The sequence below is a fragment of the Arthrobacter bambusae genome, assembly GCF_030812595.1.
GTDB lineage: Bacteria > Actinomycetota > Actinomycetes > Actinomycetales > Micrococcaceae > Arthrobacter > Arthrobacter bambusae_B.
The window spans coordinates 1-57671 of record NZ_JAUSSZ010000002.1; the positions used below are offsets into that span (position 1 = coordinate 1).

Genomic DNA, 57671 nt, shown 5'->3' on the forward strand with positions numbered 1-57671 from the left:
ACTCTTGCTGATCCACATCAGTCGCCATGGAATCCATGGTGTCGCTCATGATCAGTCCTCCCCGCCAGGCACCGCCCGGCGTGTCAGGCCAACCCAGGATCCACCGTTATTCCGACACTCCCCCGCCATCTGCCGGCATCCACATTCAGGCGGAGTTGGCAGGACTCTTCGACGTCTCCGTGCCGGCAGGAATCAGTGGAGCTTTTGGGGCGGTGGTGGCAAGGTTAGCGTAGGTCTATTCGAGTTTGTGTTGTCAGGTCCAGCTGGGGGATCGCATGCATTATGTTGACAAGGGGCATGTTGACGAGCCGCGCGGTGCCATGGACACCGGGGTCCTTGCCGGCGGGAAACATCTCGATGGTCGGCCTCGCACCGGCGGTGACGGTGTTCGGGCCCGTTCTTCGACTGGTGGACGCGCGGGGCGTCAGCCCGCGCGTTTCCAAGATAAGTCGGGTAAGCGGGTACTTTTGGGGTTACTGGAAGGTTCGGCGGCCTTCGGGGAGGACATGATCGTGGTACCGGATATTGCGGACGGTGGTAAGGCAAGTGTCGATCTAAGCGTCGACGGGCATCTTAATCTGCGCTGGCAGCCCGGGGTCCATATCGACGTTGAGGATGCCCATGCGGCCATGGCGAAAGTCAACGAGTTATGCCAGCGGGGGCAGCATCCGATGCTTGTAGACATGGCATCAGTTGCTTCCGTTAGCCGGGAGGCCAGGGCTGTATGGTCCATCCCCTGCGGCGCTTCACGCATCGCTTTGTTAGGCAAGTCGCCTGTTGACCGGGTTCTGGCGAACTTCTTCCTCGGAGTGCACGTCCCGCCTTGCCCAACTCGTTTTTTTACATCCCGCGCCGAGGCGATGGATTGGCTTAATGCGGGTGCGTGAACCCCGGACGCGCTTCGTGGGGAGAACGGGCCTCGGGCGGGATTCGTGCTCGGCCGTGGGCGGGCAGAACCTTGTTTCCCAAGAAGAGATAACAGGGCGCCGCATCCGAGGTAGCCGTCACTGGAAATCCGGACATGGAGATAAACATTTCGAAAGCTCCTCGGGGGCCTAGGACTACATGAGATCGAGAAAGCGCGTTGAGGACGCGCGGCTGCAGCTGTTGGTTGACGGAGTTGTCCGATTGGCTGCCGGTGATCTGGACGCACGCATTGAGCCTTCGGCGGAACGTGATGAGATCGATGCTGTCATCACGGGAGTCAACCTGCTCGCAGAGGAACTGGGCCACATCCATGCGGATCTGGAACAGCGTGTTGCCACCCGCACGGCCATGTTGCGGCAAACACAGGTTGAGTTGGAACGGATGGCCAAGACGGATGCCTTGACAGGCCTTCCAAACAGGACCCTGCTCACCGAGCGGATCCAGGAAGCGGTCCTGTCCAGCGCGGACGGCGGAAAAGGCCCGGCTGTGTTGCTCCTGGATCTGGACTCGTTCAAGGCCATAAACGACATCCTGGGCCATAACGCAGGTGATGCCGCGCTGGTGGAAGTTGCCAAACGTCTCCGTTCCGCCGTGAGGGCCTCGGACACGGTTGCCCGCCTCGGCGGGGATGAGTTTGCGATCCTTATTGACTCGGCCACGGAAGATGAGGTCCTTCACATCGCGCACCGTGCATCGGAGTCCCTGCAGGAGAGCGTGCGTATCGGAGCGGAAACGGTGTGGGCGATGGCCAGCATCGGCGTTTGCATTGGCAAACCGGGGTACCCGGCGGAGGCACTGCTGCGCGATGCCGATATTGCCATGTACCGGGCAAAGGCGCGTGGCCGGAACAACGTCCAGATCTTCCACCCGGATATGCTCGACGCCGTCCAGGAACGGTCGCGGATAACCGCCGAGCTACGCACCGCTGTTGCCGGTGGGGAGCTGGCATTGCTGTATCAGCCGGTGGTCGAGTTGGCTTCCGGTGGCGTCATCGGCATGGAAGCCCTCCTCCGGTGGCATCACCCGGTTCGCGGGACCATAATGCCAGGCAGTTTCATTGGCATCGCAGAGGAAACCGGGTTGATCTTTGAGCTGGGCCGGTGGGTACTGCACGAAGGTCTTGCCCAAATGAGGCGCTGGAGGCAAACCGACCCGGACCTGGCAGACTTTCGTCTGCACATAAATCTTTCCGCCGCCGAGCTGCTTCGACCGGACTTGCTGGACGACATCAGGGACACGCTGGCCAGGAATGGCGTGGATCCGCGGCATTTGGTCCTAGAGATCACCGAGACGGTGTTGATGTCCCGGGGAACCGGAGAGGAACAGGTCCTGAGCAGGCTCCGGGAGCTTGGGGTGGGCCTGCAAATTGACGACTTCGGAACCGGCTTTTCGTCTATCAGCTACCTGACGGCGCTTCCGGCGGACACTGTGAAGGTCGACCAGTCCCTGATAAGGGACCTGGAGTCGAATCCGCGGCAGCAAAAGTTCGTGTCTGCCATTCTGCAGCTGATTTTCGCTGCGGGGCTCAACGCGACCGTGGAAGGCATCGAAACCGCAGAGCAAGCGGCCCAGCTGACATCTATGGGTTGCCTCTACGGGCAAGGCTACTTCTACGGACGCCCGCTGCCGGCCGCGCAGCTTGCGGGCCAACTCCGCCGGGCCGCGCGGCATCTGTAGAGTTGGCCTATGTCGAAGCTTTGGGACCGGATCCTGCTTGTCCCCACGGTAGTACGCCTGGCTTCCCGGGCACCCAGAAACCCGGTCGTCGCCTGGGAAGGATACTGGCGCGGAATCCGCACAACCGGGCCTTGCGGGGACGTTCTTTGGGACTCTGACTCCCTGGCCGAGCGAGCGCAATACGCCGACCAGATCTCAGCCCACTTTGATCCGGCTCTTCCCGTGGTTGACATCGGGTGCGGCAACGGCACCTACACCCGCTGGCTTGCCGAGCTCTTTCCACGAGTCCTCGGAATCGACGTATCCACGGGGGCGATCGAGCTGGCGAGCAGGGAAGCGGAAGGCATTCCAAATGCCGAGTTCATGGTTCTCGATGCTACGGCGGCACCTTCCGGGGAGCTCCTGCGGGAGCGGCTGGGGCCCGCAAACGTCTTTGTCCGCGGAGTCTTCCACGTCCTGAAGCCCGGCAAGCAGGTGGCCCTGGCTGCCAACCTTCGAACCGTTGTCGGGGACAGCGGCCGGGTGCTGCTGGCAGAAACCAACTTCCGTGGAAATAGCCTCGGTTACCTCACCGAGCTCGGCGCGACCAGGCAAAGGATCCCGCTGCAGCTGCAGCGGGCCTTGGAAAACCTCCCCCGTCCCGGGCATTTCGGTGCGAGTGAACGGCACGGCGTCTTTCCGGATTCGGATTGGCGAATGATTGCGGACGGCCCGGTCAACATCGAGGTGGTCCCGATGAACGCCGGCGGTCTTTCGCAGTGGGTTCCGGGATATTACGCGCTCCTGTCGGGCGCGGAGAATTCCGGAACCGAGCACTAACGGGTGGTGTGCGCGACAGCCGCCCGGGTCCAAGCCCAGCAGTTGTTCCGGTTTTTAGTGAGGTACATGAATTCCGGGATCACGTGGCGTCATGGCTCGATACGCATTGTGGCCTTCTGACCGGCCGTGGGGATACCTCAGGGTCCCTCCGGCGGGGACGGCCCGCACGCGCAAGGGTCCTCTCCCTGGCACGCCGCCAGGTAGAGGACCCTTGGGCCGGCGTCGCCGGTGATGAACGCTGCGGTAGAAGAGCTTCCGCCGTTTCGGGGCGACGGCTACGTCACTTTTTGGGCTACCGCCGCAGATCAAGCCTCAAGATTTTGAGCTGGGCCGGCCAGGGATATGGCTAAGAATGGATTTGGAGAAGCCGCCATCCACACAGATGTCTTGCCCGGTGACATAACCGGATAGCGGGCCTACCAAAAATTCGATGACGTTCGCAATGTCCATGGGGTCGCCAATTCTTGCCAGTGGAATGATGTCTTCCCTTGCCTTTTTGATTTGGGGATCGGCGTACATTTTCTCCGTCATCCGTGTGTGGGTCATACCCGGTGAGACCACGTTGACTCGAATTCCTTCTGGTGCCCATTCCAGCGCGAGTGTTTGGGCGAGCATGGTCAGTGCAGCCTTGCTCGGGCTGTAGGCTCCGGATCCGGCGTGTGGCTGTTGACCCGACATTGAAGAGGTGAAGCAGGCCGCGCCTTTGGCCTGCTTCAAGTGCGGGTGGCTTGCTTTGGCAAGAAGCCACGCGCCGCGGAGGTTCACGGAGAACATGTTGTCCCAGTCTTCAAGGGTCACGTCGCAAATGGGGCCGGGGTTAGCGATTCCGGCGTTAGCTACCAATGCGTCCAGACCACCGAATTCAGCTACCGCAGCCTCTACTAGTTGACCAGGAACCTCTGGGTCACCGAGGTCGCCGGCCAATGCGAGGGCGGTACCGCCCATCTGCTGGATTGAATCAACGACTTCTTTTTGGCTACCGTTCGATTCGTGCCCAGCCACGGCAATCATCGGGTGTACGCCACGAGCCAGTGCCGCCTCTGCGATTCTCAGGCAGGTCGCTGCTCCTATGCCGCTACTTCCGCCACTTACCAAAGCTCTCACTGCACATACTCCTTTGTTCGTGATTCACAGGGGAAAAATTTCTGATGCGAAGATTCATAAGAATCCGGGTCTGCCAAATTCAATAGCGGCGGTGCTCGATTCGCATGTGAACTATTTTCAATAGTTCCTTTAGGTCTTCGGCAACCGCGCTGTGCCCTGTTTTCCGGCTAGTTTTCCAGTTCCCAGCCCTGATCCTTCAGGTCCTGCATTGCCTTCTTGAATTCCTGCACGGGGTTCTCCTCGCGAATGATCTCAAGAACGACGTTGCTGACGCCGCACGTTTCCTTGACGACCTTGCCCAGCCCGTTCCAGTCGATCACTCCGGTGCCGATCGGATCGTGACCCCAGGTGTCAGTGCCCGTATCAGAAATATGTATCAACCCAATGGATTCGTGATGGGAGAGCAGGCTTTCTACCGGATCTTCTCCGATGTAGGCAGCGTTGGCGACGTCGTACACGATCTTGACCGAGTCGTCGTTGATGGTGTTCACCACCCCTGCCAGGTTCTGGATGGTGGGGGTGAAGCAGTAGGGAGTGTTTTCGAAGAGCAGCCGCGTGCCAGCCTGTTTGGCCAGTGGGATGAGATTCTCCAGACTCTCGTACATCCAGCCGTAAACCCTATCGAGTGAAGGTGAGATCATTGGGCGTCTTGTGCCGGGGGAGATCACAACTTCGGGGACATCCCAGGCATGGGCCAGATCAATCACCGATTTGATGTGCTCGATGCTCTTGCGGCGCATATTGGCGCCAGGACTGGCCAAGTTGATGTCATAGCCTCCGGCGTTGAGTGACCTGATTTTCGCACCGTACTCGTCGAGTCTTGCACGAGTTTCCGAACGCTCTCTGTCGGATATTTCATCCGGCCAGCAATGTGGTGAGCTGATCGGAACTTCAAAAGTTCTGTAGCCGCTGTCGACCAATTCAGCTATCGCATCTATTGCCGTAGACGACCATAGGTAGGAGAACGTATTAATGATCATTTGGTTCACTGAAGGCATCTTTCTGTTCTTCGCCTTTATTTATTGCGCAATGTGAATTTTAATTCTGCTTAGGCGGTCTCACCCGTGGACCGGGCGGCTCGAAGATGCCGGGGCAGTTACGCCCCTTCTTGCCGGTCGAGCCGCCACGGCTGTTTGGTACCAGTGTGCCTACCGGGAACCCTTGGTCTGGTCAGTAGTCGACGAAGTGCTCGAGACGAGGTGTTCTCCTTCGATTACCTCAGGGTCAGCAAGCGCCACCGTGGCACGGCCGGTCCGACTGCCGGTCTCGGGGAGAGTGAAGTAGACGATGAGGCAGAGGGCAACAACGGCGATCATGTAGATCGCCACGTACTCGGGATGTCCGGCGCTGACGAACTCAGCAGCAATGAGTGGCGCGGTGCCACCGAAGACGGCGATGACAATTTGGTGTGCGAAGCCAATCCCGGATACCCGGACAGCGGCCGGGAACAGTTCGGCCTGGATGGTCGGGTATATCGACTGCCAGATGCCGAGAACGACCCATCCCGACGCCGACACCAGAACGTATACCCCGAAGCCTGGCTGGTTCAGCAGCAGAAGCAACGGGTAGAAGAGGACGACCATGCCGATGGCGCCGATGATGGGGAAGATTTTGCGTCGGCCAAGCCGATCGGAAAGGGCGCCGCAGACCGGCACGATGACAACCAGCAAGGCCAGCCCGATCACATTTCCCGCCAAGGTGGAGGACAGGTCCCGGCCGGTGGTCAGTTTGGCGTAGGTGGGGAGGAAGGTGGCCCAGGTGTAGTAGGCCACGGCCGGGGCTGAGAGGGCCGCTGTCTGCAGTAGAGCCTTGGGGTGTTCGCGAAGTAGGTCCCAGAGGCGCGCCGCGGCGGACTTTTGATCGACGAGGGCAGTTGCCTCAAACTCACGGGTCTCTTCTGCACGGGCCCTCAAGATAAGGCCGACGACGCCGAGGACGCCCCCCGCGAGGAACGGGATTCGCCAACCCCAGGCGGCGAGGTCCGCCGGGGTAAAGGCTGATGTCACCATTGCTGCGGCGCCGGTCGCTGCGAGGGTCGCGAAGCCGCTGGCCATGTTGGAGAACGAACCGAACAAGCCCCTGCGGTTCGCGGGAGCGTGTTCAACCATGAACGCGATGGCGCTCTGCGCCTCACTTCCGGCGGAGATTCCCTGGAGGATGCGTGCCACCAGAAAGAGGATGGGTGCTGCATAGCCGATGGTCGCGAATGACGGCGTGAGGCCGATTATCAGAGCACCTAGTGCCATGCCGGAGATGGACAGCGTGAGGATGAGCCGTCGGCCGAAACGGTCGGCCAGTGGGGAGATGATGATTCCGCTGAGCGGGCGTACAACGAACCCGAGCGCGTAGGTGAGCAGTGCTGCGATTAGGGAAGCGATCGGGGAAGCACTTGGGAAAATCTGGCCCGAGAACACGGCTGCCAGCAGCCCATAGACGTACCAGTCGTACCACTCTACGAAGTGGCCGATCGTACCTGCCACCATATTGACGGTGCGGCGAGGGTGCTCGGACACTTCGGGAACCGCCGAAGGGACCCGGCGGCCGAGCGCTTCTTTCGAGGTCTTCATTGAACTCTCCATATTTTCACGTTTGCTGACGAGGGGTAACGGGCTAAACCAAGGAACTTGATGCAGGCCTGGCAAGTGCTTTACCGCCGGGTCTCTTAGTGGCTAGCACTAATGAGATCGGTTGCTGAGATCGGTTGCAACAACGATAGGGGTGATGCATCCCACTTGTCAACGTCTTGTTGAGGCGGCGCCTCAGGTGGTTGCAGCGGCGGCCCTGTTGGGGGACAGCGGTGCTATTCCTGCTTGGACGACAGGCATCTTTCCTCAGTCCGATTAGGGGCTCAGACCTGAGGAGGGTTGCTCATGGGGTGCCTGAGTGATGGCCGGATTCGGCAGTCACGCATCTGCCGGGAGCGGTGTTTCGTTGTTGAAGTCCAGGTACTGCACCCCGGACCATGCGCATTCCAGGCTTCCGTAGATGGACCAGTACTCGTCCCAGTGAGAGAGTTTCCATTGGTCTCGTTCCAGGCCGCGACGGGAAAGCCGTTCCCGCAGAAGGTCCTGGGGAACCCTTACCCGCACGACCGTGGCCTGGGAAGGTGGCCAGTGAAATTTCTCTGCCGCGCGTGTCAGGAAGTCGGGTACCTGGAAGTAGGCGCCAAAAGGGGCATCGATCACTACCGAGCGGCCGAGGCGCAGGTTTGCTCCGGCCACGTCCATGAGAGTGTCGTATTCGAGCGGCAGCAGGTTGTCGCGATAGTAGTCGTTGGATTCCCGGTCGGTGGGGTCGTGTCCGGTCACTTTCAGGGCGTACTCGACAAACCGTCCGCACACCCGGTCCTTGTCCAGATAGGCGGCGCCGTTCTCTCTTGCTGTTTTCTGGGCAACTGTCGTTTTCCCTGAGCCGGCCGGCCCAATAACGATGAAGACGTTGGGGACGGTCATCGGCGGGCCTCCGCCACGGCTGAAAGGAACTCCTTGGCGGCTTTGGTGACCCGGTTGAAGTCGCCGTCCGGCTGCCATGCTTTGGTCACGTAGCTGCCGACGCCGACACCTGCGACGCCAGCCGCGAACCATTCACCCACGTTCTCGACGGTCACGCCGCCCGCCGGCATGATTGGCAGGTGCGCGAGCGGGGCAAGCACGGATTTGGCATAGGGGATGCCGCCCGCCTCGGTGGGAAAAAGCTTGAGGATGTCGGCGCCCGCCTCGGCGGAGTTGACCAGCTCAGTTGGCGTGTAGGCGCCGCTGACCGTGGGTACCTGGTAGCGGTTGGCTGTACGTATCATGTCCGGGTTCAGCTGAGGACTGACCAGGAAGTCAGCGCCGGCGCGGATGCACTCGTAGGCCGAGTGCTCGTCCAGCACGGTTCCGGCACCAACCGCTACTCCGTTTGACCCGTGCTTGGCGGCGAGCCTGCGGATGACATCGACGGCACCTGGGATCGAGAGGGTGATTTCAAGGGCACGGAAGCCTCCCGTGATGGCGGCTTCGGCGACGCGTTCTGCCACGTCAGCGTTGTCGAGGCGGACGATCAGGATGGCGCCGGATTCGTCGATGGTCTGCAGGGTGCGAAGTTTCTTGTACATGCTTGCCTTTCTTGAGCCCCGGCGTGTTAATGCTGCTTATTGCCCGGGCCACTGTTGAAGTGTCGTTGACAAACTTTCCCACCATCCATAGTGTTATTGCAACCGATCTCAGCAACCGATCTCATACAAGGGGGTATTGCGGTTGACTCATGTACGCACAATTATTCTGGGTGCTTCCCATTGGCATGTCCCGCTTTGCGCGCCGGCCATTGGCGAAGTGCACGAGGTGATCGGCGTCGGTGACGACGACGTCTCACGCGTGCAGGTGCGGGACCTCGCGAAAGGATGGGGGGCCCCGGTTGAAGCCGACTGGCGGAAGCTTGTCGATCTCCCTGACGTCGGACTCGCATATGTCTTCGGTCCTCATGATGGTATGGCCGAAAAGTGTCTTGCCCTGATCGAGCGCGGTATTCCGTTCGTCGTGGAAAAGCCGTTGGGCACTTCCCTTGACGAGCTTTCCGCCGTTCGACAAGCCGCCGAAACGGCAGGCGTTCCGGCCACTGTTCCGTTGGTCCAGCGCGGCGGACCAACAGAGCAATGGCTTGCCAAGGCAGGTCGGCCCGCTTACCAGCGAACCTCATTTATTGCCGGTCCACCATCCCGGTATCTGGACAACGCCAATCCCTGGATGCTCGATCCGGCCAAGGCGGGCGGAGGTTGCCTGGCCAATCTGGGTCCACATTTTGTCGATCTGTTCCTCAGGGGCAGTGGCGAGGCAGAAGCACATGTCGACTCCCGGCTCTCATCGGCTCTTCACCACCAGGCTGTTGAGGATCATGCCAGTCTCATCATCACGACACCGGAAGGTCGCGAAGCCATTGTGGAGGTTGGCTACGCTTTCCCCGGCTCTCCGCTCAAGCGCTACTGCAGCTTTACCTCGGTCGGTGAGGCAGGATTCGCCTCCGTGGATTCGGACGGCACAGCTACGTTCACTGCACTGGACGGCACCACGGAGGTCGACAAGTTCAATGTGGACAGCGACCCTCTTTACGATCCGTTCGTGCGAAACGTCGCCCGGACGCTGGAAGATGGATTCCGGGGCCTGACCACGCTGGCCCAGCTCGAAAATGTCATGCGCCCCATTTGGCGGGCCTATGACGACCAGCACGGAGGAAGAGAACATGTCTGACCTGAGTATCGACGTCGTTGCAAAAGCTGCCGGTGTCCACCGGTCAACGGTGTCCCGGGCGTTCTCGCGCCCCGAGGCGGTAAAGAGCGAAACACGCGAGCACATCCTTCGGGTCGCCGAGGGACTCGGCTACACGATGAGCCCGCTCGCCCAAGCTCTCCGCCGAAAGACCAGCACCTTCGTCCCGCTGATCGTCCCTGACATCACCAACCCGTTCTTCGCTGAGCTTGCCAAAACGATGACACAGGCAGCTGACGAACGCGGCTACCAGCTGCTGCTGTGCGTCACCAACGGTGACCCGGCCAAAACCGATGGTTATTTCACCGCCATGCAGGCGATGTATGCCCCCTTCGGAATTGTGGCCCCGTCAACCAAGGTCGATACCAAAGCCCTCAAACGGTTCGACTTCGGCCACAAGGTCGTCGTGATCGACCGCGTCGAAGGGGACGATACCGTTCCCACCGTCACCGTCGACAGCCGGCGCGGAATCATGCTGGCCCTGGATCACTTGCACGGTCTGGGGCACACCTCGATCGGTTACGTGTCCGGTATTGCCGGGACACACACCGCCCAGGACCGGATGGACGCCTACCTGGAGATGACAGCCCAGAGCGGCGGCACGCCCATCGTTTTGGACAGCGGGTCGGATCTGGATGCGGGCACGCGCGGAGCAGAGCACTTCCTGCAGATGGGCAATCCTCCAACGGCCATCATTGCGGCCAACGACATGGTCGCCTTTGCAGTGATCTCGGCCCTTGGTCGAAGCGGTGTACGGGTACCGGACGATGTATCCGTCATCGGATTCGATGGTCTCGCTCTCGGCGCCCGTTTCAACCCCGCCCTGACGACCATCCGGCAGCCAATCGCCGATATGGGACATATCGCCATCGAACTTGCCGAGAAACAGAACGCTGACGGCTCCGTGGACCACATCGTCCTCGAACCCGAACTTCTGGTCCGCGGCTCAACCTCGGAGCCACGCAAATGACCGCGCAAACGAACGGCGCCCCGACAGGCACAATGCGCCGGTTGCCGGGGCTCCGCCACACGGACCACGTCGGGCTGACCGTTCCGAACCTTGAGGAAGGCATCCGTTTCTTCGTCGACGTCCTCGGAGCCGAGGAGCTGTACCGCTCGGAACGAGGACCGGACCAGGAATTCATGCCCACAAACTTCGAAGTCCCTGCAGATGCCAAGCTCACGCTCGCCATGTTGCGCCTGCCACCAAACCTCAACATCGAACTTTTCGAATGGAGCAGCGCTGAGCGGCGTACCACGCCGCCGCGGCACTCCGACGCCGGCGGGCACCACTTATGTTTCGTCGTGGATGACGTCGATGAAGCGATCGCAGCGCTGCAGGACATACCTGGGGTCCATGTGCTCGGTGAGCGCAAGGAAGTTGCCGGTGACAGCCCCCGGGTTGCCGGCAACCGCTGGACCTACTTCGTCACCCCGTGGGGACTGCTGATGGAACTCGTGGACCGATCCCGTGTCGCAGACCCGCCCCGGCTGGTCGGTCCTTCGGACTGGACAGCAACCCACACACTTCAGAAAGGATCTTGAACAATGCGGCTTGCCGGTCACACATTGGGCACCCCGAACCACACGGTTCCCCAAGCACTCAAACTCTTCCAAGCCGCAGGGCTTGACGCTGCCGAAGTCATCTATCAGGACGACTACACGTCCGGATTACCCCTGGGTGACCGGCGCGCGGCGATGGAGGCACTGCAGGCCGCCGACAGCGAGGGCGTGCCCATTGTCGGCCTGACGCCTTACACCACAGCCATCAACTCACTGGATGATGCGGAGTGGCGTCGAGGAGTCGATGAATTCCGTGGCGCCATCGAGACCGCACATCTGCTCGGCGCCGACCGGGTGCGTGTCTACGCCGGATCCTGGCACCCCGGAGACACCGACCATTCGGCACGGTGGGCGCAATTGCGTAAAGCATTGGAAACCCTTGCCCCGGAAGCGGACCAGGCCGGTGTCCGGCTTTGCGTGGAAAACCATTTCGGAACCATGACCCAGACCGCGGCAGAAACCGCTGCCTTGGTCCGGGAAATCGCCCAACCATCTGTCCGCGTCCTTTACGATCAGGCCAACCTGACCTTCACGCATGACGAAACGTTCGAGCAGGCCTTTGCCGTTCAGGGTGACCTGATCGGTCACGTTCACGTGAAGGACCTGGTCTTCACCGATCCCAATGCCGCCTTCCGCGCCACGGAAACAGCCCGGGTCAACGCTTCCGAACGGGCCGTCAGGTCCCGGGTCGTCGGGAACGGTGTTGTTCCGTGGTCCCAAATCCTGGCTGCGCTGGTGCGGCACGGCTACGACGACGTGCTGAGCATCGAACTTGAGTACCGCTGGCACCCCCAGGACCTCCCCGTGCCCGAGGACGGCTTCCGCGAAGCCGCCACCGTCCTGCGCTCAATGATCTCTGACCTGGCTGAAGTAAGGAACGCCCGATGAACACCAACCGTCTCCGTGTCGGAGTGATCGGCGCCGGCAATATCGCCACCATCGCCCAATTGCCCACCCTCGTACAACGCGATGACGTCGAACTGGCTGCCCTGGTGTCCCGTCGTGAGGACCCCAGCAACCTGGTCAGGCGCTGGGGATTCGGCGCCGCCTACAAGACAGTCGAAGACATGCTGGACTCGCAGCAGCTCGATGCAGTCTTCGTGCTGACTCCCCGCTCCGAGCACGCCCACGCCGTGCAGCTGTGCCTCACCAACGACGTCGACGTTTTCTGCGAAAAGCCCTTGGCTCCGGCAACCGACGAGGCAGAACGCCTGGCAGACCTCGCCGACGAACGGGGGCGAATACTGATGGTCGATTTCAACCGCCGCTATGCGCCCGTCTACACGGCCGGCCGGGAAGTTTTTGGCGACAAAGGCGCCACATTCTGCGTCGCACAGAAGAACCGTCCGGGATCGGAGTACCGCGCAACCTTTGAGAACGCCATCCACATGGTCGATCTCCTGCGCTGGTACTGCGGCGGCGAGCCGGTGGACGTGGCCGCCCATGCCGCCGGTGACGACCCCTGGGAAGAAGACGGGGTTGCAGCAACCATCCGTTTCAGCACCGGCAACACCGGAGTGCTCATGGCGGCCAGAACGGCAGGAGCATGGAACGAGAAGCTGGACGCCTATGGTGACGGAAAGACAGTAGAAGTCAGAGCACCCGAAACAGTCTCGACCACAGTCAGGGGAGTCACCACATCCCGGGAACTCAGCGCAGAAGCCTACGGATGGGCTACTGCGACGGACACGCTCGGATTTTCCGCCGCCGTTCACCATTTCCTGGACCGAGTCGCCGACAGGACACAGCCGCTGACCTCAGGTCGCGAAGCTGTTCACACCCAGCGCCTGCTCGACCGGATCCTCGCCGCTGCCGGGCTGCCGACGGAGGAACAAGCCGGTCGGGAATGGGCCAGCCACGCGGTGAACGCAAGCTGAACAACCACCCGACCAACCCCCAGTTCAGGGCTGGACCGCCCACCGCGGAAGCGGGCTGCACAAACCGCTGAGCACCAGGAGGCGCAAGATAGCTCCAAACCGCCTCCACCAGAGCAGACCGAAAATCGGGGGAGTGGAAGGACTACCGCTACGCGGGCGAAAGGAATTGAACATGAAGCAAGCAACTCACGCTCCCACCGCCGGGGGAGCCGTGTCCGCCGACGTCCATGGAAGCGAGAACAAATGAGCCTCAAAGATCAGGTCGTTCTGGTAACCGGGTCAAGCGGGGGAATCGGCGATGCAGCTGTCAGCGCGCTCAAAGCTGAAGGCGCCATCGTCATAGGCGCTGATCGGTCTCCCAAAGAGGACCAGCGCTTGGAAGCGTTTTACCCCCTCGACATCACCTCGGAACAGCAATGCGCAGCTACTATCCGGGACATCACAGCCAAACACGGCCGCATCGATGTCCTCATCCACGCAGCCGGAGTGCTCGGTCCCACCCCCGGCATCATGGAGACAACCACTGAAGAATTTGACTCCATTCTGCGGATCAATGCCTCCGCGACCTTCACGATGGTGCGCGAGACCGCAAAGTCAATGCTCGAGACCGGCACCGCCGGCGCCATCGTGGTCCTATCGTCCGTTGCGGCGAAGGAATCACGGCTCAACTACCTGCCATACAACGCGAGCAAGCTTGCTGTCCTGCACATCATGTGGTCATTCGCCGAACTGCTCGGGCCCAACGGCATCTCCGTCAACGCCATCGCACCAGGCCCAGTTAACACACCCATGTGGGCACAATTCGCCAAAGACTCCGGGCCGGACGCAGCCGCCAACCGTGCAAAGCGTGCCGCACAGCTGCCGATGCGGCGATTCGCCGAACCCGACGAAGTCGCCCGTGCCATCCTCTTCCTCGCCGATCCCGACAACCGCTACATCACCGGGGTTTCTCTGGATGTGGCAGGCGGAGCACATCTGGGAATCGGAACCTGAACAACCCGGCACGGGTCTCCTGACACCTGCCGCCCCGCACTGCTGTACCCAGGCCCCACCCATCCAGCATCAAAGCTTCAGGGCTGCTCTCATTTCCTGAAAGGTAATTCAGCAAACGGACACGAGTAGGAAGTCCTTGATCTACCAAGGAGACAATTAATGCGGCATCATCACACTGCCCTGCACGTTACAGACATGGAGCGCAGCGCGCGATTCTACGTCGATGGGCTTGGACTAACCCGTTTGGATGCCTGGACGTCGGGCCCATACATCGGCGAGCTTTACGGTCGTCCCAATGTCAAGGTAACAGCCATGCTTCTCACTACCGCTGACGGAGCCTTCCGGCTGGAACTTGCCCACGCGGAGCCTCTACTGCCCGCCGTCAACCCGTCAGAGGCGCAGGCGGGCACGGTACACCTTGCCTTTACAGATATTGATGTACGGCAGGTTTACGCCAAAATGACAGCACTTGGTTACAGTGCGGTATCCGAACCGATTGCCCCGACCTCAGGTCCCATTGCAGGCGGCCTGCTGGTCTACCTACTCGATCCGGACGGAAATCGGGTGGAGCTCATTCAGGCGCCCGACTGGCAAAATGCTGACAAGAGTGGTGATGCAACACCGGTAACGGGCACTCCGTAACCTGACTAGGTTCCGACAAGCTGGCCCCCAGCTTCATCGGGGTCACCGGATGGTCGCGACGGACCGGCGGCGGGGCGCTCCGGAGTCCCGCTGCCTTTAGGGGAGTGCGGCACCCGACAACCCTACAAGCCCACCTGCCGCCTATGAACCAATCGTGGGTGTGGCCCTAAAAGCGTTCACAGCCCTGTCCGCGATAACTTGGGCCTCACTTCCGGAGTCAAGGATTGTGTTCCGGGCTGATTCGGGATCGACCATGACGGCCGTGACGGCGAGGCCGTCCGTGGCCTGGGTCGTCAACAGAGCGTCCACCTGGGCCGAGAAACACGAGTCACTCGACGTGGAGCGAACGTCCATCGCCACGACGTTGTTGTTGGAGACGAAGTTGCCAGTCCCGGCCACGAGCCGGATGATGACGGGAGTGGCGCCTGTAGGCCGGATGCTCTGTGAGTCGATGACCTCGGAGAAGTGGTTGCTGACGACCGAGTTGTTGCTGCCGCTGATGCGGAGGAGTCCGTTGAGGTCGTCGAGCCCATTGTCGATTCCCAGGAAGGGCGTCCAGGGCTCATGGTCACGGAGGAAGTGGTTCGTGGCCACGAGGTTTTCGGAACTATTCTCTGCGAGAACCACCATCCCGGGGTAGAACGAGTGCAGACGGTTGTTGGTGACGCTTGAACGCGTGACGCCGTCGAGATAAACGCTGCTCGCACCACGGGGGAAGACGTTGTTCGCGGTGATCAGGAGGCCGCCATGGTTCTCGGCGTAAATCGAGTGACCCTTGAAGCCCGCTCCTATCAGGTTGTCGGTGATCTTGGATGCCTGTCCCCAACCGCGCAGCTCGATGCAGCTTCCGCATTCAGCGATGAAGTTGTCGTGAACGGAAAGCGCGTCCGCGTGGTAGATGGTGAGGGCGTTCTCAAGGTAGACGAAACCCATGCCGGTTACGCGGAATGAGTCATTGGCGTTCGCGACATAGATACCGGTCTTGCCGTTGACGTAGGTGTTCTCCGGATGCATCCCGGAGCCGTCCGGGGTGAAGTGCAACCCGTCGATGCAGAAGTTGGAGAACTCGACCGAGCTGATCCGCGGGCTCCCGCTCCGCTCAACGTAGAAGGCGGCTCCCTTGGATTCTTCCCCGTCTCCGTCAACGGGAATGTCGACGAGAATGCGGCTCCCCCCGGGCCACAGCTCATGCAAGTCGGGCCATTCCTCTTCGGGAACGTTGAACCGGATGCTCGACGAGGTAAATCCGTGCCCCGAGCCCTCGATCCTGAGGAAGCTGATGTCGATCACCACTTGTGTGCGGAGGGTGTAGTCCCCGGGCGGAATGTAGATCACCGCGCCTGGCTTTCCTCCGTTGTTCGCATCGGTGGCGGTCTGCCGGTCCTTGATGTCGGCGATGATGCTGTTGATTACTTCACCGACGTCCTTGGACGGATTTCCGACGGGCCACGCAGTGACGTCGTAGTAGTTGTTGCTTGACATGGGTTCTTCCCTTTGTGTTGCGGTTAGCTGAGTGTGGAGACCGCGAGCTTCAGTATTGTTGCTGAGCCTCCATCGGTCGATAGCCAGTTCTCCCGGGTTTCGGTTTCGGGAAAGATGAGATCGGTCAGGACGACCTTGCCGCCTTGGACGAATGCTTCGACTGAGCAGTGGTCCACGACGATGAGTAATTTGAGCACACCGTCTTCAAGATCGACCGGCGCAGTCTCGACTGACGCGAATTTCCCGTGGAAGCTGGTGTTTCCTGAATTTCTGCGGTCAAGGATGAGCTGCGCACTTGCTGCGTCGTAGCTAAGAGTGGTGCCCTTGCTCCCGTCACTGCTTCCGAAGAGGCGGAAAACCAGGCGTTCGGCGCTTCCGGGCAGTATTTCCGCCGCGATGATGTGGGCGCTACCGGGTACCGCATCCGGCAATCGGATGGCTGAATTTCGCAGCTCAAACGTGCCTGCATTCATTTGCTCGTTGGCAGCGGGCTCAGGCAGGACCGGTTCCTGGGTCAGACGGGCGGAGCCGTTGACGGTTGTGAGGCGCAGTTCGCGGGCAAGGGTCATCGAGGACCGCCAGGGGGCCGTGGGCAGCTCGTTGGCGTAGTCCCAGTTGTTCATCCAGCCGATGATGATGCGCCGGCCATCCGGGGCGTCGCTGAAGGATACCGAGGCGTAGCAGTCGCGTCCCCAGTCCAGCCACAGGCATTGCCGCAGTGCCGCAGCGCGCGCCGCAGGGTCGGGAAGGGAAGCCAGTCCGGCTGGCGCTGCGAGTGAACCGGCTTCCGGGAGGAACCGGGCGCCGTCGAAGTGCCCGATGAAGTACTGGCCGCCGGAACCCCCTGCCACTGCGCCGGGGTTGACGTTGACGATCAGTACCCATTTGATGTTGTCCGGGTCCCCGTCCACTGGCAAGGGAAAGAGGTCGGGGCATTCCCATTCGCCAGCGTCGGCGTTGGCCGGGCCGAAGTCGCTCAGAAAGTTCCAGCATTTGAGGTCTTCGGAGCGGTAGATAACCACTTTTTGATGCTGGGCTTCGACGGCGACCATGACCCAGTAGGCGCCTTGGTCCCCGTGATAGCGGAAGACTTTGGGATCGCGGAAGTGCGGGGAATTTCTGGTGAGGACAGGGTTTCCCTCGTATTTTTGCCACGTCATCCCGGCATCTGTGCTGTACGCCAAGGATTGGGCCTGCGTGCCGCTGTGTTCGGACCCGGTCTTGTAGGCACTGGTGTAAACGGCCACGAGGGCAGGCGCGTTCGCCGCGCCGAAACCGGAAGTATTGGCGTGGTCGACGACGACGCTGCCTGAGAAGATGTCCTCCCTCTCGTCGCTGGCAATGGCCACAGGGTGTTCAGTCCAGTGCAGCAGGTCGCGCGAGGTGGCGTGGCCCCAGGACATGTTGCCCCAGACGTTGCCATACGGGTTGTTCTGGAAAAAGAGGTGGTACAGGCCGTCGTGGAAAACCAGGCCATTGGGATCGTTCAGCCAGGTATCGTTCGCCGCGAAATGGATGGCGGGCCGGAACCTGGAAGTAGCATCCGGGACTGTCTCCGGGCGTGCGGCATCAAGGTAGCTGGACATGTCTGGCGTTCCTCTGAGGAAGTGGAAGGGCTTTGGGAAGTGGAAGGGCTCGCTGCTTATTGCGCGGGGGCAGTGATGGAATCGCGGCGCACAAGGGGGCAGCCCAGAATGGTCGGGTGGAGGGCCATGAGGGTGAGGTCGGTCTTTCCCTCAACGGCGTCTATCAGGTGCTCGGTGGCCCAAGCACCCATCTCGTAGTGGGGCAGGGCCACGGTGGTGAGGCCCGGGTGGAGGTTGGCGGCGATCAGTTCCTGGTCGTCGAAACCCACGACTGAAAGGTCGGATGGGATGTTGAGCCCCAGCTCAGCGGCGGCACGGTAGGCTCCCATTGCCATCCGGTCGTTGTAGCAGAACAAGCCGGTGGGCCGGTCCGCGCGCGCCAGGATCCGCCGGGCCGCTTCATAGCCGCCTTGCACCTCGGAGACCTCGGACTCCACAGGTGCGCCGTCGCCGTCGAGCCCTGCCTCCGTCAGCGTGGCCCGGAAGGCCCGGAGCCGCTGGCGGGTGGCGGGAACATCATCGGTGTTGTTGATGAAGCCCACCCGGGTGTGGCCGGCTTCCAGGAGCGCGCCCACGGCGGCGCGTGCGCCACCTTCCTCGTCCGGGATCACGGCTGTGATGCTTCCCCCGGTGGCCACCGAGTCGACCAGGACGGAGGGAACGCTGCCGAGGTTCGCGGGAAGCTCGACATCGCGGTGGTACATGGTGGCGTAGAGGATTCCGTCCACCCGGCGTTCCAGGAGGGCCTGGACGTCGGCCTGCCGCGATTCGAGGCTGGCCGAGACAGGGGTGTTGATGATCATGAGGTTGTACCCCCGGGCCTTGGCAGCCTCGTCAGCGCCGAGGATGATTCGGCCCGCGTGCGGCGTGGTGGCGATTTCCTCGCTGACCAGGCCCAGCATGCCGGTCCTCTGGGTGCGGAGCGCCTGGGCAAGGCGGTTGGGGCCGTAGCCTAGTTGCTCGGCGGTGGCCCTGACCTTGTCCCTGGTTTCGGGGCTGATCCGGGCGTAGGAAACCTCGTTGAGGACGTGGGAGACAGTTGTCACGGAGACGCCTGCGGCGACGGCCACGTCCTTGATACCGATGTTCTTGTTACTCATTTGTCTCCCACGTCCTTATGTATCAGTAGGCTACCGGGGAATGGTACTCGCGCTTGTGTTCCGCCGAGCGGATCACTTGGCTGCCTGCCTCCCATGGTCCCTTCCTCGTTTCGTTTTGCTTGTCTAGCCCTTGACGGCGCCGAGCGTCATCCCCGCGACGATCTTGCGCTGCAAGAGAAGCGTGAGGAGGATGACCGGGATCGAGTAGACGGCCGCGAGTGCGGTCATCGATCCCCAGTCCAGGCCGAATTGGGTCTGGAAGTTCGCGATCACTACGGGCGTGGTTTGGGACCGGACCGCGGTCATGAGCAGCGCGAACAGGAATTCGTTCCACGAGGCCAGGAAAGCGAAGATCGCCGTGACCGCGATGCCGCCGGACACTACCGGGATGACTACACGCCACAGGGCACCGAGTCGGCTGCAGCCATCGACCGTCGCAGCTTCTTCCAGGTCTTGGGGGACGGCTTCGAAGAAGCTGGACATCAGCCAGATCGACAAGGGCAGGGAAATGGTGGTGTGCGCGATGGAGAGGGCGATCGGGGTGTCAGCCAGGCCCACCGAGGCCATCATGGATGCCAGCGGGATGCCGATGGCCACCGGCGGGACCATGCGGGTGACCAGGGCGGCCATGATGAAGATCCTGCCGCTGCGGGTCTTGTAGCGGGTGATGCCGTAGGCTGCCGGAACCGCCAGGACCAGCGAAAGGCCGGTACTGATCACCGCTGTCTGGATGCTGTTGATGAACGACGCCGGCACTCCACTACGGCCGAGGGCGTTGACGTAGTTCGCCAGCGTCCATTCCTTGGGCAGGATGGTGGGCGGGACGGCGATCGTGTCGATGGGTGTCTTGAAAGACGTAAACAACAGGTACAGGAACGGGAATCCGTACAGTACAAGGGAGGCGGCGAGCAGGATCCACAGGATGGTGCGGGTGCTGCGCTTTCCGGCTTCGAGGCCTTCGCGGTTGACACCGCGGCGCCTGCGGTTCCTGCTAAGCGGGGCAGTTTCCTTGGTGGTCGGCCGGGCGGGGATTACGGGACTTTCCATGGTGCTCATCAGGTGTCCTTTCCTGGCCGCCAGATGGTGGTGACGGCGACGAAGGCGATGGCGAGCATGGCCAGCAGGTAGATGGTGCCCATGGCGCTTGCCAAGCCGGGATCGCCGAAGCGGATCATGGTCCGGTAGATGAGAAGGCTCATGGTTTCGGAAGCGGACTGGGGTCCGCCGTTGGTTTGGATCAGGATGGTGTCGAACGCCCGGGCCGCGTCGATGCCGCGGACCACCAGCGCGACGGCGATGACCGGGCGCAGCAGCGGCAGGATGATGCGGAACAGAAGCGCGGGTGCGCGTGCGCCGTCGAGCCTGGCCGCCTCGATGAGGTCTCCGGGGATGTTTTGCAGGCCCGCGAACAGCACCAGGCACATGAATGAGGTGGTGAGCCAGATGTCGGGGATGGCCACGGAGAACAGGACGATATCCGGGTTCGAGAGCCAACCGATCTGGTTGGGACTTTGCAGGATGCCGGCCTGGCTGAGCAGGCTGCCGAGCAGCCCGAAGTTGTCGATCATCAGGAACTTCCACAACAGGCCGGCCACGATCGGGGCGATCATCAGGGGGTAGAGGAACATGGTTCGCCAGACCTGGGATTTCTTGCCCAGTGTGGTGAACAGCAGGGCCATGCCCAAGCCGAGGGCGAATTCGAGGGTCACGACCATGAGGGTGTAGCCGAGTGTCCGCCAGCCGGCACCGATGAAGTCCGGGGAAGTGAAGGCGCGGACGTAGTTGTCCAGTCCGACGAAGTCGCGGGGGCCGCCGACGATCGGGGAGATCTTGAAGAAGCTGTCCGTGACGAGACGGAACAGCGGGTAAGCAACGAAGACTGCTAGGAACAGCGCCGCCGGGGTCATCAGGTAGAGGGCGAAGCGGCGATCAGGGATGCGCACGGGATTCTCTTCCGCTGGTTGGGTCCGCGGCCGGCGCCGCCGTCCCTGGCAGTGCCAGGGGCTGGTGCCGGCCGCGGAGTCTTACTTGAGGAGGGCTTGGATCTTGGTTTTGGCGTCGGCCAGCAAGGTGGTGCTGTCTCCGCCTGCGACTGCCTTCTGGAGCATGGGAACCAGGACGGTGTCGACGATTTGCTGCCACTTCGCCGTTGCGGGACGCGTGGCCGTGGCCGGGGCGTTCAGTGTTTCGATCAGTGGCTTGAAGCTTTCGTAGCCGGGCTGGTCCTGGTACTTCTGGAAGGCGGAGATTCGTGACGCGAGGCCAAGGCTTGACTGGATGGCCAGGTCATTGTGGTCGAACGCGCACTTGACGAACTTCTTCGCGGCGTCCGGGTTCTTGGTGGCCTTCGGTACAGACAGGTACCAGGGGCCGGGGACCCCGGCGACACCGGCGGAACCGCCGATCATCGGGGCCGTGCCCACCTTGCCGTAGACGGGGGAGTCCTTGGGGATCTGCCGGTACGCGTGGGCCCAGAACTGGGTCATCGCCGTCTTGCCTTGGTTGAAGAGGTTCTGCGCGGCAGCCCAGTCGACCTGCGCAGCGCCGGCCGGGGCGTCCTTGACAAGGCTGGTGTAGAAGTCCAGCGCTTGCTTATGGGCCGCGTTGTCGATGATGACGTTGTTGTTGCTGTCCAGGACCATGGGGGAGCCGGCCTGCAGCACGTGGGCGAGGTACTCGGTTTCAACGCCGCCCTTCACGTCGGTGCCGTACATGCCGTCCTTGGTGAAGAACGCGGAGATGTCCTGGTACTGCTGCCAGGTGGTCGGCGCGGCGAGGTCGTAGCCGTACTTGGCCTTGAAGTCGGCCTTGTTCTTGGCATCCTCAAAAAGGTCCTTGCGGTACAGGACGATCTCGGCGTTGGTCCAGGCCGGCATGCCGATGAAGTGCCCGCCGACATTGGCCTCCTTCACCAGCGAAGGGAAGATGTCTTTCTTTGCCTCGTCGGTGAAGAGCTCATCGATGGGCTGCAAGGCGTCCTTGAAGCTGGGCAGCCAGACCGAGTCCAGCGCCGCAACATCGAAGGAGACGGTCCCGGAGGAGAATTCGCTGGAGAGACGGTTGAACAAGCCGTCATAGGGAAGTTCAACGAAATTGACGTTGACCCCGGTGTCTTTCTTGCACTGGTCGGCAATGGGCTGCAGTTCTGCGTGCCCGCCTGCCTCGACCAGGACGTTGATGGAGCTTCCGCCGCTTTCGCTGGACGCGGGGCCCCCTGCGCCGCATCCGGTTGCAACGAGCGCGACTGCGGTGCAGAAGCCGCCGATGGTGGCGAGCTTGGAGAGTGTCTTTCGAGAGGACATCGCTGTCGACTCCCTTTCTCTTGAATGGAAAGGCTGGAAACTGGAGGTGGGGTGAAAAATCGTTTTGCCAAAACGACTTGGCAACAGATTAGGACTCCGCGACGCTCCGTGTCAACAGTCACACCCGGCGCTTCATGCCAAACCGGGCCGCCGTTATTTTGGCGTTGACAGTGCTGTGAAGCCGCTCATAGGCTCTTCCCAGTCCCGGAGAAGAATCGTTTTGGCACTGTGCCGGCGGACGCCCTCAAAATCCCAACGAAGCAATCTTTGACCTGCATGGAGGAAAACCCGTGGAACGAACCAAGGAAAAGAACCTAAGCGCGGCCAATCCAAGCCGCCGTCGCATGATCGGGGCAGGCGCCGCCGGCACCCTTGCCGCAGCCCTGACGATGGGAATGCCACAGAACGCGAATGCCGACGCCGGGGCCAAAGGGGCGCTGTTCGACTCGCCCAACGCCTACGACGTGAACTCCTGGAAGATCAACGGGCATCCGGACATCACGGCCCAGTCCGATATCGGCGCCGTCATCAACGACATCATCGGCGATATCAAGCGTCGCCAGACCCGCCCCGACGGGAAACCCGGAGCCGTCATTTTCATCCCGCCGGGAGACTACGAGCTGCGCACCCAGGTGGTCGTCGACATCAGCTTTCTAACCATCGCCGGATTCGGCCACGGGTTCTTCTCCCGAAGCATCGCCAGCAACGTAGACACCTCCGGGTGGCTGGATCTCCAACCCGGGGGCAGCCACATCCGCGTCCTCACAGCCGCTTCCACACCCCAGGCATTCCTCGTGCGCCGGACAGGCAATCCGCGCCTGTCCGGAATCGTGTTCCGTGACTTCTGCCTCGACGGAGTCAGCTTCACACCTGATGAAAACAGCTACCACAACGGCCGGACGGGAATCGAAGTCGCCTCAGACAACGATTCACTGCACATCACGGGCATGGGATTCGTTTACCTGGAACACGCCCTTATTGTCCGCGGCGCCGACGCCTTGCGAGTGCATGACAACATGATCGCCGAATGCGGGAACTGCGTCGAACTCACAGGCGCAGGCCAAGCGACGATCGTCAGCGACAACCTCATGGGAGCAGGCCCGGACGGTGTCACGATCCTTGCGGAGAACCATGAAGGACTGCTCGTCACCGGGAACAACCTGTTTCCACGAGGAAGGAGCCTGATCGAATTCACGGGATGCATGAGGAGCTCCGTGACATCCAACCGCCTGCAGGGCTTCTACCCCGGCATCATCCGCTTCCTCAACGGCTGCAAAGAGAACCTGGTAACGTCCAACCACTTCAGGCGCGGAACCGAGGGTTTCCCGCCCTTCCTTGGCAGGACGAACGGGCTCGATGACCTCTACGGGGTCCTCCATGTCAGCGGGGACAACAACTTCATCTCCGACAACATCTTCGCGTTCGACGTCCCTCCCGCCAAGATCACGCCCGCGAATGTGCAGCCCACCATCATCCTCATCGCAGGCGGGGACAGCAACGTCGTCGCCCTTAACCACGTCATCGCCAACATACCCGCCCAACACGTGGTTCTTGACGCATCAACGACCCACTCGAAGGTACTGGACAGCGGAGCCGCCTCGACCATCACCTCATACAGCGCGGACACCGCGATCCGGCCAACCCCCTGAACAAAGCGCCATCCGCGACCCCCGTCGGATGCCGTCACCGGCACTCACACCCGTGACGGGATCCGACAAGGTTTCCTCCAAAACCCGTCCATTCCGGACCGATAGAAAGAACAACGTGAACGTCCCTGATCCGCACTCTTCCCAACTTCCCTCGATACTCGACGTCATCGTCGCCGGGGAATCCCTCATCGACATCGTCACCACCCCGGCCGGCACCGCTAAACACCCCGGGGGATCCCCCGCGAACGTCGCGTACGGGCTCGGCCGGCTCGGCGTCAGCACCGGCTTTCTGACCGCAATCGGCGACGACCGGCACGGCCGTCTCATGAGGGACCACCTGAGCGCTGCTGGCGTGCAGCTATTGCCGGGGTCAATCTCCCAGGGCAGGACTGCAACTGCTACGGCCACGCTCGCAAAGGACGGGTCCGCACGCTATGAATTCGACATCAACTGGGACTTTACCCCGATGACGCCGAACCACTTCCCGAAGATCTTCCACACCGGCTCCATCGCGACTTTCCTTGCCCCCGGAGCCGCCGAAGTCCGCTCCCTGATCCTCGAATGCCACCACTCCTGCCTGGTCACTTATGACCCCAACATCAGACCCGCCCTCCTGGGAAGCCACCACGAAGCCAAAACCACCTTCGAAGAAATCGTCCCGCTCACAGACGTCGTCAAACTCAGCGACGATGACGCGCAGTGGCTGTATCCCGGAACGCCGCTGGAAGACACCGCGGCCCGGATACTCGCGCTCGGCGCCGAACTCGCCGTCATTACCGCCGGATCCTCAGGGTCCTTGCTGACCACAGCCGGCACGCAACTCAGCATCCCCGCCGTCGCATCACACGTCGCCGACACCATAGGCGCCGGCGACTCCTACATGTCCGCCCTGATCCTCGGACTGCTCAGCCGCACCGGCGAAGGATTCGCACCGGCCGTCCTGGAACGAATAGGACACACCGCCTCCATGGCCGCCGCGCTCACCGTGCGCCGGCGAGGCGCCAACCCACCTTCCATGGACGAACTCCAGACAGGTCTGAATGGGCAAGAACAACCCATTGGCGTCCGATGACGCATCGAATCCGGCATTCCTGAGCCATGAAGTCCGGCGCGGATCCCGACCGCCGCATTTGCCAGGCCCACACTCCCGCCACCGCCACCCGCCGCCTGCCACCGGCTGTCGGCATGCTCCGAGGCATCGTGCTGCCCGGAACCGTCGTGCACCGGATATCGCAGACCAGCTCATTGAGACCGCTGGACAGGCACGTCCGTCTGCTAACCGCGCTCGAAAAAAGCGGGCAGAGCACACCGGATCCGGAACAACGGACCACAGTTGCCGCGGCCGCCCTCGCTCGTCCAAGTCCCACAGGTGGAGTGTGAGCCGATCTCCGGTGGCCATCATAAAAGTGGGCCAAAAGGCGTGAGCAATCGCGGCCAAGGCGCAACCGCCGCAGAGTTCGGACACGAAGGCACTGCGCGTTTACGACGTTCGTGGCTTCCGGCCGGATCATACATGCCGCTGCACCCGGGCTAACACCTCCGTCGTCGGGGACTGCGGTGCGGGAAGCGCTGCCAAGCACTCGCGTTGCGTGTTCCCCCCGGAAACTTTCCCATGCTCGATCCATACAGGTGGGCAGGCCTCTGGCGGTCACCACCGCGTTACTTCTCTCACAGCCCAAAACAACTGGGGAGAACAGCCCTGGCCGAGGCCCTGTCCTTTGGGACGCCCGCCGCTCCGCCAGCCATATACTGGCGGAGCATTGGAGTGGTGTTCTCGTTTGATCCGGGTTGCCACGGGCTTGCGGGGTAGCAGAAGTACACGAAGGTCCCACGCGTGAGTTCGCGGTGCACCAGCCCGGCATCCTCCAGCACGTTAAGGGCGCCGCGCTCTCATGCGGCCAATGCCGAATTCCAGGCAAGCTCACGTTCCGGCGGCAGCGGGGACTGAGGCATGAGATCACTGGAATTGATGTAGATTCGCCAACACCGAAGACCGCCCGGCTTCGGTGTTGAGTCCGGTTTTAACCAGTTCCAAAGGCCGCTTTGGATGCGTCGGATCAGAACGGGACGTGACCGAAGAACAGCGCTTTTTGACAACGAGCGTTCGGCGCCAGGCCGCCTGGACACATGTCGGGGAAGCTGTGATCGATTCCCCGATCGTCCGCGCTCCGTGGTGCGGTATGGCCGGTGGGATGTACCGCATCAATGCCAGCGGCGACTCCCCAGGACCGTCACAGCGGCGGTGATGGCGACGCCGAGGCTGATCGGGACGCTGAGATGGATCTGGAGCAGGAGTACTCCGATGGCGGCCCCGGCGAACATAGCGAGGACGGCGCCCAGCCGTCGGTTGAGTAACCGGGGCCGTTGTTTGCCCACAAGTGATTCTCCGGCGAGGGAAGTCATGGTGGAAGTAATGACCACTGTGGTCATGTCTCGTACGCCCAAATGCCGCGCAATCAGGGCCTGGGAGCCCATGTGCATGGCGATAAGGGCGGCAACAATGACACCAATGGACTGCCGGCCGACGTCTTCCACGGTGAGAGAGATGGCGGCGGTTCCCGTCAACGCGATACAACCCGCTGTGAGAAGGAGCGTGACCCTGCGGTTCCAGCCGTTCGGGCTTGACTGGAGCGTAAATCCGGCGACCGCCGCGCCCAGGAGAAAGGCGCCAAGTGCTACCAGTGGGCCCAAAGTTGGCAGGTTCGCCGCCCCGGCCAACGACATCGCAAGAATCACCACGTTGCCGGTCATGTTTCCGGTGAAGACGTGATCAAGTCCAAGGTAGCCGACCGCGTCAACCACACCTGTAACGAGCGTGAGGGCCATCATGAGCATCAGTCGGAACCTCTCCGGAGACGACGCATTTTCTTGCGGGGTAGAGGCGGTTTTGGTACCTGGGCTGGCTACGGCTGATGTCATGGTTTAAGGGATCCTTCGTCGTGAGGGGTGGTCTCTATGACCACCCCTCGGACATGCTTTTTGGTGGTTTTAGATGGACTGGCTGGCAACTAAGGCGATGCGGTCGCTCCGGGTGTCATCGTCAGTCAGGCCCTCGGCAAGGATGTGGTCGTTGGCCATCTGTGCGTCCATGCCGCCAACCACGAAGCCCGGACGGCGGGAGTTATGCTCCCGCCGCCGTGGGCCGTTCGGCTTGCTACCCAGCATTGTTGGCGCGGCGCTCAGCCTTCAAGCTTGGAATGCTCGCCCAGACGGTGCCATGAACGGTTGTGGTAGACCAGAGCGTCGCCGGGTTCGCCCGCTTGGACGTCACGCATCACGCGGGACTCTAGGGCGTGAACGGCGATGATTGTGGAGGTCCCCACCTCCATGCGATCGATGACGGCGCAGCGCACCCAGGCGCGGACATCGTCATACACCGCTTCGCCGGTTGCAAGGCGCGACCAGAGGTGCGTCTGGTCAAAGCGGTCGGCGCCGGGGGTCGCTCCAAACTTCGCCAAGTCGACGTCGTGCGCGTCCAGCAGGTGCACGACGACGGTTTGGGCGCGCGAAAGCACCTCGGACGCAGAGGACAGTGCCGAGACCGAGAAAATCAGCAACGGAGGTTCCGCACTCACTGACACGACCGACGATACCGTCAGTGCCACCGGTCCTTCGCCGGCATCCGCCGTGATGACGGCGACACCTCCCGGGTGGCCACGGAACAGTGCCTTGAAGTCGTCGGCCGAGAGGGAGGACGGGAAGCTTTTCTTCGGAGCCTCGAGCCAGGTGTCTGCGGGGTAAGCGTGAAACATCGTTATGACGCCTTGGGGGCGGAGCGGGCGAGTTCCTCGCGAACGATGTTCGTCCCTGCGCTGAGAGCACTCAGCTTGGCCAGTGCGACGTCCCGGGGGAACGGTGCCATGCCGCAGTTAGAGCTGGGGATGAGCTTGTCCGCATCGACGAACTGCAGGGCCTTCCGGAGGGTGTTGGCGACGTCCTCAGGGGTCTCGATGGTCTCGCTTGCGACGTCGATTGCCCCGAGCATGACTTTCTTGCCGCGGAGGAGCTCGATGAGGTCCATGGGTACGTGGGAGTTCTGGCATTCCAGCGAGATGATGTCGATGCTGGAGCTCTGCAGCAGCGGGAACGATTCCTCGTACTGCCGCCACTGTGAGCCGAGCGTCGCCTTCCAGTCAGTATTCGCCTTGATCCCGTAGCCGTAGCAGATATGCACGGCGGTCTCCGCACGCAGTCCTTCTGCCGCTCTCTCAAGCGCAGCCACGCCCCAGTCCTTGACCTCATCGAGGAAGACATTGAACGCGGGTTCATCGAACTGGATGATGTCCACGCCGGCCGCCTCCAGTTCTTTCGCCTCCTGGTTCAGGATTGTGGCGAACTCCCAGGCCAGCTTCTCGCGGCTCTTGTAGTGGTCATCGTAGAGCGTGTCCACCATCGTCATTGGACCGGGAAGAGTCCATTTGATCGGCCGGTCGGTGGTTGCGCGGAGGAACTTTGCGTCCTCGACGAATACCGGCCGTTCGCGTCGAACCGGTCCGACGACGGTCGGTACGCTCGCGTCGTAGCGATCGCGGATGCGCACGGTCTTGCGCTGTTCAAAGTCGACCCCGCTGAGATTCTCGATGAAGGTCGTGACGAAGTGCTGGCGGGTTTGCTCGCCGTCGCTGACGATGTCGATGCCGCGCAGGCTCTGCTCGTGGATGGCGATGCGCAGCGCATCATGCTTGCCCTCGGCCAGCGCATCTCCCTCCAGCTTCCACGGGGACCAAAGAGTCTCCGGCTGTGCGAGCCACGATGGTTTCGGCAGGCTACCGACAACGGTGGTGGGCAAAAGTGTGTTCATGATTGACGATTCTCCGTGGGTCAGTTGACGAGAGCGGGGTAGTTGGCGGTCCACTGGTCCAACAGATCCTTGTGGGGCGTGATGAAGTGCTCCTCCGTGTACTTCGCCTGTTTGATCGCGAGCTGACCGCGCTCGACGCGGTCGTAAGCGATCTGGGTCCGTGAGTAATCCTGCTCGCCCAGGGTCGGCTGGTAGACGGCGGCAGCGGCGGAGTTCGCGTTGTAGACCTCGGGGCGGTAGATCTTCTGGAACGTCTCCATGGTGCTGATCGTGCCGATGAGCTGCAGGTTGGAGTAGTCGTTGAGCAAGTCGCCGCGGAAATAGAAGGCGAGCGGCGCAACGCTGCCGCGTGGCATGAAGTAGCGGACCCGCAGTCCCATCTTTGCGAAGTACGCGTCCGTCAGCGAGAACTCGTCCTGCTGGTACTCGACGCCCAGGACCGGGTGACGGTTCCCGGTTCGCCGGTACGTCTTGCTTGTGGAGACGCTGATGCAGACCACTGGCGGTTGCGGGAAGCGTTCCCGGCATACCGGGGAATCGAGGAAGTGCTGGAACAGCTTGCCGTGAAGATCGCCGAAGTCCTCGGGAACGGCGGGTTTGCCTGAGTCCGCTGCTGCCGCTGGCAGTACGACGCTGAAGTCGAAGTCACGGACGTAGGAGGAAAAGTTGTTCCCGACGATCCCTTGGTGGCGGACCCCGTTCCGCTGGTCGACGATCTGGATGTCGAGAACCTCGAACAGCGGGAACTGCTGATCCGTGCTTTCCGCGGTGAGCTGCATCTGCACGGAGACGATCTCAAGCTCGAGCGTGTAGCGGTCCCGGTCCGGGTTGTCCCAGTCTGCGAGATCGTTGAAACGGCGCCGAATCATGGTCAAGGCGTTGCGGAGGTTCTCCTGACGGTGCTCGCCCCGTGCAAGGTTGGCGAAGTTCGTCGTGATCCGGGAGCCTTCCGACGGGGAGTAGTCCTCGTCGAAGCGGGTCGTGGTAATGCTGAAGGTGAAGTCGTCGGCCATGCGCTGCCAATCGTTGAAGATGGGCCGGAGACGGCCTTTCAGAAGGGGACGTGTCCATGGTGCCGCCTTTCAGGGGGTATCAAGTAACTAGGCGTTACTATGCGTTCATATAGAATTTTCCTATGGCGCAGATTTCGAGCGGACTGACCCTGCAGCAGCTCCGCTATTTCATAGAAGTTGCAGCTGAGGGGTCGATCTCCGCGGCTGCCGATCTTCTCTACGTCGCGCAGCCGACCATGTCCGCAGCGATGAAGGACCTTGAGGCACGGGTGGGCCGTGCACTCCTGGTTCGCTCCGCCCGCGGGGTCACCCTCACCGCCGACGGGGCAGAGTTCCTCGGCTACGCGAGGCAGGTCGTCGAGCAGTTCGCTCTCCTCGAGCAGCGCTACCTTGGCAGGCCACCGACGCGACGTCTGCTCGGGGTCTCAACGCAGCACTACTCGTTCGCGGTGGACGCCTTCGTCCGGATGGTCAAGGGCACTGAGGTGGCCGAATACGAGTTCTCGCTCCGCGAGTCCCGCACGTGGGACATCATCGAGGATGTCCGGACACTCCGCAGCGAGATAGGCATCCTCTACCGGAACGATTTCAACCGGAAGATCATCGACAAGCTGCTCCGGGAATCCGGGCTCGCGTTCACACCGCTTTTCCTCGCCGATCCGCACATTTTCATTTCACGGAACAACCCGCTCGCCTCAAAAGAGCGTGCGACTCTCGCCGATCTCGCCGGCTTGCCGCGGCTAACCTTCGATCAAGGTGCGAACAACTCTTTTTACTTCGCCGAGGAGATTCTCTCCACCTTGTCCAGTAAGCAGGAGATCCGGGTCTCTGACCGTGCGACGATCTTCAACCTCATGATCGGGCTCCACGGCTACACGATCTCGACGGGCATCATCAGCGGGCAGCTCGACCCGGAGATCGTCGCCATCCCGCTCGACGTTGACGAACGCATCGAGATCGGCTGGATCGGCCACGCCGCGATTCCGCTCACCGATCAGGCGCAGCGCTACCTCGGGGAACTGCGGGCCGTCGTCGCTGAGTTCGGCGTAGCGCTACTCGACTGACTGCAGTTGAGCGGGGTCTTACCCCTTCGATGATTGGCCGTGTTTGTTGCAGCCGAGCGGGTTGCTGGCGTCGTATATGCCCGTCGCCGTCGTTGGCATGACCGAGGCGGACGCCAGCGAGGAAACGGGCCTGTTCCGCGAGGTTGCGATCCAGCCAGGGACATCCAGACCGGGTTTGTAAGGCCGCGGTGCCCTCCTGGCCGCCACCCGTGGAGGCCATTGAGCCGCAAACTGATGTTGGCGACGTACGGGCTCGCGGGCGGGAGAAGGTTAAGTGGCTCACGCATTTGGGGGTGTAGTCGGGGACGGCCATGCAAGTCGGTTTTTTGACGCTATCGTTTCTCCCGTTCTTCGAGGTGGCGGGACGTGTCCGCACGGTTGAATGAGGCCTGACCGGCAACACCTGTGAGCCTGTATGTGTTTGGTGAGTTTGGCTGACCGGGTGCGGCGGCTGCTTTGCAACTCAGCAAACTCACAATACTCACAAAGCTCACAGAAACTCATAGACCAGAACGACAAGTCGCCTGGCGCAGACTCGGCGAAAACCTGCTGCAGCTCCTCGACGAAAAGGGCAGCGGCTTGATCATCACAGTCGATGAAATCCACGCCGCCAACTGCAACGAAATCTCCCAGCTCGCGGCCAGCGTCCAGCACTTCATCCAGGACCGGCTTCCCGTGGGCCTGGTGTTCGCAGGGCTTCCCGCCGCCGTCTCCGATCTGCTCAACGAAGGCGTCGCGACCTTCCTCCGGCGGGCCGACAAGATCGACCTCCACGCCGCGGCCGTCCGCGACGTCGAACAGTATGGCATGCGGGATAAACCGAACGCACCCGATCCCGAAGATGCAGGCGAGAACATCCAGATCTTCGACGAGTTCTGGGAATCACCCGAGCTGGGAATTGAACAGATCCTCGTGAAGCAGGTTCCTGCGCGCGTGCTGCGGGGCTTCCTTGATGAAGTCGTACTGCGCGACGATTACCCGGCCAACTGTGCCTACGCTTGCGACCAAGTAGCCGACGCCGACCTAGCGACCCTGGCCGCGAAGGTCCTGAAGGCCCGCAGGGGCGACAATTTCGGTTTCGGATATACGGGTATCCTCATCGACCAGTGCCAGGCTGAGAGCGAGCTCCCCGCATTCATTCGAGACGCGCTTCTCACGATCGATGAGCAATTAGGAGCCGACGTCGAGCTGGACTTGGATGATCAAGACGATTCTATGCAGCCAGCCGCTACGGAATCAGCGGAGTAATCGCCAGTGGAGATAGCGCTCTCTGAGGCGGCTCGGGACGCTCTCGACAATGATTGTCGAGTTCTGGTCCTGGGTGGACCTGGTTCTGGAAAGACCACGTTGTCGCTCCTGAAAGCTCAGGCTATGCTTCCAGGCCTGCTCCCGGGCCTGCAGATGCTTCACCGGTGTCGATCGCATGTTCCCCTTGTGGGCTTTCTGGTCGGGGCTTCCTCGGACGAACCTGACTGGCCTCGCCTCATCCGATTATTCGGAGCCTGCGGGGAGCTGCCAATCCGCCCTCCCTGGACGAACTTCACCGAACGCTCGGTGAAGTCGCCTCTACGGCTGGGCGCCGTAGATGAACTCCTTCGCGTGGTTGACTGCTTTCCTGAAAGCGTCGTTACGAAGCGCGATTTGTTCTTCGGTGTTCGTTTGTCCCACATCCGTATAGGCGGTGTGCCCGGGGCGCAGGACCCAGATGTCCCCGGCGGGCGGGAGGTAGAAAACTCCGAATGAACGGTGCTGCGGGTCTTCACTCCAAATGGGCACCACGGCTACCGCGGCACCGGTATCGGGGTTGATCCATTGGGCCCGGGGCAGGGGTTGTTCGTGTAGTTCCGGGTCCAGGAACGGTGCTGTGCCTTTGCCCCAGCGTTGTTCGAACCGTTCGTAAAATACTGGCATCAGCTGCTCGCCGTACGGGTGCCAGGCGCTCATCTAGGGTTTCCTTTCGGGATCGGGATCGGGAACTGATCGCAGTGACGTGCGCGGTGCCTTTATTGGCGTATCCACCACGGGTTGAAGAAAGCCCGGGAGCCACCGGCCTGAGGGTAGCGTGCCCGTGCGGGCGGGCTTTCCCATCGCACCGGGCCGATGATCAGGACCGGTCCGATGATCGGGCCAGCAGGGGCATGGGAGCGAGCCTTGGCCGGGCGTGCAACCGCGGGCGGCGTGGGGGTGGGCCGCTGCTCGTCGTAGGCGGCGCGCTTGGCGGGGTCGCGCAGTAGTGCGTAGGCCTCCATGATGTCCTGCAGCTCCTGGGCCCTGGAGGCCGGAGTGCCGGGCGAGGCTTCGGGAACGCTCATGTCGGGATGGCGGCTCCGCATCAGCGTCCGGAAAGCGCGCGCAACCTCACGGGGCGTAGCCGAAGGTCCAACATGGAGAACCTGGTAGGGGTCCGGGATGTGTCTTTCCATGGTCCGGGATTCCGATGTTTACTGTCCGTGCAGGCGTTCGGGCAAGGCATCCGGGCAGGGCAGAAGTGGTGACGGGTGGTGATGGTCCCCGGCCGTCGGCCGGGGACCACCGGTGCGGGAGGCATCGTCGGGGACCGCTTTCTTCTGTGCGCAACAGGCGCCATGGCGTGACTGTTCTGTATCGCCCTTGACTATTCCGGCGGTCGGTTCAATGCTCCCGGTCTTTCGGCCTGATCACTGCTGGGATCAGGCGTTGATTTCCTGACGCGAGGACTTCGCGGACTCGATCTCGATGCGGCGCGGTTTTGCTTTCTCGGCCACGGGGATCCGCAGCGTCAACACCCCTGCGTCGTAGCTGGCCCTGACTCCGCCGGTGTCCAAGGCATCGCCGAGGATGAGCTGGCGGCTGAAGACGCCGCGGGGCCGTTCGGCGGCGATCAGCTCGGTATCCTCACCCGTAGCGTCTTTGCGTTCGGCCTTCACGGTCAGGACGTTGCGTTCGATGTCGATGTCCACCGAATCGACGTCGACCCCTGGCAGATCGAACGCCACGACAAATTCCTCCCCTTCCTGCCAAGCGTCCATGGGCATGGCCGCCGGCCGGGCTGTGGTGCCGAGGACCTGTTGGGCGAGCCTGTCGAGCTCGCGGAACGGGTCGGTACGCATCAGCATGGTCTCCTCCTTGCAGGTCATTTCGGTTCCGTCCCAGTCCACTTATCTGTCGTGGCTGGTATAGATTTTTTATAGCACCGGATGCGAAACTGAAGCAAGGGGCTTTCGGAATTTTTGAGGAGGTGCGGGTGAAATCGAGTATCGGGCCAAGCGAGGCGGTGTATGCCATCTCCGTCGCGGCCGAAATTGTGGGGACCGGACAGCAGAATCTCCGGCTGTATGAGCGCAAAGGCTTGCTGGAACCTGGCCGGACCGTCGGGGGGACCCGCCGCTACAGCGAACAGGATCTGGACATTCTTCGCCGTATCGGGGCCCTGCTCGAAGATGGCCTGAACCTGGCCGGGATCCGGCTGGTCCTCGAACTTGAAGCCGAGAACCGCCGTCTGGCACGGAAGTTGGCTGCCGCCTTAAACCGGCCGCATCGCTCAGGGAGCGATGACGCCGGCCCGCGCCTGTAGGCAGGAGCCGATCCCGAGCTCAAGGGGCCGGAAAGGCTTGCTTGTTTTCCGGTTTTCGAGGCGGAGTTCGAGGTCGTTCATGACCAACGCCGCCAAGTCCTGGAGGGTGGACATGTCGGCCGGGGACATTGTCCGCGGGGCGAAGTCGAGTATGCACAGGGTTCCGAGGTTGTGGCCTTGCCGGGTCTTGAGGGGGGCGCCTGCGTAGAATTCGAGGCCGAAATCTCCCGCGACGAGGGGATTGGAGAGTGTCCTGGGGTCCTCGGCCGCGTTCTCCACGACCCAGACGTCGCCGTGGAGGATGGCTGAGGCGCACAGGCCCGGGTCCCGGTCGATCTGCTCGACGGCGGTCCCGTGGTGGGACTTGAACCAGATCCGGTCATGGTCGACGATGCTGACAATTGCTATAGGGACGTTGAACAGCTTGGCTGCCAGCGCCGTGATTTTGTCGTAGGCGCCGTCGGGCGGCGTGTCCAGGACCTGGTACTCATGTACCGCGGCCATTCGCGCTTGTTCATCGACGGGAATGATGGAGGGGTCCACTTTGTGCCTGCCGCGGCCGGCTGTGGTCTGCTCGTACAGCGCCAGCGACACTTCCCTTGCGATGGGCCGGTCCTGCGGGTCCGCTGCCGTCATCGTGGCCAGAAGGGTCTTCCATTCCGGATCCATGTCCGCAGGGATGGGCGGGTCCTGGAACAGCCTGGCAACGGCGCTTTGCAGCGGATCTCCAGGGAAGGCTACTTTTCCTGTGAGGCTCTCCAGGAGCACCAGGCCAAGAGAATATACGTCGCTGGCCGGAGTGACGGGTTCGGCGCGGGCCTGCTCCGGGCTGAGGTAGGCGGCGGTCCCTAATAATCCGCCGTCGACGTCTTCCGGCGCTTCCGCGATGAGCGCGATGCCGAAATCCGTCAGTTTCGCGCGCATCCTCGTGTCGTCCGGATGGTAGTCATAGATCATGATGTTGCTAGGTTTGACGTCCCGGTGGATCACGCCGTTGCGGTGGATGTAGGCCAAGGCATCGGCGAGGTCATGCCCGATCTGAGCCGTGTGGCGGAGGCCAAGCGGACCGCGGGTCAGGTGCTGCTTCAGGTCCGGCCCTTCAATCAGCTCCATCACAAGATAGACCCGAGGCTCTCCGGGTCCGTTGCGGTCCACCCCGGCATCGAGAAGGGTGACGAGCCCGTGATGCTGCATGCGGGCAAGGATTTTCACTTCATCGTCACTCTCGCCAGCCGTGCCCCCGCGTGGGGCCGGCCTCGTGATGATTTTGACCGCTACGTCCCGCCCGAGAAGCTCGTCTGTTGCCCGGTACACGGTCGCCATTGCTCCGGACCCGATGCGCTCAAGAACGCGGTATCTACCGGCAAGGAGAGGAACTGCGTTGCCGGCATTGGCCTGGATGTTCATTAATACCCTTACTTTCCCGGACCAAGGGAGGAGGAGCCCGGGGCCGGCTCTTGCCGGGCAATCCCGTTCCGACGGCGGTCCCGCTCTCTGAGAGCGGCCGTCGGGAAGTAAGTGCAGGATCAGGTTACCTGAGTGGTGAGGGGACCGACCAGGCTATGCGGGACCGGGGAGGGGCGCACCGTAGTGCGCCCCTCCCCGGTCCGCGGATGATGCGTGGGTTTACTTGAACGCGTCCTTGACGTGTTCCCCGGCCTGCTTGAGGTCAGCCTTGCCCTGGTCGGCCTTCCCCTCGGCCTTCAAGCTGTTATCGTCGGTTGCTTCCCCGGCGCCCTCTTTGGCTTTGCCGGTCAGTTTCTCGCCTGTGTTCTCGATCTTGTCGCCCAAACCCATGTTGGCCTCCTTGATAGGCTTCCCGCCGGGATCCCGACGGGCCGAACAATACTAAGCAAACTTATCATGCGAGGCTGCCCTGCGCCTCCTGCCGGGATCCGGCTATTCGGCGCGACGCCAGGCCGGTCCCGGCCCCGTTCGGTGGAGCTCCCGCGCGGTGGCCAGCCTCCATTTCATTTGCTCGCCGATCCCGTCGAGATCCTGCTCCTGACCGATCTGCAGGTGTGCCAACCAGCCTTCGATCAGGGCCGCCTCCATCTGGTATTCCCCCAACTCCCGGGACAGCTGGCATGCGAGCCAGGTGACCGAGGGCGGGGGCGGGCTCAGCACCCCCTCATTGGATGAAGCAGCGACCATTCGACGCGCCTCGAGATCCGATTCGGCGGCCGCAACGCACTCCAGCGCGAGATCCAAGGCCTTTCGGAGCTCGCCCCGCGCCCTAAGAACCTCGACCTGGCGGATCTGCTTCGTGTAGTGGAACCCCCGGACGAGCGGTTCCTCGGGCACAAGGGGGGCCTGGCGCCCTGGTCTGCGGGTCCGCAAGCCGCGCCGCGACGTCGTATTCGCCTGGACCGGGCCCTCGGCCAGTGCTGATTCCTGATTCAAAGTCGTAATCCACCTCTTAGTTCTGACGACTCCGGCGATCGAAAGCGCCAATGCTAAGCAAGCTTAGTTCTTCCCGGCATGCACTCGTGGTGGCGTATGATCCGCCCGGGTTTTCACATTGCTGGTCATGGCCGGGGCGAGCCTTTCGGCGCCTTGGGAGGGGCGGGGGAGCGGAAGTCGAAAGCTCTGCCCGCCTTGCTGGCAAAAATTCAACAGTACCCTTAGTATTTGTGCGGGCGATGCTTTGGGGGGATCCATTCCCGCACTGCGCTGTCGTTCCATCGAATGCCCGGTGAAGCCGTGTTGCTGATGCGGGTCTGGCTGCTTGTTTATTACTCGAAGCGCGCGGGGAAGGCTTCTTGCGCCGGAAACGGAGTTGTCATGAACGAAGAGCAAGAACTTGGGCTGTCCGCGGATGAGTTGGCTGCGGAGGGGATTACGGCCCTGCCGGACAAGGAGGTGGCTTCGATCCTTGACCTCAATGCCGACCTGAATCTGGGCATTCAGGCTGCGGCCCCGATCGATTTGGGCGTTGCCGCCAATGCCAACGTAGCGGCGCCAATTGACGCGTCTGCGTCTGCGAATGTTCTGTCGCTCGGCTCGACTGCCGCCGGTGTGGCCCATCAGGGTGCCTTGATCGATCAAGGGATCAACGCTGACGCGACGGCGAATTCCACCCAGGACAGCACGATGGGCCATGCGGCGGCCCCGGCCAGCACTCCGCAGCCCGCCCCGGCCCCGGCCCCGCAAACCGTGGCAAGCCCGGATGCAGTGAACGGGAACCTGCTGAACGTAGACGTCAATCTGGATGCCAACGCCGGCATCGCCGCCCCGATCAACGGTGCTGTTGCTGCGAACGCGAACGTCGCCGCTCCGATCGACGCCGGTGTGGCGGCCAACATCGGGTCAATTGACAGCAACGCGGTGGCTGCTTCGCAGCAGGACGCCATCATCAACCAGCATGTCACCGGCGCGGCGACAGCTACGTCGACGCAACACTCCGATCTGCAGCAGTAAGCGAAGATGACGGTGTCTCCCGGCGGGCCGGCGAACCAAGGCAGTTTGACGGTGCCGCCGGGGCGGCCGACGGATCCGATTCCCCCGGCACGCGCGCAAGGCGTAGAGCTGATCGGGGAAATGCAGGGTTCCGGCTACCGCGAGCCCCCTGCCCTTGTCCGCCGTGCGGACGGTCAAACGCTGCAGCTGACCCGGCTCCTCTATCTTCTGTTGTCCGCGATTAACGGCCGTAGGAGCTTGGAGGAGATCGCCCAGGAAGTAAGCGCCGAATTCGGTCGAAAAGTCAGCGTCGGAAACGTCGCCAGCCTGATCGATTCCCAGCTTCGGCCTCTGGGACTGCTGGAGCTGGCGGATGGATCACAGCCGGAGGTGAAGCGCTCAAATCCATTGCTGAGCCTGCGTTTCCGCTTTTCCATCACGGATCCGAACACCACCAGGCGCCTGACAGCGCCTTTTGCCCGTCTCTTCCACCCCGTCGTGGTGGTGCCTGTCTTGGCCGCCTTCTTTTTCGTGTGCTGGTGGGTGCTGGTGGACAAGGGCCTTGCCTCCGCTGCATACGACGCTTTTGAGAATCCCGTGCTGCTACTGCTCGTGGTTGCGGCGACGGTCCTCTCTGCGGGGTTCCATGAATTCGGCCACGCCGCCGCGGCCCGTTACGGCGGAGCCGCCCCTGGCGCGATGGGTGCCGGTTTATACCTCTTCTGGCCGGCGTTCTACACGGACGTGACAGACTCCTACCGGCTCGGGCGTGCCGGGCGCGTCCGTACTGATCTCGGCGGCCTGTATTTCAACGCGATAGTTACCGTGCTCATCATGGGTATCTGGTGGGCTACAGCTTATGACGCGCTTCTCCTGGTGGTCCTGACCCAGATTCTGCAGATGGTGCGTCAATTGCTTCCCATCGTCCGGTTCGATGGCTATCACGTGCTCGCCGATCTCACCGGGGTTCCGGATCTTTTTCAACGGATCCGGCCCACGCTTCTGGGGCTGCTGCCTTGGCGTTGGGGACGCCCCGAGTCGAAGATACTCAAACCGTGGGCTCGCGCCGTGGTCAGCCTTTGGGTCCTCATTGTGGTTCCAATGCTGCTTTCCAGCCTCGTGATGATGGTGCTCACGCTTCCGCGGGTCCTGGCCACTGCATGGGTGAGCGTCAGCCGCCGACAGATAGCCCTCGTCGAAAGCTGGAACCGCGGGGATTTAGCATCCGTCGCTGCGCAAGTGCTCATGATCCTGGCCGTTGCGCTGCCCATTCTTGGCATCTTCTTCATCTTGTTCCGCATGCTGCGGCAGGGAGCACAGGTGGTGTGGCGCAAGACCCGGAATAAGCCTGGGCGGCGCGGTGCCGTGGTGATCGCCGCGGTTTTGATCGCGGCATTGCTGGCGGCGGCCTGGTGGCCGAACAGCCGCAGCTACCGGCCGATCCAACCCTACGAGCACGGCACAGTTATCGATGCGTTGTCGTCAGTGACGCCGAGTCCGAGCGGCTTGGTGCAGGGCGGACAGGGAGAACTGGCCGCGATCTGGCCTTCCGGCAGCCCCCGGCCGACGGCGGACCACCCCGAGCTCGCCATGGTCCTCGTCCCGAAAGTGCAGCAAGGAACCGGACCGGCGCCGGCACCTTCCTGGGTTTTCCCGTTCGACAAGCCGCTTCCCCCCGGCGACGGTGGGAACCAGGCGTTGGCCGTGAATACCCGCGATGGGTCGGTGGTTTACGATGTCGCATTCGCCCTGGTGTGGGTGGAGGATGGCTCGGCACTCAATAAGAATGAGGCCTATGCTTTCGCGAGTTGCAAGGACTGCGGGGCGGTCGCCGTTGCCTTCCAGGTGGTGCTGATCGTGGGACAAACCAAGGTGATCGTCCCCCAGAACCTCTCGGCAGCTGCAAACTACAACTGTGTCCAGTGCCTGAGCTATGCTCTGGCCAACCAGCTTGTCCTTACCCTCGACGGGCCCTTGAGCCCGGCAGGGATGGACCAATTGGCGAAGGTATGGGACCAGATCCGGCAGTTCAGTACAAACATCCGTGATGTGCCCCTTTCCGAGCTTCAGGCACGCTTGTCTGACTACAAGAACCAGATCGAAAAGATCATCCAGGAAGATCCCTCGGCAACTCACGGAACCACGACCGCCACCGCGTCGCCCACCGGCATACCCTCGGAAGGCCCCACGATTCCCGCTGGTGCAACGCCGGGGCCAGTGTCAAGCTCGACTCCGGGCCAGCCGGCCCCGCCCGAACCTGCGGCTACACCCTCCGCACCCGAGCCGGCGCCCACCCCCGCATCGCCCGGCAGCCCTGCACCGGTGCAGACCGCGTCCGTTGTTACCCAACCGCCTGCGCCCGCCGTCAGCCCCACCCCCTAAAGCTCCGCCGCATGCTGGAACGGGCCGTGCCGGCTCGGTGGCATACAGCCGGGTCGCACAGCTCGGTGGAACTGCTTCCGTGGCATAGCCCGTCGGGCCATGCCACGGAAGCAGCTATGCGCGGGAACGCAGGACGGTGACAGAACGGTCGCGCACGATGAGTGTGCTCAACGGCTGTTCCACCTGCTGATCCGGGTCGGTCGAGAGTGCCAGTTCCCAGTCCTGCAGCGGCGCTGCCGGAACGTTGAATTCGACGCCGTTTTCCGCGGCGTTGAGCAGAATGGCGAATGCGTCGGCGCCGTCGTGCTCCAGTATGAAGGTGATGGCGCGGTGGTCCTCGGTCCAGTCCTCTTCACTGAAGCCCTCGGCGTCGGCCCGTAGCACCTGGACGGAGTCGGCACTGCCGGCTTCCGGTGCCTGGCGGAACCAGTGCGGCCGCAGCGACGGGTTGTTCCGCCGGAGCGTGATCAGCTCCGTGGTGAACTCCAAAAGTCCGGTGTCGACCTTGTTCCAGTCAAACCAGGAGATTTCGTCGTCCTGGCAGTAGGCGTTGTTGTTTCCGCCCTGGCTTCGGCCCATTTCGTCGCCGCCCAGGATCATTGGCACGCCGGTGGACAAGAGCAGGGTCGCCAGGAAGTTCCGGCGCTGGCGGTCACGGAGCTCGATGACGGCGGCATCATCGGTGGGGCCTTCAATGCCGTGGTTCGACGAGCGGTTGTCGCTCTCGCCGTCGTTGTTGTCCTCACCGTTCGCGTCGTTGTGCTTTTCGGCGTAGGCAGTGAGGTCCGCCAGCGTGAAACCGTCGTGCGCGGTGATGAAGTTGACGCTTGATACCGGCGCGCGGCGGCTGCCCTCGTACACGTCCGGGCTGCCCAGGAAGCGCTGGGCGAAGTCGCCGAGCACGTTCTCGCCGCCGTGCCAGAAATCACGTGCGTCATCGCGGAACTTGCCGTTCCACTCGGACCAGTCAGCCGGGAATCCGCCCACCTGATAGCCGGCAGTGTCCCAGGGCTCCGCGATCATCTTGACCGGAGCCAGTACCGGGTCCTGCTGGATCAGGGTGAGGAAGGCGCTGTGCAGTTCGGCGCTGCCGTCCTGCCGGGTCAGGGTGGTGGCCAGGTCGAAGCGGAAGCCATCCACGTGCATCTCCGTGACCCAGTACCGCAGTGAGTCCATGATCAGGCCAAGCGCCGCCGGGTGGCCCACGTTGAGGCTGTTGCCGGTTCCGGTCGTGTCGAAGTATGCAGACTCCTCACCCTCCACCAAGCGATAGTAAGCGGCGTTGTCGATGCCTTTGAAGGACAAAGTGGGGCCCATGTGGTTGCCTTCGGCGGTGTGGTTATACACAACGTCGAGGATGACTTCGAGCCCGGCCGCGTGGAGGGCCTTGACCATGGCTTTGAACTCGGCGACCTGGCCACCGCCGTCGCCTGCCGAGCTGTAGTCGCCGTGCGGAGCGAAAAAGCCGATGCTGTTGTAGCCCCAGTAGTTACGAAGGCCCTTTTCTTCAAGGTGGCTGTCCTGAACGAACTGGTGTACCGGAAGCAGCTCGACGGCGGTCACGCCCAGGTCCGTGAGGTGTTTGATCGCTGCCGGGTGCGCGAGCCCGGCGTAGGTGCCGCGGATCTCCTCGGGAATGTCCGGGTGTTGCGCCGTGAAGCCCTTGACATGGACCTCGTAGACCACCGTCTCGGCAAGCGGGATCCGCGGCGCGACGTCGGCGCCCCCGGCGTCCCAGTCGAAGGACGGGTCCGTGACCACGCAGCGGGGCGTCGATGCGGCAGAGTCCGTGGGGTCGAATACGGCCGGGTTATGCAGATCGTGGCCAAAGACAGCCTGGCCCCACTCGTAACCACCCTCGATCGCGGTCGCATGCGGATCCAACAGCAACTTGTTGGTGTTGTGCCGCAGCCCGGCGTCCGGGTTCCAGGCGCCGTCGACACGGATGCCGTAGCGGGTCCCGACTTCGATTCCGGGGACCATGCCATGGAATACGTGTCCGGTCCGTTCCGGCAGGACGGTACGGGTCTCGACGCCGTCGTCGTCGAACGTGCAGATTTCCACCGCGTCGGCCGTCTGGGAGTAGATGGCGACATTCGCGCCGCCGTCCCTCAGGGTGACGCCAAGCGGGTATGGAAGGGAACGTGTGGCAGCAGCCGAAGTCATGCGATGCTCGTTTCTATGGAAGTGGTCAGCCCAGTATAGTAAGCATGCTTATAAACTTCTGTTGCGGGATTCCACACAAAATACGCAAGATTCGGAGCCGGAGCGGCATAGTTAAGTTCTTGAGCTTGCGCTTATGTACAGTCGCCGCAAGAATGCAGCAAGGAAACGAAGAGGGGCTTGACTTGGCAGGGAATGCAACCTTCAGGCACAGCAACACCGCGCTCCTCTCTGTGAGTTGTATCGAGGCTCCGCGGATCGTGAGTTCCACGGATTTCGACCGCAGCTTGGCTTCGACCCTGCAGCGGTTGAAGTTCCCGCCGCGGCTGCTCGAGCGCGTGGCGGGTATCACGCACCGCCGCTGGTGGGCCTCCGGGACATCGTTCGATGATGCTGCGGTCGAAGCGGGCGCAAAGGCCTTGGCCGAGGGCGGAGTCGAGGCATCCGAAATCGGCCTTCTGATCAATACCTCGGTCACGAGGCGTAACCTCGAGCCGTCCGTGGCGGTGAAGATCCACCATGATCTCGGCCTGCCGTCGTCGGCCATGAACTTCGATCTGGCCAACGCTTGCCTGGGATTCGTGAACGGCTTAATCCTCGCCGCCAACATGATCGACTCCGGCCAGATCAAGTACGCGATGATCGTCAACGGCGAGGACGCGCAGCTTACCCAGGAAGCCACGCTGGAACGACTGCAGCGGCCTGAGACCACGCGCGAAGACTTCGGCCGGGAGTTCGCCACCCTGACGCTTGGCTCCGGGGCCGCCGCAGCCGTCTTGGGCCCCGCAGACGAGCACCCTGGGGCGCATCGGCTTGTCGGAGGCGTGATGCGTGCCGGAACGGAACACCACGAATTGTGCGTGGGAGGCATCGACGGCATGACCACCGACACCAAAGGCTTGCTCGACGGCGGACTTCAGCTCGTCGTCGATGCCTGGCGGGAAGCCCAGCCTGAATGGGACTGGGCGGCCATGGACCGCTATGTCACGCATCAAGTCAGCAATGCCTACACCCAGGCGATCATCAATGCCATTGACCTGGATCCGGATAAGGTTCCGATCACGTTCCCGCACTGGGGCAACGTGGGCCCTGCGTCGCTCCCCATGACGCTGGCCGCCGAGGCGCAGTCACTGAACTCCGGGGACCGCGTCCTGTGCATGGGTGTTGGTTCCGGGCTGAACGCGGGGATGGTTGAGATCGTTTGGTAGCCACCAACTGGCCTGGAGTAGACCCGGAATGGTCCCGGACAATCGGAGTAAGGTCCACATCGGCAGTGGATACGCCGGGCACAGTGCGCCGCTGGCACCTGTTGGACAACGGCGCCCAGCTCGCCCGCCGTGGTGTGGCTCCGGTCGGTACCCTGCTGTGCGTGCATGGCAACCCCACCTGGTCATATCTGTGGCGGACGCTGCTCGCGGCCGGATCCAACGCGGCCCGTCCATGGCGCGTTGTGGCGGTGGACCAACTGGACATGGGCTACTCCGAGCGCAGCGGCACATTCCGGCGCTTGGCGGACCGCGTCAACGACCTCGGCGACCTTAGCGACGCGCTGGGCCTGGACGGCCCGGTCGTGACGGTGGGCCACGACTGGGGCGGCGTGATCAGCCTTGGCTGGGCCTTGGCGCACCCGGAGCAGCTTGCGGGCGTCGTACTGACCAACACTGCCGTCCACCAGCCGGCCGGTTCGGAAATTCCGCCGGCCCTCCGGCTTGCCTTGCACCCCGTGGTGCATCGGTGGGGCACGACGACGTCGGACGCCTTTCTGCGGGTGACGCACTCGCTGGCGCACCCGCCGCTGTCCGCCGATATTCGAGAGGCCTACATGGCTCCTTATCGCGGAGCCCGCCGCCGGGCCGGGGTAGGGAACTTTGTTGCGGATATTCCCGCAGACGCCTCCCATCCCAGCTTTCCCGAGCTCACACGCATAGCGGAAGGCCTGCGCCGGCTGAAGGTCCCGGCCCTGATGCTCTGGGGTCCCCGCGATCCGATCTTTTCCGACCGGTACCTCAAGGATCTCGTCAGCCGGCTTCCGCACGCGGACGTGCACCGCTTCGAAGGCGCAGGACATCTCGTGGCGGAAGACCGGGACATTGCCACACCCGTGTTCCAGTGGCTCGCCGTGCACGGCGGTGTGAGCGGAAGCGGGTCTCCGGCAGCCGAAGCGACAACGGCCGGCGACCAGCGACTGAACGATGCCGCCGAGCCGGCGCCGGGAACATTCCGGCCCCTTTGGGATTCGCTCGGCGAACGGGGGACGGGGCCTGCGAAAGGCGATATCGCCGTCGCGGAAATGGCTCCGGACGGCAAAGTCAGCCGCTCGCTCAGCTGGCATCAGCTGGACCGGAACATCCGTGACCTTGCGTCGGGGCTGCGGGAAGCCGGAGTGGGGAGCGGCAGCCGGGTGAGCCTGATGGTTCCACCCGGAGTGGACCTCACGGTAGCGCTCTACGCGTGCTTGCGGCTGGGCGCGGTAGTTGTGGTCGCCGACGCCGGGTTGGGAACCAAGGGCATGGGCCGGGCGCTCAAGGGCGCCACCGCCGATTTCGTCATCGGAATCGAGAAGGCGCTGGCGGCCGCCGCAGTGCTCGGCTGGCCGGGACGGCGGATCAGCGTACGGGACCTCCCGGCTGCCCGGCGCCGAATCCTGGGCGTCGAAACGTCCCTCGCCGCCCTGGTCGGCCAAGGCGGCAGCGCTGGTCCAGGGCTCCCCACGAACACCGCGGACCCGGCTGCGCCAGCCGCCGTGCTCTTCACCTCCGGCTCCACCGGCCCAGCCAAAGGCGTGCTCTATACCCACGGGCAGCTGGCTGCGATGCGGGATACGGTGGCCGAAACTTTCGGGATCCGTTCCGGCGCACGGCTCGTGGCGGGTTTCGCCCCGTTTGCCTTGCTGGGGCCGGCGCTCGGAGCGGTTTCGGTGACGCCGGCCATGGACGTTACCGCACCCCGCACTCTGACGGCTCGCGCGCTCGCTGATGCCGCGACGGCAATAGACGCAACAGTGGTCTTCGCCTCCCCGGCGGCGTTGCGCAACGTCCTTGCCACCCAGGATGGCGTCTCCGCGGCCGGGCACAAAGCCCTGGAAGGGGTCGAATTGCTTCTCTCCGCGGGCGCCCCCGTCCCGGAACCGCTTCTGGCTCGGGTGCAGCGGCTGTTGCCAAGGGCCTCGCTGCATACCCCGTACGGAATGACCGAAGCACTCCCGGTCACCGACATCAGCCTTGCACAAGTCCAGGCCGCCGATGCCGAGGCCACCGCCGGCACTGTTGCGGGGGCAGGGAATGGCGTGTGCGTGGGGAAGCCTGTGCATGGCGCGAGTCTCGCCGTCGTCCCGCTGGCTGCTGATGGCACCGCACCTGGGTCCGATGCCGTGACGGAGGCTGGCGTGACCGGCGAGATTCTGGTCAGCGCCCCGCACGTCAAGGAAGCTTATGACAGGCTCTGGCTGACCCAACGGGAGAGCGCCAGCGTGCCCGGATGGCACCGCACAGGCGACGTGGGGCATTTCGACGCCGCAGGCCGGCTCTGGGTGGAGGGACGTCTCGCCCATGTCGTGACGGCGCCCGGGGTTGTGGTGACGCCCGTGGGGGCCGAACGGGCGATCGAACGCTTGGATTGCGTCGGCTTGGCCGCCATCACCGGGGTCGGACCGGCAGGGACCCAGGCCGTCGTCGCCGTCGTCGAGACCGTACCTCCTTCCCGCAAAGCCGGCCTTGCTTCGCCGCAGTTCGCGGAACGTGTCCGTGGGGCGGCCAGGGAGGCCGGCGTCGACGTTTCCGCGGTTCTCGTAGTCCCGGCGCAGCCCACCGACGTCCGCCACAACGCCAAGATCGACAGGACCCGGCTGTCCCGCTGGGCCTCACGGGTGCTGGCCGGCGGCCGGCCGGGAGAGCCGTGAGGGTCCTCGTCACCGGCGCGAGCGGGCTCCTGGGGCGGGAAGTGGCCCGGCTGCTGGTGCGTCAGGGCCATGCCGTGACGACGTTCCAGCGCCGCCCCTCAGGGGTCGACGGCGCCACCGACTTCCGGGGGTCCGTTACGGACGATGCAGCGCTCCGGGGAGCAGCCGAGGGGGCAGAAGGAGTCATCCACCTGGCCGCGAAAGTATCTTTTACCGGCCGGGCGGTGGAGTTCGACGAGGTGAATGTCGAAGGAACCCGCCGCGTGCTCCGTTCAGCGCGTGCGGCCGGCGTGCGGGACCTGGTCTTCGTTTCCTCCCCGTCCGTGGCCAACTCCGGCACGGCCATCGTCGGGCTGGGCGCGGAACCGGCTGACCCGAAGCATGCTCACGGCAACTATTCCCGCACCAAGGCCGAGGCGGAGCTGCTGGCGCTTGCCGCGGACGGTCCGGACTTCCGGGTCGCAGCGGTGCGCCCCCATATTGTCTGGGGTCCTGGCGACACCCAACTCGTGGAACGGGTCCTGGCCCGCGCTAGCCGCAACCGCCTGCCGCTGCTCGACGCCGGTGCCGCCCTCATCGACACTACCTATGTGGACAACGCAGCCTCGGCCATCGTCGCCGCTCTGCACCGCATGGAACACGTCCATGGCAGGCCGCTGGTGGTGAGCAACGGCGAGCCCCGCCCGGTCGGCGAACTGCTTGCGGGTATCTGCGCCGCAGGGTGCGTCCCCGCACCTTCATGGGCTGTGCCCGGCGGGGTGGCGCGGGCGGCGGGAGCGGTGGTGGAAAAAATCTGGACCTGGTCAGGACGGAAAGAGGAGCCCCCGATGACCAGGTTCCTGGCCGAGCAGCTCTCCACCGCCCACTGGTTCGACCAGCGCGAGACCCGCGAACTCCTCGACTGGAAGCCCACGGTCTCGCTCGATGACGGCCTGGCACGGCTGGCCGTGCACTATGGATCCGGGCATTCACCGAGCTAAGCGCTAGGGTGAACCCTGCCTCGGGAGTGGCTGAGCTTTTCAGTCTTTCGGGCGGTGAGGTAAAGGCGATGGGCGGTGATGACCAGGACGAGCCAGGCGGCGCCGAGGGTCCAGGCCGCAAGGACATCCGTGAGCCAGTGGTGGCCCAGGAAGACCCGGCTGAGGCCGATGGTCAGGGCGAAGAGGGCCGCGGCGGTAACTGTCCAGACGCGGGCCCGGCGGGAGCGGCAACGCAGCACGATCACATAGGCGACAATTCCGGCGATCACGAAGGAGTTCAGCGAATGCCCACTGGGAAACGAGGGGGAGTACTCGTAAGGCGGCACAGCGTCGCTGAGCGGGGGACGGGCACGTCCGATGAGCTGTTTGCCGGCGATTGTCATGAGAAGGGAGCCGGCCGCGGCGGTCACAATAAGGATCGCCGGGGTCCAGGAGCGCCGCCGAAGGACCAACACGGCGGTGGTGATCACGGCCAGGATCGGCATCCCGATTCCTCCACCGAGATCGGTGTAGGCAGTGGCAGCGGCGTCCAGCGCGGGGCTGCGCAGGCTCTTCGCCGCCTCCAATACCGGGTGGTCCAGGGCGGCCACGCCATCGGCTTCTGTCACTGCCTCGTACACCCAGCCCGTCGCGAAGGCCAGCAACGATGCCACTACCGCTCCGGCAGCAAGGATCAGGATCAGCGCACCGTACGGGCCGAGGCGTTCGCTGAGGCGTTGCGCGCGGGAGGCGAGCCATTTGCCGGCAGGGGTCTTCCACCGGGCCAGATCAGCCTCACCCACGAACCGGTCGTCGGCCAGTTCGCCTGTACCCCCGGCCGACTCGTCGTCCGGCCTTCCTTGGGGATGGACACCCATGGTCTTCCGCCTTCCATTTCGCGTGGACTTGATCAGTAAGCTTACCTTCTAGGCTATTCGACGGCCGGACACTGGAGGATCGGCCTCGGACCCGAAAGGAGCATTGAGTGGACGGTGATGCGGGCACATGGTTCCTGAGTCGCGCTGAGCGGGGGAACCTGGCCACCGACGTGCACGCGGGTGCTGCCGGGTCTCCTGCGTGGTCGGAGGGCAACCTCGTGCGGCCCCTGGTTCACGGAGCGAGCTACTTCGCGCGCCTGCACGAGGAACTGGCCGCGCTGCAGGCGGGAGACCGCGTGTGGTTCACCGACTGGCGTGGCGACGCCGACGAGCGGCTGCTCGCGGACGGACCGTCCGTCGGGGACGTGCTCGCTGGGTTGGCACGGGCGGGGGTGGAAGTGCGGGGCCTTGTCTGGAGGTCCCACGGAGAGCGCGTGTCGGCCCCGATGAGCGGCCGATCCAACGAACTCCTCAGCCGCAAGATCAACGACGCCGGCGGGGAAGTACTGTTGGATCAGCGCGTACGCCTGTTCGGTTCCCATCACCAGAAAATGTTCGTTATCCGCCGTCGTGACGATCCGTCGCGGGACGTCGCTTTCATTGGCGGCCTGGACCTTTCCCACAGCCGTAGGGACGACGCCGACCACGCGGGAGACCCGCAAGCTGTGGCCATTGATCCCCGGTACGGGAAACGTCCCCCGTGGCACGATGCCGCGCTCGAACTTCGTGGCCCTGTAGTCGCGGATGTGCTGGCCGTGTTCGCTGAACGGTGGAACGACCCGCATCCACTGGACCGACGCACCCCCTACAGGATGCTGCTGCAGCGTTTGGCACGTATGCCCCGGCACCCCAAACCGCTCCCGGCCACCGCGCCGCCGCCACCACCGGCCGGCCCTCATTCCGTGCAGTTGCTGCGTACCTATGGGGTGAAACACCCCCCGTTCCCGTTCGCTCCCGAAGGCGAACGCAGCATTGCCCGCGGCTACGCGAAGGCCTTCGCCCGTGCCCGGTCGTTGATCTACATCGAGGACCAGTACCTGTGGTCGACGGAGGTGGCAGCCGGAATCGCAGCGGCCCTCGAACGGAACCGCGAATTGAAGGTGATCGCCGTCGTGCCCCGCTACCCTGACTCCGACGGCCCGCTCATGGGGCCTGCAAGCCGGATCGGGCAACTGCGCGCCCTCAAGATGTTGCGCCGGACCGCACCGGACAGGGTCGGCGTGTTCAACCTGGAGAACGGCTCCGGAACTCCGATCTACGTCCACGCCAAGATCTGCATCATCGACGACACCTGGTTCACCTGCGGTTCGGACAATTTCAACCGCCGGTCCTGGACCACCGACAGCGAGCTCAGCTGCGCCGTCCTCGACACCACCGCCGCCGACGCCCACGGAGACACCGCCGCCGAGCGCCTGCCCGGCGCGGAGAACGGCCAGGACGCTTCCCGTCCGTTGGCACGCGGTCTCCGGCTCCAGCTCTGGGCCGAACACCTCGGCTTGGAGCAGGACGATCCCCGGCTCCACGACACGGCGGGCGGGCTCAAGCTATGGAACACCGCCGCAGATCTTCTGGACCGCTGGCATGAAACCGGGCGCCGTTCGCCTCGGCCGAGCGGGAACGTCCGGCACCACACCACGGAGCCCGTGTCGTCCCTCCAACGGCTGTGGGCCGATCCGATCAGCCGCTTCGTCGCGGACCCGGACGGCCGCCCCAGACGGCTACGCGGCACTACCCGCTTCTAATACGCTGCACCACCCGGTTCGAGGTAAGACTCGAAGCGCTCCGCCCTAACTGATTGCTAACCATCACTTACGGCCTGCCCATGGCCCTCGAAGGAATCCTGGCATAAAGTTTGACCCACTACCCGCTGGCCGTCCCATTGGATTCATTCGCAAGATGTGAGCGCCCGGGCATGAACTTTGAACTCGGGGACCTGGCCGACACCGATTCCCGACCGATGAAGACGTGAGGGAGAAACATGACACTTGCTCGTGCTGGACATCGAATGGCTACTCATCGTCCCTGTGTTCCCGCGGCGCCGCCCAGGGTGCCGGCTTGTGGGCGGTGCGGCCCTGGGTTTCCCTTGGTAGTCCATGAGTATGTTCCCGCGGTCTATGCGGCCGATGGCAGCGGTTTACGGCCGGCGTCGGCAAGCTACAGCTGCACAAGATGCGGCACAAAGGACAGCCATCAGGTTCCTGCCGGCTGGGCCCCGCCTGAGTGGCAGTGGTACTCCTAAGCTGCGTCGCTCATTGCGTTGCGCCCTCCGTGGCCAGGTAGGACATCGCCGCGACCACGTGGGCCTGGACCCCGATGGACAGCGCCGGGTCGATCACTGGCGCGAAGAGCGGGGAGTGGTTGGCTGGAATGTCCTGGGCGACTGTCCCGCGTTCGACGGCGGCCCGGTAGTTTTCGGGATCCACGCCGCCGAGGAGCCAGAACGTGTAGGGCACACCGAAGGCGTCCGGAATGCGGCTGAAGTCCTCGGAAGCCGTTTGTCTTTGTGCCGTGCGCACGGAGTGTGCCCCGAAGTGGGCGGAGAATGCGGCCCGAACCTTCTCCGTCACGATCGCGTCGTTGCTGGTCAGGGGGAACTGGTCGTAGTACTCGAATTCCGGGCTTTTCGGTGATCCAGCCGCGGAGCACTCGCCCTTGACGATCCGTTCGATGGCCGCGAGCACCGATGCACGGACATGGGTGTCATACGTGCGGATGTTCAGAAGGAGGGTGGCGAGGTCGGGGATGATGTTCGCCGTCGCTCCCGCGTTGAGCGCCCCCACGGTGACAACCGCGAAGTCGCCCGGCTTGGTCTCCCGCGAGACGACGGACTGCAGCCGGAGCACGATCGCGGACGCAAGGACCACGGGATCAACGGACATGTGCGGCATTGAGCCGTGCGCGCCCTTCCCGTACACCGTGATCCTGAGCGAGTCGGCGGCAGAGAGCACGGGGCCGGCCGTGGTGGCGACCGTCCCAGCCGGGATGGGCATCACATGTTGGGCGAAGGCGACGTCGGGCCGCGGCACTTTGGCGACGAGGCCGTCGTCGAGCATTGCCTGGGATCCGGCTCCGATCTCCTCGCCAGGCTGGAAAAGCGCGATGTACGTCCCTGACCATGCCGCGCGGCCATCGGCCATGAGCTTGGCGGCGCCGAGCAGCGCAGCGGCGTGCAGGTCGTGCCCGCACGCGTGCATGACCCCGTCTACGGCCGACGCATAAGGCAGCCCGGTGGCTTCGGTGACGGGTAGTGCGTCAGTGTCCCCGCGGGCGAGCACCGTCGGGCCGTTCCCGTTCGCGAGGACTCCGACGACGCCGGTGCCCCCGACGCGGGTTACGGCATAGCCGAACTCCGCGAGTTTGCCCTCGACGAGCTTCGAAGTCCTTTGCTCCTCGAGGCTCAGCTCCGGATGTCTATGCAGATCAATGTATGTGTCCCCGATCCAGCCGAGCTCCGCTTCAAGGCTTGCCAAGACCGCTTCGCAACCACTCATGGACTATCCGCTCTCGCTAGCAGTTCGGGGCGCCTCGGCGGGCGGGCGCAACCGGGAAACCCAGCATAGACCCGGAAAGCGAACCGGGGGAGTGCAGGAAGCCGCGAGCGGGATGAGGGCCACCCCGCGTCGCGGCTTCGAAGGCGGCGGTTTTAGTCAGCGAGGATGTGGTACAGCGCTCGCCGGGTTTCGTCGATCTTTTCCATGGCGGCTGCGCGTTGTTCCTCGGTTGCGGCAAAGCGGAACTGGTGGATGACCCCCATGAGCTTTGCCACGCTCTGGTGAAAAGCGGGTCCTGATCCTTCCGGATCGATGTTCCACGCATTTTCCAGCTCCTCGGCATGCTCCGCTACGTATGCCTTTCCGGCATCGGTCAGTGTGAACTCGGTGCGCCGGCCTTCGCCGACAGGTGCAATGAGCTCCTCGTCAACGAGTTGCTGCAGCGTCGGATAGACGGAACCCGGGCTAGGGCGCCACGATCCGGACGTCTTCTCGGCGATTGTCTTGATGAGTCCGTACCCGTTGGAGGGCGCTCCGGCCAGCAGGGAAAGGATCGCGAAGCGGACGTCGCCCTTGTTGGCCCGACGAGGTCCGCCGGGACCGAACCCCGGTCCGAATCCCGGACCGAAACCGCGGCCTGGTCCAAACCCGCGGCCCGGTCCGAAACCACCGTGTCCGTGGGGTCCGCGACGGCTCCGGCCGCGTCCGAAGCGGCCCATATCCGGTCCGCAATCTGTGTGTTTGTTGTCGTGAATGCCTTTCATAACGGCATCGTCCTTCCGAATTTGTTGGGATGTGTATGGGTTTGTATAGCTTTGCCCGTGGGCTCGCAGCTTCTTCTGCGATAGTTAACGATATATCGCTGAATGTCGTTAAACAAGTGCCGGCCAAGCGGTTCATGTCCGGGTGGTAAGAAGAAGACCGTGTCTTCGAAAGGTGGCAGCCCCGTGCCCTCCCTCCTGAGCCCACTCCCATCCTCCATAGGGGACCTGGGGGTGGCGGCCCTCGTCGTGCCAAATACCGTTTCGGCCACGGATATTGATGCCATGTTCCGGAACGACCGCAGCCTCAGGGCCGTCGTCATCGAACAGGGCGAATCATTCGGGCTGCTGACACGGGACCACCTGGAGTTCCAGCTCGCCGGCAGGCTCGGCTACGGGCGGGCACTGAATACAAGACGGTCTGCTTCGGAACTCTTGCCACCCGCGGGCACGACCATGCCTGCCGACCTGGACCTGCAGTCCGCTGCGCAAGCCGTCCTGGAGAGGCCGGAATGCGAGCGGTATCAGGATGTGTTGGTATTGGGCCCCACCGGCCCTCGGGTTGTCACGGTATCGGATATCTTCGCCGCCGTTTCCGCGCATTTCCGCCATGCCTCGCTCCACGACCCGCTGACCGGATTGCCCAACCGGAGGATGCTCGAAGAGCATTGCCCTGACATCAGCGCCGGCGCGGGGCTGCCCGACGTGGGAATCCTTTTCATCGACCTTGACGACTTCAAATCCGTCAACGACACCTACGGCCACCGCGTCGGAGACGCAGTGCTCACAGAATTCGCCCGGCGGCTCGCGCGCAGCGTCGGACACCGAGGCTCCCTGGTGCGCCTGGGCGGCGACGAGTTCGCTGTCCTCCTCACCGACGTCGACGAGGACGCCGCTTGTGCGGTCGCGACCGGCATCCTGGACAGCCTGGAAGCCCCTTTCGCGCCCGACGGGTGCGAACTGCGCATCAGCGCGACTATCGGACTGGCTTTGGGCGTCGATATCATCGCGGAGGACATGCTCGCGGGCCCCGAAGTCCTGCTCCGGCATGCGGACGGCGCGATGCTCCGGGCCAAGCAGGAAGGCAAAGGACGTATCGGCCGTATCGGACCGTGCCAAGAACCCGCAACGTTCGCGCGCCAGGCGCACATCCGGCGTCGACTCTCCTCTGCCGTTGACCACTCGGCACTGACTCTCCACTACCAGCCGGTCTTGGATCTTGCGACCGGGGAGGAAGCTGGAGTCGAAGCGCTCTTGCGCTGGAACGATCGGGAAATCGGCCCAGTGGCACCGGATGAATTCATCCCGCTCGCAGAACAGACCGGGGAGATCCGCAGGATCGGGGCATGGGTGCTGGAACAAGCATGCGCCCAGTCCCGCTCTTGGATTGACGCCGGCACGCCCCGGCACATCGCGGTGAACGTCTCCCCGGTCCAGTTCGCGAGCGGCACGCTCCCCTCCGACATCAGGACAGCCTCGAACCGCCACGGAATTCCTGCCGGAATGCTGGAAATTGAGATCACCGAAGGGATGGCAATAGTCGACGTACCCGCCGTGGCATCACAGTTGCGCGAATTGATCGACATGGGCGTCGGTGTCGCACTGGACGATTACGGGAGCGCCTATTCGTCCGTGGCCATGCTTCGGGTCCTTCCGCTGACTACGCTGAAAATCGACAAGGCCTTCGTCAGGGACATCGATAGCGAGCCGTACACTGCGACTATTGTCCGAGGGCTGATTCAAACGGTCAACGCCATGGGCGCCCGGGTCACTGCCGAAGGAGTGGAACGGCAGGAGCAATTGAATATCTTGCGCGAGCTGGGCTGCGACACCGCCCAAGGATATTTGATCGCCCCGCCGATGGCGCCCTCGGAATTTAGGATGGTCACGAACAAGACGAAGGGCAACTCATGAATGAACAACTTACAACCATCGAGGTGGAAGAATTCCTGCCGTATGAGCCGGCCAAGGTTTGGCGGGCGCTGACGGAACCCGGGCTGATTGCCCGTTGGTTGATGGAAAACGACTTCCAAGCAACCGTCGGACACCAGTTCCAGATGCGCGGCATTCCGGTTCCCGCCGTCGGCTTCAGCGGCTTGGTGGCCAGCGAAGTCCTCGACCTGGAAACGGAGAAACTACTGCGTATTTCGTGGCGGGACGCACAGTCCGGAAATAGCCTCAACAGCACGGTGACCTGGTCAATCACGCCGGAGGACGCGGGCACCCGGCTGCTTCTCGTTCACGACGGGTTCGAGCCCGGCGAACCGACGCACGTGGCATCGCACCGCATCATGAGCGGTGGATGGCGGAACCACGTGCTCCCGCGGCTCGGTCAGGCCCTCGCCGAAATGGACAGCTGACGGGCTAAGGGAGGCACCTGCTAGGGCTCCCGGAAGGCCGGCACCTTAGGTTCCATTGCCCACGCGGCCCGGTGCAAAACGGTCGCGATCCAGAAACCCGAATACTCAAAGGCGGAACCGCCGTCCTTCAAGGTTCTGTTGTCGACGCTAGGCGCTCCGGAAGACGATGTCAGCAGCTGTGCCGCCCCCTGCTTTTCCTAGGACTGGCGGTCCTACCCTCGCCGAGTCCATGAGCATGGGCCGTAGTAGCCGTGAACTTTGTCACATAAGCTACTGGGAGAGAAGGAAGAGGTTGGCGGTGCATCCAGAGTTGCGTGGCTTGCGATTTTTCGGCGCGCGCTGGGAGGCGCGGCCCCTTGCCTCCCAGATCCTGGTGTGGCTGCTCTGCATCCTCTTTGTGACTGTGACATTGGGCGCGCTGCTTTACACCCAGATCAGCAACCAGACCCTGGAAGACCAGTACAGGCTCCGGGCGCTGGGCATCGCCACGACTGTGGCGCAAATGCCGGAAATCGTGACATCGCTGGGGAACGGGGATCCCACGCACTCGATTCAGGCGATTGCGAGCAAGGTCCAGTCCCAAGCGCAGCCGGACTACGTCGTCGTCACCGACCGGAAGGGTGTCCGGTTCTCCCACCCGAATCCAAGCCTCATCGGACAGACCCTGGAAGAACCGGTGGCGGTCCTTGACGGGCAGACTCACGTCGGCATCGACAAAGGCAGCCTCGGCGACTCAGTCAACGCCAAGGCGCCGGTGCGCGCGGCGGACGGAACCGTCGTCGGGCAGGTCTCGGTGGGAATCCTGGAGACCACGGAAAGCAGCGAGCTCACCAAGCAGGTGTTGCTCATCGCCGGCTATTCAGCCGTGGTCCTCGTGATCAGCGCCATGGGTTCCGCCTTGCTGGCGCGCAGGATCAAGCGGGTCACCTTCGATCTGGAACCGGTGGAGATTGCGTCCTTGCTGCAGGAGCGCGAAGCCCTGCTGCACGGCATCCGCGAAGCGATGATCGGGTTCGACGACGACGGCCGGGTCACCGTCATCAACTCCGAGGCACGCTCCCTGCTGCACTTGGAAGAAAACGTGCTGGGGGAGAAGATCGAGGATCTTCTGCCACCCGGGCGGCTGCGTTCCCTCCTGACCGGCCAGATCAGCGGCACCGACCAGATCGTCATTACCGAAGATGCCTTGCTCGTGGTGAACCGGATGTCCGTCGCCCTGGCTGGAAGGAGCATAGGTTCGGTGGTCACCCTGCGCGACCGCACCGAGGTTGAGGAATTGGTGCGCGACCTCCGCTCCGTCGAAGGCCTGATGGAGGCCTTGCGCGCCCAGGAACATGAGTATGCAAACCGTCTCCACGTGGTGGACGGACTCCTGGAACTTGGAGACGTGGACCAGGCACGGAATTTCGTATCGCGGATTTCGGACACCTCCCGCTCGCTCGGCGAAGGCCTGCGCTCGCGGATCGAGCCCCCGGAGCTCGCCGCCCTGCTGCTCGCGAAAATCACCGTGGCCGCGGAGCAGGATGTCCAGATCTCGGTGACGGACGATTCGCAGCTGCGGCAACCGTTCCTCGAAACGCAAGCGTTGCTGACGATCGTCGGAAACCTCCTGGACAACGCCGTCGAAATCCTCGCCGAGCAGCCAGCGCCACGCGAGGTGACCATCCAACTGGACGATTCCTCGGGCATATTCATCTGCGTGACCGACAACGGGCCCGGTGTTCCGGCAGAATTGGTGGGCACGATCACCGCGGATGGGTTCACCACCAAGGAAGCGCGGCCGGGAATGCGTCGTGGGATAGGCCTTGCGCTGGTGAGCCGGATCGTTCACCGCGCAGGAGGCACCATGGATGTTTTCCCGGGCCCCGGGGGACGCTTTGAAATCTGGTTGCCGGAACCGCACGCGGAATCCGCAGCCACGGCCATGACAGGAAAATCAATAGAATGATCCGCACCTTGGTGGTCGACGACGACTTCCGCGTAGCGCGCATCCACGCCAGCCGCGTGGCAAAAATCGAGGGATACGAATGCGTCGGTGAGGCCCATACCGCCGCGGAAGCCAGGGAAGCCGTGCAGCGGCTTAAACCAGACCTGCTTCTCCTCGATGTCTATCTTCCCGATGAAGACGGAATCAGCCTGCTGCGGTCCCTTCAGGGAGCCGGCGAAAAGCTCGACGCCGTCATGATCACCGCCGCGAGGGACCTTGAGACCGTGCGGGCTGCCATGCGTGGGGGAGCGGTGTATTACCTCGTCAAACCTTTTGGCTTCGAGCAACTGCAAACCCAGCTCGAGGCCTATAGGCGCTGGCGGCTGGAGGCGGAGTCCCGGACCGTGGCCGACCAAGCGACCGTGGACCAGCTCTTCAGCCTGCGCCGGACGGCTCTCCCCGCCAAAGCACCACGGCGCTTGCCGCCGACCATGCAAAAAGTCCTCGACATGGTGGTTCATTCCACAGAACCTTTGGGTGCCTCGGAGATTGCGGGCAGCGTCGGCATCAGCCGCCCCACGGCACAGCGTTATCTAAGTGAACTCGAACGCAAGGGCCTCGTTGACTTGCATCTGGCCTACGGTTCGACCGGACGCCCGGTGAATACGTACTTGCCCCGCAGGGCTTGAGGCGCCGGCGCAGGTGGCCGGCGCAGGTGGCCTAGACCGAGCGCCGATTGCGCGCTTGGTGCGCCAACTGGACGAAGCCATAAATGAAGGCGGCCTCGATGAGAACCATCAACGCAAGCCACAGACATTCGCCCGTCCCGATGAAGTCGATGATCCCGACAAGGACCAGAACGGTTCCGAGCACCAGCGTGTAGACAGCGAAACCGAAGGCCACTCTTGCGCTCCGCACCCCCGTCTGGAAGCCAAAACCCAAGGGTTCTCCGCCGGGATAGCCCTGGACGCGATCGTGCCCCGCGGGCTTGAGCCTGTCGAACTCGTCCCAAGGATCCTGATCCTGATCGGCCATAGTTCCATTATCCCGCGAATTGG

The 57671-nt window shown here is 63.1% G+C and carries 51 protein-coding genes; 25 read left to right on the forward strand and 26 right to left on the reverse strand.

Annotated features, from left to right (window positions below; all coding sequences use genetic code 11):
• Positions 1-275: 275 nt before the first annotated feature.
• From J2S96_RS20155 to J2S96_RS03460, 3 genes are all read left to right on the forward strand, one after another.
• Positions 276-887, forward strand: a complete 612-nt coding sequence (locus J2S96_RS20155; RefSeq protein ID WP_370872987.1) for a DUF7793 family protein — start codon at positions 276-278, stop codon at positions 885-887.
• A 178-nt stretch (positions 888-1065) separates the two neighbouring features.
• A complete protein-coding gene (locus J2S96_RS03455) occupies positions 1066-2604 on the forward strand; it encodes a putative bifunctional diguanylate cyclase/phosphodiesterase (protein ID WP_306859915.1) in 1539 nt (512 codons plus the stop codon).
• Positions 2605-2613: 9 nt separating this feature from the next.
• A complete protein-coding gene (locus J2S96_RS03460; protein ID WP_306859917.1) occupies positions 2614-3423 on the forward strand; it encodes a class I SAM-dependent methyltransferase in 810 nt (269 codons plus the stop codon).
• Positions 3424-3735: 312 nt separating this feature from the next.
• Here J2S96_RS03460 and J2S96_RS03465 read toward each other — a convergent pair whose 3' ends face one another.
• The 5 genes from J2S96_RS03465 to J2S96_RS03485 form a co-directional block, all read right to left on the reverse strand.
• Entirely contained in the window at positions 3736-4527 is a 792-nt protein-coding gene (locus J2S96_RS03465; protein WP_306859919.1) for an SDR family NAD(P)-dependent oxidoreductase, read from the reverse strand.
• Positions 4528-4694: 167 nt separating this feature from the next.
• Positions 4695-5507 (reverse strand): sugar phosphate isomerase/epimerase family protein, encoded by an 813-nt coding sequence (locus J2S96_RS03470; RefSeq protein ID WP_306860620.1) that lies wholly within the window; start codon positions 5505-5507, stop codon positions 4695-4697.
• A gap of 168 nt (positions 5508-5675) precedes the next feature.
• Positions 5676-7094, reverse strand: a complete 1419-nt coding sequence (locus J2S96_RS03475; RefSeq protein ID WP_306859921.1) for an MFS transporter — start codon at positions 7092-7094, stop codon at positions 5676-5678.
• A 336-nt stretch (positions 7095-7430) separates the two neighbouring features.
• Positions 7431-7979 (reverse strand): AAA family ATPase, encoded by a 549-nt coding sequence (locus J2S96_RS03480; protein ID WP_306859924.1) that lies wholly within the window; start codon positions 7977-7979, stop codon positions 7431-7433.
• On the reverse strand, positions 7976-8623 hold the full coding sequence (locus J2S96_RS03485; RefSeq protein WP_306859926.1) for a bifunctional 4-hydroxy-2-oxoglutarate aldolase/2-dehydro-3-deoxy-phosphogluconate aldolase: 648 nt from the start codon (positions 8621-8623) through the stop codon (positions 7976-7978). Before J2S96_RS03485 ends, J2S96_RS03480 begins: the two co-directional genes overlap by 4 nt.
• 217 nt (positions 8624-8840) lie before the next feature.
• Here J2S96_RS03485 and J2S96_RS03490 point away from each other — a divergent pair, with 217 nt between their 5' ends.
• The 7 genes from J2S96_RS03490 (at position 8841) to J2S96_RS03520 (ending at position 14845) form a co-directional block, all read left to right on the forward strand.
• The gene (locus J2S96_RS03490) at positions 8841-9752 is read left to right on the forward strand and encodes a Gfo/Idh/MocA family protein (RefSeq protein ID WP_306859928.1); all 912 of its coding nucleotides are present in this window, start codon (positions 8841-8843) and stop codon (positions 9750-9752) included.
• Positions 9745-10740, forward strand: a complete 996-nt coding sequence (locus J2S96_RS03495; protein WP_306859930.1) for a LacI family DNA-binding transcriptional regulator — start codon at positions 9745-9747, stop codon at positions 10738-10740. The genes J2S96_RS03490 and J2S96_RS03495 overlap by 8 nt, the downstream gene beginning before the upstream one ends.
• Complete coding sequence (locus J2S96_RS03500) at positions 10737-11315, forward strand: VOC family protein (protein ID WP_306859932.1); 579 nt, start codon at positions 10737-10739, stop codon at positions 11313-11315. The genes J2S96_RS03495 and J2S96_RS03500 overlap by 4 nt, the downstream gene beginning before the upstream one ends.
• Positions 11316-11318: 3 nt before the next feature.
• Positions 11319-12221, forward strand: coding sequence for a sugar phosphate isomerase/epimerase family protein (locus tag J2S96_RS03505; RefSeq protein WP_306859934.1), 903 nt, complete (start codon positions 11319-11321; stop codon positions 12219-12221).
• Positions 12218-13210 carry a Gfo/Idh/MocA family protein gene (locus J2S96_RS03510; protein ID WP_306859936.1) on the forward strand — a complete coding sequence of 331 codons (993 nt, stop codon included), beginning with the start codon at positions 12218-12220 and terminating at the stop codon, positions 13208-13210. Before J2S96_RS03505 ends, J2S96_RS03510 begins: the two co-directional genes overlap by 4 nt.
• A 243-nt stretch (positions 13211-13453) precedes the next feature.
• The gene (locus J2S96_RS03515; protein WP_306859938.1) at positions 13454-14203 is read left to right on the forward strand and encodes an SDR family NAD(P)-dependent oxidoreductase; all 750 of its coding nucleotides are present in this window, start codon (positions 13454-13456) and stop codon (positions 14201-14203) included.
• A 159-nt stretch (positions 14204-14362) separates the two neighbouring features.
• Positions 14363-14845: a VOC family protein gene (locus tag J2S96_RS03520; RefSeq protein ID WP_306859940.1), complete on the forward strand. Its 483-nt coding sequence runs from the start codon at positions 14363-14365 to the stop codon at positions 14843-14845.
• A gap of 141 nt (positions 14846-14986) precedes the next feature.
• On the opposite strand, the gene J2S96_RS03525 is transcribed toward J2S96_RS03520, so the two are convergent.
• The 6 genes from J2S96_RS03525 to J2S96_RS03550 form a co-directional block, all read right to left on the reverse strand.
• A complete protein-coding gene (locus tag J2S96_RS03525) occupies positions 14987-16327 on the reverse strand; it encodes a NosD domain-containing protein (RefSeq protein ID WP_306859942.1) in 1341 nt (446 codons plus the stop codon).
• A gap of 23 nt (positions 16328-16350) precedes the next feature.
• Positions 16351-17913, reverse strand: coding sequence for a glycoside hydrolase family 32 protein (locus J2S96_RS03530; protein WP_306859944.1), 1563 nt, complete (start codon positions 17911-17913; stop codon positions 16351-16353).
• Positions 17914-17969: 56 nt separating this feature from the next.
• Positions 17970-19013 carry a LacI family DNA-binding transcriptional regulator gene (locus J2S96_RS03535; RefSeq protein ID WP_306859946.1) on the reverse strand — a complete coding sequence of 348 codons (1044 nt, stop codon included), beginning with the start codon at positions 19011-19013 and terminating at the stop codon, positions 17970-17972.
• A gap of 123 nt (positions 19014-19136) precedes the next feature.
• Positions 19137-20060: a carbohydrate ABC transporter permease gene (locus J2S96_RS03540; protein WP_370872997.1), complete on the reverse strand. Its 924-nt coding sequence runs from the start codon at positions 20058-20060 to the stop codon at positions 19137-19139.
• 8 nt (positions 20061-20068) lie between these two features.
• A complete protein-coding gene (locus J2S96_RS03545; RefSeq protein ID WP_306859950.1) occupies positions 20069-20956 on the reverse strand; it encodes a carbohydrate ABC transporter permease in 888 nt (295 codons plus the stop codon).
• An 81-nt stretch (positions 20957-21037) separates the two neighbouring features.
• Positions 21038-22315 (reverse strand): sugar ABC transporter substrate-binding protein, encoded by a 1278-nt coding sequence (locus tag J2S96_RS03550; RefSeq protein ID WP_306859952.1) that lies wholly within the window; start codon positions 22313-22315, stop codon positions 21038-21040.
• A 344-nt stretch (positions 22316-22659) separates the two neighbouring features.
• Here J2S96_RS03550 and J2S96_RS03555 point away from each other — a divergent pair, with 344 nt between their 5' ends.
• Both J2S96_RS03555 and J2S96_RS03560 read left to right on the forward strand, forming a co-directional pair.
• Positions 22660-23964, forward strand: coding sequence for a NosD domain-containing protein (locus tag J2S96_RS03555; protein ID WP_306860622.1), 1305 nt, complete (start codon positions 22660-22662; stop codon positions 23962-23964).
• 115 nt (positions 23965-24079) lie between these two features.
• A complete protein-coding gene (locus tag J2S96_RS03560; RefSeq protein ID WP_306859954.1) occupies positions 24080-25036 on the forward strand; it encodes a carbohydrate kinase family protein in 957 nt (318 codons plus the stop codon).
• Positions 25037-26166: 1130 nt separating this feature from the next.
• On the opposite strand, the gene J2S96_RS03565 is transcribed toward J2S96_RS03560, so the two are convergent.
• The 4 genes from J2S96_RS03565 to J2S96_RS03580 all read right to left on the reverse strand — a co-directional run bounded on the left by J2S96_RS03565 (position 26167) and on the right by J2S96_RS03580 (position 29778).
• Positions 26167-26883, reverse strand: a complete 717-nt coding sequence (locus J2S96_RS03565) for a YoaK family protein (protein WP_306859957.1) — start codon at positions 26881-26883, stop codon at positions 26167-26169.
• A 260-nt stretch (positions 26884-27143) separates the two neighbouring features.
• Entirely contained in the window at positions 27144-27716 is a 573-nt protein-coding gene (locus J2S96_RS03570) for a flavin reductase family protein (RefSeq protein ID WP_306859958.1), read from the reverse strand.
• Between the two features lie 2 nt (positions 27717-27718).
• Positions 27719-28765, reverse strand: a complete 1047-nt coding sequence (locus J2S96_RS03575; RefSeq protein ID WP_306859960.1) for a methionine synthase — start codon at positions 28763-28765, stop codon at positions 27719-27721.
• A gap of 20 nt (positions 28766-28785) precedes the next feature.
• A complete protein-coding gene (locus J2S96_RS03580) occupies positions 28786-29778 on the reverse strand; it encodes a DUF1852 domain-containing protein (RefSeq protein WP_306859962.1) in 993 nt (330 codons plus the stop codon).
• Positions 29779-29900: 122 nt separating this feature from the next.
• On the opposite strand from J2S96_RS03580, the gene J2S96_RS03585 reads away from it, so the two are divergent.
• The gene (locus tag J2S96_RS03585; RefSeq protein ID WP_306859964.1) at positions 29901-30842 is read left to right on the forward strand and encodes a LysR family transcriptional regulator; all 942 of its coding nucleotides are present in this window, start codon (positions 29901-29903) and stop codon (positions 30840-30842) included.
• Positions 30843-31421: 579 nt separating this feature from the next.
• Complete coding sequence (locus tag J2S96_RS03590) at positions 31422-32090, forward strand: hypothetical protein (RefSeq protein ID WP_306859966.1); 669 nt, start codon at positions 31422-31424, stop codon at positions 32088-32090.
• Positions 32091-32408: 318 nt separating this feature from the next.
• Here J2S96_RS03590 and J2S96_RS03595 read toward each other — a convergent pair whose 3' ends face one another.
• The 3 genes from J2S96_RS03595 to J2S96_RS03605 form a co-directional block, all read right to left on the reverse strand.
• Entirely contained in the window at positions 32409-32786 is a 378-nt protein-coding gene (locus tag J2S96_RS03595) for a hypothetical protein (RefSeq protein ID WP_306859968.1), read from the reverse strand.
• Positions 32787-32845: 59 nt separating this feature from the next.
• On the reverse strand, positions 32846-33265 hold the full coding sequence (locus tag J2S96_RS03600; protein WP_306859970.1) for a J domain-containing protein: 420 nt from the start codon (positions 33263-33265) through the stop codon (positions 32846-32848).
• A gap of 246 nt (positions 33266-33511) precedes the next feature.
• The gene (locus J2S96_RS03605; protein ID WP_306859972.1) at positions 33512-33937 is read right to left on the reverse strand and encodes an Hsp20/alpha crystallin family protein; all 426 of its coding nucleotides are present in this window, start codon (positions 33935-33937) and stop codon (positions 33512-33514) included.
• Between the two features lie 128 nt (positions 33938-34065).
• Between J2S96_RS03605 and J2S96_RS03610 the strand changes: the two genes are divergently transcribed.
• Positions 34066-34395, forward strand: a complete 330-nt coding sequence (locus J2S96_RS03610; protein ID WP_306859974.1) for a MerR family transcriptional regulator — start codon at positions 34066-34068, stop codon at positions 34393-34395.
• Here the strand turns inward: J2S96_RS03610 and J2S96_RS03615 are convergent.
• The 3 genes from J2S96_RS03615 to J2S96_RS03625 all read right to left on the reverse strand — a co-directional run bounded on the left by J2S96_RS03615 (position 34363) and on the right by J2S96_RS03625 (position 36798).
• A complete protein-coding gene (locus J2S96_RS03615; RefSeq protein ID WP_306859975.1) occupies positions 34363-35802 on the reverse strand; it encodes a GAF domain-containing serine/threonine-protein kinase in 1440 nt (479 codons plus the stop codon). The genes J2S96_RS03610 and J2S96_RS03615 overlap by 33 nt on opposite strands.
• A gap of 219 nt (positions 35803-36021) precedes the next feature.
• Entirely contained in the window at positions 36022-36192 is a 171-nt protein-coding gene (locus J2S96_RS03620) for a CsbD family protein (protein ID WP_306859977.1), read from the reverse strand.
• A 102-nt stretch (positions 36193-36294) separates the two neighbouring features.
• Positions 36295-36798, reverse strand: a complete 504-nt coding sequence (locus J2S96_RS03625) for a hypothetical protein (protein WP_306859979.1) — start codon at positions 36796-36798, stop codon at positions 36295-36297.
• Positions 36799-37179: 381 nt separating this feature from the next.
• Here J2S96_RS03625 and J2S96_RS03630 point away from each other — a divergent pair, with 381 nt between their 5' ends.
• Positions 37180-37815 carry a peptidoglycan-binding protein gene (locus J2S96_RS03630; protein ID WP_306859981.1) on the forward strand — a complete coding sequence of 212 codons (636 nt, stop codon included), beginning with the start codon at positions 37180-37182 and terminating at the stop codon, positions 37813-37815.
• Between the two features lie 6 nt (positions 37816-37821).
• The gene (locus J2S96_RS03635) at positions 37822-40176 is read left to right on the forward strand and encodes a hypothetical protein (RefSeq protein WP_306859982.1); all 2355 of its coding nucleotides are present in this window, start codon (positions 37822-37824) and stop codon (positions 40174-40176) included.
• A 114-nt stretch (positions 40177-40290) separates the two neighbouring features.
• Here the strand turns inward: J2S96_RS03635 and glgX are convergent, their stop codons facing one another.
• Positions 40291-42342: a glycogen debranching protein GlgX gene (glgX, locus tag J2S96_RS03640; RefSeq protein WP_306859984.1), complete on the reverse strand. Its 2052-nt coding sequence runs from the start codon at positions 42340-42342 to the stop codon at positions 40291-40293.
• Between the two features lie 182 nt (positions 42343-42524).
• On the opposite strand from glgX, the gene J2S96_RS03645 reads away from it, so the two are divergent.
• Genes J2S96_RS03645 through J2S96_RS03655 form a run of 3 tightly spaced genes read left to right on the forward strand, consistent with a single transcriptional unit; the run spans position 42525 to position 47217 of the window.
• A complete protein-coding gene (locus tag J2S96_RS03645) occupies positions 42525-43547 on the forward strand; it encodes a 3-oxoacyl-ACP synthase III (RefSeq protein WP_306860006.1) in 1023 nt (340 codons plus the stop codon).
• Positions 43541-46237 (forward strand): alpha/beta fold hydrolase, encoded by a 2697-nt coding sequence (locus tag J2S96_RS03650; protein ID WP_306860011.1) that lies wholly within the window; start codon positions 43541-43543, stop codon positions 46235-46237. Before J2S96_RS03645 ends, J2S96_RS03650 begins: the two co-directional genes overlap by 7 nt.
• On the forward strand, positions 46234-47217 hold the full coding sequence (locus J2S96_RS03655; protein ID WP_306860013.1) for an NAD-dependent epimerase/dehydratase family protein: 984 nt from the start codon (positions 46234-46236) through the stop codon (positions 47215-47217). The genes J2S96_RS03650 and J2S96_RS03655 overlap by 4 nt, the downstream gene beginning before the upstream one ends.
• Here J2S96_RS03655 and J2S96_RS03660 read toward each other — a convergent pair.
• Complete coding sequence (locus J2S96_RS03660; protein WP_306860015.1) at positions 47214-48074, reverse strand: phosphatase PAP2 family protein; 861 nt, start codon at positions 48072-48074, stop codon at positions 47214-47216. The two genes, J2S96_RS03655 and J2S96_RS03660, sit on opposite strands and share 4 nt — an antisense overlap.
• Before the next feature lie 107 nt (positions 48075-48181).
• On the opposite strand from J2S96_RS03660, the gene J2S96_RS03665 reads away from it, so the two are divergent.
• A complete protein-coding gene (locus J2S96_RS03665) occupies positions 48182-49816 on the forward strand; it encodes a phospholipase D family protein (protein WP_306860017.1) in 1635 nt (544 codons plus the stop codon).
• 507 nt (positions 49817-50323) lie between these two features.
• Here the strand turns inward: J2S96_RS03665 and J2S96_RS03670 are convergent.
• Complete coding sequence (locus J2S96_RS03670) at positions 50324-51565, reverse strand: amidohydrolase (protein ID WP_306860019.1); 1242 nt, start codon at positions 51563-51565, stop codon at positions 50324-50326.
• A 152-nt stretch (positions 51566-51717) separates the two neighbouring features.
• Entirely contained in the window at positions 51718-52329 is a 612-nt protein-coding gene (locus tag J2S96_RS03675) for a PadR family transcriptional regulator (RefSeq protein ID WP_306860021.1), read from the reverse strand.
• 159 nt (positions 52330-52488) lie between these two features.
• On the opposite strand from J2S96_RS03675, the gene J2S96_RS03680 reads away from it, so the two are divergent.
• The 4 genes from J2S96_RS03680 to J2S96_RS03695 all read left to right on the forward strand — a co-directional run bounded on the left by J2S96_RS03680 (position 52489) and on the right by J2S96_RS03695 (position 57302).
• Complete coding sequence (locus tag J2S96_RS03680) at positions 52489-54240, forward strand: putative bifunctional diguanylate cyclase/phosphodiesterase (RefSeq protein WP_306860023.1); 1752 nt, start codon at positions 52489-52491, stop codon at positions 54238-54240.
• Entirely contained in the window at positions 54237-54686 is a 450-nt protein-coding gene (locus tag J2S96_RS03685; RefSeq protein ID WP_306860025.1) for an SRPBCC family protein, read from the forward strand. The genes J2S96_RS03680 and J2S96_RS03685 overlap by 4 nt, the downstream gene beginning before the upstream one ends.
• 298 nt (positions 54687-54984) lie before the next feature.
• Positions 54985-56634 carry an ATP-binding protein gene (locus J2S96_RS03690; protein WP_306860624.1) on the forward strand — a complete coding sequence of 550 codons (1650 nt, stop codon included), beginning with the start codon at positions 54985-54987 and terminating at the stop codon, positions 56632-56634.
• Positions 56631-57302: a response regulator gene (locus J2S96_RS03695; RefSeq protein WP_306860027.1), complete on the forward strand. Its 672-nt coding sequence runs from the start codon at positions 56631-56633 to the stop codon at positions 57300-57302. The genes J2S96_RS03690 and J2S96_RS03695 overlap by 4 nt, the downstream gene beginning before the upstream one ends.
• A 31-nt stretch (positions 57303-57333) precedes the next feature.
• On the opposite strand, the gene J2S96_RS03700 is transcribed toward J2S96_RS03695, so the two are convergent.
• The gene (locus tag J2S96_RS03700) at positions 57334-57648 is read right to left on the reverse strand and encodes a hypothetical protein (RefSeq protein WP_306860029.1); all 315 of its coding nucleotides are present in this window, start codon (positions 57646-57648) and stop codon (positions 57334-57336) included.
• Positions 57649-57671 lie beyond the last annotated feature (23 nt).

Bases quoted from the DNA above. Each gene is read 5' to 3' on its own strand.
- J2S96_RS20155 (WP_370872987.1), top strand. From the start codon at position 276: ATGCATTATGTTGACAAGGGGCATGTTGACGAGCCGCGCGGTGCCATG.
- J2S96_RS03455 (WP_306859915.1), top strand. From the start codon at position 1,066: ATGAGATCGAGAAAGCGCGTTGAGGACGCGCGGCTGCAGCTGTTGGTT.
- J2S96_RS03460 (WP_306859917.1), top strand. From the start codon at position 2,614: ATGTCGAAGCTTTGGGACCGGATCCTGCTTGTCCCCACGGTAGTACGC.
- J2S96_RS03470 (WP_306860620.1), bottom strand. From the start codon at position 5,507: ATGATCATTAATACGTTCTCCTACCTATGGTCGTCTACGGCAATAGAT.
- J2S96_RS03475 (WP_306859921.1), bottom strand. From the start codon at position 7,094: ATGAAGACCTCGAAAGAAGCGCTCGGCCGCCGGGTCCCTTCGGCGGTT.
- J2S96_RS03480 (WP_306859924.1), bottom strand. From the start codon at position 7,979: ATGACCGTCCCCAACGTCTTCATCGTTATTGGGCCGGCCGGCTCAGGG.
- J2S96_RS03485 (WP_306859926.1), bottom strand. From the start codon at position 8,623: ATGTACAAGAAACTTCGCACCCTGCAGACCATCGACGAATCCGGCGCC.
- J2S96_RS03495 (WP_306859930.1), top strand. From the start codon at position 9,745: ATGTCTGACCTGAGTATCGACGTCGTTGCAAAAGCTGCCGGTGTCCAC.
- J2S96_RS03500 (WP_306859932.1), top strand. From the start codon at position 10,737: ATGACCGCGCAAACGAACGGCGCCCCGACAGGCACAATGCGCCGGTTG.
- J2S96_RS03505 (WP_306859934.1), top strand. From the start codon at position 11,319: ATGCGGCTTGCCGGTCACACATTGGGCACCCCGAACCACACGGTTCCC.
- J2S96_RS03510 (WP_306859936.1), top strand. From the start codon at position 12,218: ATGAACACCAACCGTCTCCGTGTCGGAGTGATCGGCGCCGGCAATATC.
- J2S96_RS03515 (WP_306859938.1), top strand. From the start codon at position 13,454: ATGAGCCTCAAAGATCAGGTCGTTCTGGTAACCGGGTCAAGCGGGGGA.
- J2S96_RS03520 (WP_306859940.1), top strand. From the start codon at position 14,363: ATGCGGCATCATCACACTGCCCTGCACGTTACAGACATGGAGCGCAGC.
- J2S96_RS03525 (WP_306859942.1), bottom strand. From the start codon at position 16,327: ATGTCAAGCAACAACTACTACGACGTCACTGCGTGGCCCGTCGGAAAT.
- J2S96_RS03530 (WP_306859944.1), bottom strand. From the start codon at position 17,913: ATGTCCAGCTACCTTGATGCCGCACGCCCGGAGACAGTCCCGGATGCT.
- J2S96_RS03535 (WP_306859946.1), bottom strand. From the start codon at position 19,013: ATGAGTAACAAGAACATCGGTATCAAGGACGTGGCCGTCGCCGCAGGC.
- J2S96_RS03540 (WP_370872997.1), bottom strand. From the start codon at position 20,060: ATGGAAAGTCCCGTAATCCCCGCCCGGCCGACCACCAAGGAAACTGCC.
- J2S96_RS03550 (WP_306859952.1), bottom strand. From the start codon at position 22,315: ATGTCCTCTCGAAAGACACTCTCCAAGCTCGCCACCATCGGCGGCTTC.
- J2S96_RS03555 (WP_306860622.1), top strand. From the start codon at position 22,660: ATGATCGGGGCAGGCGCCGCCGGCACCCTTGCCGCAGCCCTGACGATG.
- J2S96_RS03565 (WP_306859957.1), bottom strand. From the start codon at position 26,883: ATGACATCAGCCGTAGCCAGCCCAGGTACCAAAACCGCCTCTACCCCG.
- J2S96_RS03570 (WP_306859958.1), bottom strand. From the start codon at position 27,716: ATGTTTCACGCTTACCCCGCAGACACCTGGCTCGAGGCTCCGAAGAAA.
- J2S96_RS03575 (WP_306859960.1), bottom strand. From the start codon at position 28,765: ATGAACACACTTTTGCCCACCACCGTTGTCGGTAGCCTGCCGAAACCA.
- J2S96_RS03580 (WP_306859962.1), bottom strand. From the start codon at position 29,778: ATGGCCGACGACTTCACCTTCAGCATTACCACGACCCGCTTCGACGAG.
- J2S96_RS03585 (WP_306859964.1), top strand. From the start codon at position 29,901: ATGGCGCAGATTTCGAGCGGACTGACCCTGCAGCAGCTCCGCTATTTC.
- J2S96_RS03595 (WP_306859968.1), bottom strand. From the start codon at position 32,786: ATGAGCGCCTGGCACCCGTACGGCGAGCAGCTGATGCCAGTATTTTAC.
- J2S96_RS03600 (WP_306859970.1), bottom strand. From the start codon at position 33,265: ATGGAAAGACACATCCCGGACCCCTACCAGGTTCTCCATGTTGGACCT.
- J2S96_RS03605 (WP_306859972.1), bottom strand. From the start codon at position 33,937: ATGCTGATGCGTACCGACCCGTTCCGCGAGCTCGACAGGCTCGCCCAA.
- J2S96_RS03615 (WP_306859975.1), bottom strand. From the start codon at position 35,802: ATGAACATCCAGGCCAATGCCGGCAACGCAGTTCCTCTCCTTGCCGGT.
- J2S96_RS03620 (WP_306859977.1), bottom strand. From the start codon at position 36,192: ATGGGTTTGGGCGACAAGATCGAGAACACAGGCGAGAAACTGACCGGC.
- J2S96_RS03630 (WP_306859981.1), top strand. From the start codon at position 37,180: ATGAACGAAGAGCAAGAACTTGGGCTGTCCGCGGATGAGTTGGCTGCG.
- J2S96_RS03635 (WP_306859982.1), top strand. From the start codon at position 37,822: ATGACGGTGTCTCCCGGCGGGCCGGCGAACCAAGGCAGTTTGACGGTG.
- glgX (WP_306859984.1), bottom strand. From the start codon at position 42,342: ATGACTTCGGCTGCTGCCACACGTTCCCTTCCATACCCGCTTGGCGTC.
- J2S96_RS03660 (WP_306860015.1), bottom strand. From the start codon at position 48,074: ATGGGTGTCCATCCCCAAGGAAGGCCGGACGACGAGTCGGCCGGGGGT.
- J2S96_RS03670 (WP_306860019.1), bottom strand. From the start codon at position 51,565: ATGAGTGGTTGCGAAGCGGTCTTGGCAAGCCTTGAAGCGGAGCTCGGC.
- J2S96_RS03675 (WP_306860021.1), bottom strand. From the start codon at position 52,329: ATGAAAGGCATTCACGACAACAAACACACAGATTGCGGACCGGATATG.
- J2S96_RS03685 (WP_306860025.1), top strand. From the start codon at position 54,237: ATGAATGAACAACTTACAACCATCGAGGTGGAAGAATTCCTGCCGTAT.
- J2S96_RS03695 (WP_306860027.1), top strand. From the start codon at position 56,631: ATGATCCGCACCTTGGTGGTCGACGACGACTTCCGCGTAGCGCGCATC.
- J2S96_RS03700 (WP_306860029.1), bottom strand. From the start codon at position 57,648: ATGGCCGATCAGGATCAGGATCCTTGGGACGAGTTCGACAGGCTCAAG.